The following is a 57671-nucleotide window of genomic DNA, read 5'->3' on the forward strand; positions in this document are numbered from 1 at the left end:
GGCAGCACAGAATTCTGAAGAGGAAGACTTAAGCGACGCTATTGCCGCCGAGCTTGAAGATGACAAGGTTGCCATAGACTCCAGCGACACAGAGGCCGACATAGATGCCTTGCTGGCAGGCTTCGATGACTTGGACGATGCTGTCGAGACTCAAGCGGAAGCAGAGAAGGTTCAAGCAGAGGAAGAGAGTGAAGATCTGGACGCCTTGTTGGCCGGGCTCGCGGATGACGTAATTGCGATAGATAACGTTGATGAGGCGATCGTTGATGAGGCGATAGCTGAGACTGACGAGGAAGATACCCCAGAGGTTGAGTCGGATGATGCCACTGAGCGCAGCGATGCCGAATTGGATGCCATGCTGGCAGGCTTGTCGCAGGCTGAGGACTTGGATGAGCCTAAGAAGCCCGATGAAACAGACACTTTAGCTGATGAGAGCAGGGATAGCGACAGCGCGCCGCAAAGCGGTCAACGCAGCGACAAGGATTCTGGCTTCTTTGACGATCTCAAGGCCGGCGGCAAGAGCCATGATCCCCATATTCTTGAGTGGGAGTCCTCCGCACCTAAAGAGCCCTTTGTTGAGGAAGAACCTTCTGCGAAAGAAGAGCCTTCAGCGAAAAAAGAGCTTTCTGCGAAAGAAGAGCCCTTAGCGCAAGAAGAGCCTTCTGCGCAAGAAAAGCAAGAGCCTTCAGCCATAGAAGATCTCTTGGCTCAAGAGGAACTCTCTAATCAGGAACAGGCTGTTGATGTTGAAGACAGCATAACAGATACCGAGCAGGCTCTGGATATTGACCTGGCCCAGGATACTGACGACAGTGATAAGAGTCTGAGCGACGATGACCTGTTGGCCGCTTTTTCTGAAAACGTTGCCAAGGAAGCCGAAGCGGATGAGGAATTCAGTCTCGAACTGGATGATGATGACTCGCTGGATCTCGAAGATCATAAACTGACAGTAGATGAAGCGCTGGCGGCCCTCGATGCCAAAGAAAAGGGCAAGGTCGCTTCCAGCATGGTGCCTGAGCACGATCTCAGCGCCTTCCAGAAGGAAAACGGTTTTATCGATATTGAGCGCCTGCTCAGTGAAGCCGATGAAGGCAACAGTGATACCGACCCTTACAAGGAGCTGGATGTGGATATGGGTGAGCTCGACTCTCTCGTAGGCGCCGCCGCTATGGTCGATGTCGATGATGAGGAAAACTCTGTCAACGCCAAGCTGGACTTGGCGCGGGCCTATATCGAAATCGATGATAAAGACAGCGCCAAGGCATTGCTTAAAGAGGTGGAGCTGGACGGCAACGCCCGCCAGCAAGAGGAAGCCGCAGCCCTGATAAAAACCTTGGGTTAGAGCCCAGTCAATACTCAAACGGCGCCTGGAGCGCCGTTTTTTATGCAGTCCGTTTATTGTCAGGGCTTTTTCTTGGAGGCGAATGCCCGCTCTGTGATAGAATTCGCCGCCTTGAGATCAGGGGAGAAACAGATGCGTATTGCGTTGGGTATCGAATATGACGGCAGCGGCTATTATGGTTGGCAGCGCCAGGCCGAAGTGGATTCAGTTCAGGGGCAGTTGGAGCGGGCCTTATCCATGGTCGCCAATGAGCCGATAGCACTGCAATGCGCCGGTCGCACCGATGCCGGGGTACACGCCACCGGGCAAGTGGTGCATTTTGATACTTCTGCCGTGCGTAAAGAAGGCGCCTGGACACTGGGCGTCAATGCCAATCTGCCGGACAATATCGCGGTGCGCTGGGCCAAAGAGGTGGATGACAGTTTTCATGCCCGCTTTTCGGCAACCGCTCGCCGCTACAGGTATATCATCTACAACCACAATTTCCGTCCCGGCATTTTGCGTGGTGGCGTCAGCCATTATCACGGCGACCTAAACGAGCAGAAGATGCATCAGGCGGCTCAGTATCTGCTGGGCGAGCGCGACTTCACCAGTTTCAGGGCGATCCAATGCCAGTCGCGCACCCCGTTTCGCAATGTGCACAGAGTCAGTGTGACCCGCCAGGGCATGTATGTGATAGTGGATATCGAAGCCAATGCTTTTTTGCATCACATGGTACGCAATATTGTCGGCTCGCTGCTGGAAGTGGGACTTGGCAATCAGCCGCTGGATTGGCTGGGACAGTTGCTGGAGCTCAAAGACAGAACCAAGGCTGCCCCTACGGCCAAACCCAATGGCCTCTATCTGGTGCATGTCAGCTATCCTGAGCAATATCAACTGCCCAAGTTGGCCATGGGCCCCCTGTTTATGCCGGACTGAAACCGTTAGCATGCTGTTGCCGCTACGCTTTTGCTTGCGGCAACATCAAGATTTAAGGGAAGAATCAAATGTCGCAATCATCCGCTCATCTGCATCCGCTACCGGGAGCCGACGCTCCTCTGTCTGTTTGGCTGGACTACCTGTTGGCCATTCATCCGACCGAAATCGATATGGGGCTTGAGCGGGTTACCCAAGTTGCCAACAGGCTCGGGGCGCTGTCATTGGGCAGCACCAAGGTGATCACAGTTGCCGGTACCAATGGCAAGGGCAGCACCTGCCGTATGCTGGAGCAGATCATGCGCGCGGCGGGCTATCGGGTCGGGGTTTACAGCTCGCCCCATATCATCAATTACAATGAGCGGGTGCGGATAGACGACGTCGATGCGCCCGATAGCGACTTTATCTCGGCCTTTGAAACCATAGAAGCGGCCAGGGGCGACACCTCGCTGACCTTCTTTGAATATGCCACGCTGGCCGGATTACTGCTGTTCAAGCAGGCCAAGCTGGATCTGGTTATTCTGGAAGTGGGCCTGGGAGGCAGGCTGGATGCCACCAATATCATAGATGCCGATGTCAGTGTGGTAACCGCCATAGATCTTGATCATCAGGCGTATCTTGGTGACACCCGGGAGCTGGTTGGCCGTGAGAAAGCCGGCATCTTCCGTAAGAACCGCCCGGCGATAGTGGGCGATGCCGAGATGCCTGCCAGCGTAGTTGATGTTGCCAATGAAAAGGGCGCCTTACTCAAGGCGGTGGGGCAGGCATTTTCTTACAGCCAAACCCGCATAGGCTGGGATTTTCGAGGTGAGCACTGGCAGTTTGAGAGCTTACCCAGGCCGCAATTACCTCTGCCCAATGCCGCCACCAGCTTGGCCGCGCTTGAACAACTCTGGCCTGAACTTTCCGAGGAGGCGATTCGCTCAGGGCTCGCCAGTGCCAGGCTCAGCGGCAGAATGGAGCATATCTGCGAGGCGCCGCTGATTATTTTGGATGTGGCGCACAATCCCCACGCGGCCCGCTATCTGGCGCAAAGGCTGGATGAACTACAGGCCAAGGGGCGAGTCTATGGCGTTTGCGGTATGCTCAAGGACAAGGATATCGAAGGCGTGATGGACGCGCTGGCGCCTAGCATAGACAGCTGGTTGTTGGTGACGCTGCATAATGAGCGTGGTGCCGATGCCGGCCGTTTGCGAAAAGCCCTGCCGGATGGCTGTGACGCCCGGGAATTTGAACAGATGCAAGATTGCTGGCAATACCTCAAACCCAAACTCGGCGCCGAAGATGTGGTAATTGTCTTTGGCTCCTTTTACACTGTTTCGGGCTTTAAAGCGCTTATCTAAGACTGGAAGGAAGATATTTTGTCGACTCAGTTTCATAACCGTCTGGTAGGTACCGTAGTATTGGTCGCCTTGGGGGTGATCTTTTTACCTGACATTCTCGATGGCAAGAAAGAGCGCCAGCAGGAGCAGTTCACTGAAATTCCGCTGCGGCCGGATACCGAATCGCAATTGGCGGAGCCGGGAGAGTTTGAAACCCTGGATGTCGCTGAGACTCTGGACTTGGCACAGGAGACAGACGAGCCTCAGGTTGAAGTCGAACCGGCGGCGCCCGAGGTGAAGGCTACCGAAAACAGTGTTTCCAACACCGCCCAATCCAAGCCTCAGGAGGTCAAAAAGACTCCCGAACCCAAGGCTAAACCCAGTGATGCAGCCTGGACTTTACAGCTCGGCGCCTTCAGTAATGCGGCCAATGTCAAAGCCCTGGTAGCCAAATTGCGCAAGGCCGGATTCAGCGCCTATACCTTGCCGGACAAGCCTGTGGACGGCAAATTGACCCGGGTATTTGTCGGTCCGGATGTCTCCAGTGATCGCATTAAACAGCAACAGAAGAAGGTTGAAGAGTTGACCAAACTCAAGGGTAAAGTGGTTCGCTATAACCCACAGGAAAGATGACAGTTTGCCCCGAGTCGGCAAGCAATTATTTACGCCCCGGGGGTGAGAATGCTTGCCTTCTCTGGTAGAATCCCGCCGACTTAAATCTTCACCGGATACTTCTACCCATGGTTTGGATAGATTACGCCATTATCATAGTTATCGGATTATCGACCCTTATCAGTCTGATCCGTGGTTTTGCCAAAGAAGCCATGTCGCTGGTGGTTTGGTTCGCCGCCTTTTTCATCGCCAGTCAGTTTTATCAGGACCTTGCCGTTCATATCACCCAAATTAATGATGAGGTGCTGCGAAACGGGGTTGCCATCGCCATCTTGTTTGTAGTCACCCTGATTGTGGGGGCCTTGGTGAACTATTTGATAGGCCAGTTGGTCTCCAAGACAGGGCTCTCGGGAACGGACAGAATTCTTGGCCTGTGTTTCGGTGCGCTGCGCGGCGCATTGATAGTCAGTGCCATACTCTTTTTTATGGATGCCTTTACTGGCGCGCCCAAAACCGATTGGTGGCAGGGTTCGCAACTGGTGCCCGAATTCGGGGTGGTTATCCAGTGGTTTTTTGACTACTTGGAAAATACCTCAAGCTTTGTACCCAAAATATAAAAAATACAATTATCAGAACATCTTACAATGAGGAAGCTTACCCATGTGTGGTATCGTCGGAATCGTTGGCCGCTCAGCGGTCAATCAGACCATCTATGATGCACTGACAGTGCTTCAACACCGTGGCCAGGATGCTGCAGGCATAGTGACTATCGATCAGAATGCCTTTCGCCTGCGTAAGGCCAATGGTCTGGTCAAGGACGTATTTGAACCCAAACATATGCAGCGGCTGCAGGGCAATGCGGGCATAGGTCATGTGCGTTATCCTACCGCCGGCAGCTCCAGTGCCTCTGAAGCCCAACCGTTTTATGTGAACTCTCCTTTCGGGATCTCTCTGGCGCACAACGGCAACCTGACCAACACACTGCAACTGGCCGAAGGGCTGCGCAACAAGCGCCGCCATGTGAACACCACTTCCGACTCTGAAGTGCTGCTCAACCTGTTGGCCGATGAGCTGGACAAGACCGACAGCCTGACCTTGAGCCCGGATGAAGTGTTCGATGCCGTTTCCCGGGTGCACGCCGATACCCGCGGTGCCTACGCCGTGGTGGCTATGATTATTGGTCAGGGCCTGGTGGCATTTCGCGATCCTTTCGGTATTCGTCCTCTGGTGCTTGGTAAGCATGAGACAGCCGCTGGGACCGAGTATATGGTGGCTTCAGAGAGTGTGGCACTGGATGCGGTTGGTTTCGAAGTGATGCGCGATGTGGCTCCCGGCGAAGCCGTGTATATCACCACGGAAGGTGAGTTGTTTACCCGTCAGTGCGCCGAAGCGCCCAGCTATGCCCCCTGTATCTTCGAATTCGTTTACTTTGCCCGTCCGGACTCCACCATAGACAAGGTGTCAGTCTATGCCAGCCGGGTCAACATGGGCGCCAAGCTGGGTGAGAAGATCCGCAAGGAATGGTATGACCATGATATCGATGTGGTGATCCCTATTCCGGAAACCTCCTGTGATATCGCTCTTGAAATTGCCCGTGGCATGGATCTGCCTTACCGTCAGGGATTCGTGAAGAACCGCTATATCGGCCGTACCTTCATTATGCCGGGGCAGCAAGAGCGCAAGAAGTCGGTCAGACGCAAGCTCAATGCCATCAGCGCCGAGTTTAAGGATAAGAATGTGCTGCTGGTGGACGACTCCATAGTGCGTGGTACCACTTCCGAGCAGATCATCGAGATGGCCCGTGAAGCCGGCGCCAAGAAGGTGTATTTCGCCTCGGCTGCACCAGAGATCCGCTTTCCCAACGTCTACGGCATAGACATGCCAACCTCCAATGAGCTGATTGCCCATGGCCGTGATGCCGATGAAATCGCCCGTATCATTGGCGCAGATGGCATCATTTTCCAGGATCTGAACGACCTAGTGGAAGCTGTTCGGATGGAAAACCCGGATATCAAGCGCTTCGAAACCTCAGTGTTTGATGGCCACTACATCACCAAGGATGTGGATCAGGCCTATCTGGATCATCTGACCCAGTTGCGTAACGACGATGCCAAGGCCAACCGCAATAAGGATATAGGTACCAACCTGGAGCTGCATAACGTCTGCCATCCTTGATAATCTCTGATAAAGCCAACCCTTGAGGTTAATGCCGATCAGTTAAGACAGATCGCTTGACGATCTCACTGAAAGGATCAAAATCCGATGACCCCATGTCATCGGATTTTTTTATGCAACTTTCAGAAGCTTTGGCGCGTACTCATATCAATCGTCTTACCGAATTCACCTGTCTGGCCGATGTGCTTGAGCCTGAGTTAATTCAGTCGTGCCTTGATTCACATGGTGTTGCCAGTTTAAGGCGACGTAAGTTACCTATGGATGCCATGATTTGGGCGGTGATTGGTATGGCTCTGTTCAGAGGCGAGTCCGTCCGTTCACTCATCAATAAGCTTGATATCGTCTTACCTCAAGAGGTGGATTACGTTGCTCGCAGTGCTGTCACGCAAGCGCGCAAACGGCTGGGCTCTGATGTTGTTCGGGATGTGTTTAAGCGAAGTGCCAAGACCTGGCATGAAAGAGCAGAGCATCCTCATTGGTGTGGGCTTAACCTCTATGGGGTCGATGGTGTCGTGTGGCGAACACCTGATAGCGAGCAAAACAATCAGGCCTTTGCCAAAACTGCCAACGCTTCTGGTGATGCAGCCTATCCGCAAATTCGCATGGTTTGCATGATGGAGCTAAGCAGCCACTTGGTATTGAACAGTGCCTTTGATTCTGTTGCTGTCAGTGAAATGAATTTAGCCGCCGAATTGATATCAAGCATCCCCAATAACAGCCTGACGCTGTTTGACAGAGGCTTTTATTCGTTGGGACTTTTGCACGCCTGGCAACAGGCTCAACCTAACAGTCACTGGCTGCTGCCGTTGAAGAAAGGGACACAATATGAAGTGGTACGCTCTTTAGGAAAACACGACCAACTGGTGCGGTTAACCACCACGTCTCAAGCCAGAAAGAAGTGGCCTATGCTGCCTGAGAATATTGAAGCTCGCTTACTGACGAAGACGATAAAAGGTAAGTCGGTTTCCATTTTGACGTCATTAACGGACCCATTGCGTTATCCGGGGGCAGAGATAGCGGATTTATATGCCCATCGATGGGAGATAGAAGTGGGCTATCGGGAGATGAAGCAGCATCTTCTGGAGAGTCGCTTTACGTTACGCAGTCAATTGCCAGAGCTGGTTATCCAAGAATTGTGGGGGGTACTATTGGCCTATAACCTCATCAGATACAAGATGGTGTTGATGGCTAAAAGCTTACCGTCGTTACATCCGAACCAATTAAGCTTTAGAGATGCATCGAGTTATATCATTTTTAAACTGACTCAGCTGTCATCTCAAACGCCTGGGAATGTCCCGAGAGATGTCTTGGACATAGTGCGTAATGCGAGGCAGTTCAAGCTTGATGGGAAACGGGATAGAGCCTATCCACGTGCGTTAAAAATGAGTAAAAACAAGTATCCCATTAAGCCTAAGAAAAATGCCGTTCACACTAAGTGAACGGCATTAACCCTTGAGGTTGGCTTTTTTCTGTGCCAGTCAGTATGCTGAGCCTCGACTCTTGATGGTGCAGGGAGAGAAGCACAATGGATAAGTACCGGGAAACCGTAGCAACCTTTGACAAAATGGCGCTTCCCTACCGGGATAAGTTTGCCGGCAACGATTGTTATGACTCGGCCCATAACCGATTTGCCTCTTTGCTGAAGCAGTATCAGGCCTGTGCCGGACGGCGCCTGCGGTTACTGGATATCGGTTGTGGCCCAGGGCATGTCAGCGGCATGTTGGCAAAAAGGGTGCCTGAGCTCGAGATAGTGGGTATAGATGCGGCGCCGGCCATGGTGGCACTTGCCGGTGAATTGCTGCCAGAGGGACGTTTTTATCGGCTGGATAGCCGCGAGCTTGGTCGTCTTTCGTCGCTGCTTGAAGCTGATGCCGTGCAGGCTATCGCACCCCTCGATGTGTCTGAAAGTGCAGCAACGCCCCTAAGCCTTGGGGTTTCTGATGGCTTTAATACCCTTGATGACTTTAATGCCCTTGATGGCTTAGACACGCCAGAGGGTTTTGATGCAATACTTCTGCTCTTCGTCACGCCCTATCTTGAACGTCAGGATGTGATTGCCTTACTGCAAGATTGCCGTGCGCTACTGAATGACGGCGGGCTCCTGTATCTGGCCTCCATGGAGGATGACTATCAAGAGTCCGGCTATCAAAGCTCCAGCGCCGGAGACAGGGTTTTTATCCACTATTATCCCGAAGTGTTTTTTGTCAGTGAGTTGGCCGCGGCCGGGTTTGAGCTCATCGACAGCCTGCGTAAACCCTATCTGGAGCAGGGCGAGGTTAAGGCCACAGATCTGTTTCTCTACGCCAAAGCCGCGTAAAAACAAAGGCACTTCAGAGGCTGATAGCGCCTGTTCTTTTCAGGTAAAGTGTTTGTTTTACAAGTTAATTTTTATTCGTTAGAGAGCTGTCTTACGAATAAACTCCAGCAGGCGGTTATTGGCGGGCATGGCATGGTCCTGATAAAGCTCAAGCCCCTGGGCTGCAGCCAGCATCAGGATCCACTCCTGATCGCGAATGCCGCTTTGCGGATCGCGCTGCCTTAACATGGCATCGAACACCCGGTTGGAGTCGCTGCTGTAATCGCCTCGGTAGTTGAAGGGGCCATAGAGGCAGAAACGGCCGCCGCTTTGCAATACTCTGCCTATACCGGCAAACATCGCCTCCACCATGGGCTGACTCATGATATGCGCAGTATTGGCGCTATAGATGGCATCCGGCGCCGGCTCAGTTGCCGCCTGCGGCCAGGGTGAACATACCTCCAGAGTGATCACCTCGGCCAGGTTACTCGCCGGGAGTTTGGCATGCCAAGCGCGGATCCCATCCAGATACTGGGGCTGATCGCTGCATTGCCACACCAGGTGCGGCAACTCTGGGGCAAAGTAGACCGAGTGCTGACCGGTACCACTGCCGATCTCCAATACCCTGCGGCAGCCTGAGAATGCCTGTTTGAGTATTTTGAGTATCGGCTCGCGGTTGTTTTCACAGGCTTGGGAGAAGGGCGCGGGTATCGAAGACATAAAAGATTTCCTGCAATCTTGCCGTCGTGACGGCTGAGTGAGTCTGGTGTTTTATCGTACCTACTTTATAACATTGCCAGAGGTTTAGACTAATCTTGCGTAGAACATAAAAAAGCGCCCCTGAGGGCGCTTGGGTTGTTTTCAGTCTCAATCGACAGCCTTATTGGGCAGGCTTGAGATCTATGCGGTAAACAGCAAAGCCCAGCTCATCGGTACTCAGCTTGGTCATGGTCCTTTGTTGGTTGGCCTGGATGAAGTTAGCGGCCTTATCACTGTCTTGAGTGACAAAGCGGATATCCAGAGCAACATCCGTATCTATATTCCTGAAGTCCCAGTTGTAGTCGGCTGTGGGGTTGACCATGGCGTCATACTTGCCGGTTTCAGGATTGTATTTGGACTGCTCTGTGATGTAAGCCGCCAGAGCTTCACGGTTGGTGTCCGGCAGTTCCAGTACCACGTGTTCGCTGCCGGTGCCGGCAAACTTTCCGCCAAAGGCGCGGTAGTTGTTGGAGGCGACGATAAATTCCTTGGCCGCCAGGTTTTCACCGGTATAGACAGTGCCTTCGCTGTCGGTGAAGGCCAGATCTATAATCCGCGAAGCATCGGCATTGACCAGAGCACAATCGGCGTCAAATTTGCTCGGTTGAGTCACGTCTATCTTGTAGGTCACGCCATCGATAACATCAAAGTTATAGGTGGGGTGGTTATAGTTCACCAGCTCCTGCGGCTCAGTGCTGGCAGGATCTATTTGGTTGAACTGGTTGGCCGAACACTCGAGCCAGTCTTTCAGCTCAGCGCCGTTTAGCTTAACCGCCACCATAGTGTTGGGGTAGAGATAGAGATCGGCGGCGTTCTTGAAGGTCAGCGGCCCTTTGTCCACCATCACATACTGATCGGCATCACTGGTGGTGCTATGGCGGCCACCGGCCTTGAACGGCGCGGCTGCAGAGAGCACCGGCAATGACTTGAGCGCTTCCGGCAGCTTGGCCTTGACGTTGGCTATCTGGGCGTCGGAGACAATCTGCACCGTCGGGTCGTCCTGCACCAGCGTCAGGAAACTGAACATGTCGGCGGCGGCGACCCCGATTGGCTGCTCGACAAAGGCCATAGTGCCTTGGTGTTCCAGCTCAACCGCGTCGTGAATATCCTTGTCGGCATCCACCAGAGGCGTTTTGTTGGTGCCGTCATAGATGGGGCGGGCCTCGGTGCGGGCTGAGAGCACTGTCCACTTGCCATCTTTACGCTGCAGTTTGAAGTCGACCAGGCCCATGTTGTCGCCCCAGCGTCCCGGCATCACGGCGGGGACACCGTTGAGCAGGCCTTTTTCCACATCTGTGTTGGGCAAGTCGCCATAGCGGGCATCGGGGAAGATGGAGTGGCTGTGGCCGAACATGATGGCATCAATGCCGTCGACATAGGTGAGGGCATAGGTGGCATTTTCGGCATCAGGATCGCCGGGGTTTTCGGTGGAGCCAATGCCTGAGTGTGGAATGGCGATAATGATATCGGCGCCTTCAGCCTTCATTTGCGGCACAAATTTCTTGGCGCTCTCCACTATGCTCTCGGCACGTACCTTGCCGGTGAGGTTCTGCTTGTCCCACAGCATAATTTGCGGAGGCACAAAACCTATATAACCAATCTTGAGCTTGTGACTGTTGCCGTCAGTGTCCTTAACCTCGGTTTCCTTGATGAGGTAAGGGGTAAACAGGTTGTCGCCTTTCTTGATTCCCTTCCAGCAATCATCGGCATCACAATAGACGTTGGCGTTGACATAGGGGAACTGGGCGCCGGCGAGGGATTTTTCCAGAAAATCCAGGCCGTAGTTAAATTCGTGGTTGCCTATGTTACCCACGGCATAATCAAGCAGGTTCATTGCCTTGTAAGCGGGGTGCACTTCACCATCGGCTATGCCTACCTTGGCCATATAGTCGCCCATGGGGCTGCCCTGCAGCAGATCGCCGTTATCGACCAATACAGTGTTGGTGACTTCTTTGCGGGCGGCATGGATCAGGCTGGCGGTACGGGCCAGACCTATAGTGGGGTCTTCCTTGCCGCTGTAATAGTTGTAATCCATGATGTTGGTGTGCAGATCTGTGGTTTCCAATACCCGCAGATCTACGCTGACCGTTGATTCATCATTGTCGTCGCTGTTACAGGCACTGAGACCCAGTGCGGCGGCAATCGCCAATGTGATTAATGTTTTGGTTTGCATTGTTTACTACTCTTGTTTTTTATTATTGACCCCGGGAGATTTCCCGCCATCACCTTGTTAACCTGCTGTTAATCATATGATTAATCAGGTTAGGCGAGGCGCAGTATAGCTAAAGGTGAAGACATTTATGTGACATTGGACGGTAAAAAACAGTGACATTTTGTGACATCGAGCAGGCTGGTGCCACCCGATGCTGTGGCAGGCGCACACTTTTCTTGTCCAACAGATATGCTTGAGCTATCGGCTGGACGCGTGCGCATTCATATCGAATTGACGGTAAGTAAGCAGAATTTCTTACAGTTAAGTCATTGTCCAAAGAGCGGAAGAGTTGTTAAGGTAATGGCGGGAATCAACAGGGCTGTTGCCCCGCCGAGACGGGTGTCCCGGGTATTTAATCATAACTAAGCAATAGCCTGCCGTTAATGGAGTCAAGATGCGTAAGACATTAATCGCCACCGCCATAGGCGCTGCACTGGTGCTGAGTGCCTGTGCCGAACAGCAAACCAAAGAAACCGTCAGCAATACCCCGGCCAAAGAAGCGAGTCAAAGTATGCCAGAGGCAAAAAGCGCTGAGCAAACCGCAAGCAATGTGCTGCTCAGCCCAAGTCCGCTGCAGTATCATGCGCCGCAGTTCGACAAGATAAAGACAGCAGACTATCTGCCGGCCTTTGGAGCCGGGCTCAAGGAACACAAGCAGCAGATCGCCAGCATAATCAACGACAGCGAAGCCGCTTCGTTTGATAACACTATAGTGGCTATGGAAAAGAGCGGCGCTCTTCTCAACCGCACAACAAGAGTGTTTTTCAGTATGGTGAGCTTGCTTTCCAATGATGAGCTTCAAGCCATTCAAGGGGAAATCGTTCCCAAGCTCACCGAGCACAGCGACAATATTTTCCTCAATCCCAAGTTGTTTGCCCGGGTTGAAGCCGTCTACCACCATAAAGATAGCCTGAGCGCGCAAGATCAACGCCTGGTGGACTTCTATTACAATCAATTCGTCCGTGCCGGTGCCAAATTGAGCGAAGCCGACAAAACCCAAATGCGTGAACTCAACGGTGAGCTGGCCACATTGTCGACTGAGTTTTCGCAAAACATTCTTAAGTCGTTCAAGGATGATGTGATCCTGGTGACCGATAAGGCGCAGCTCAAAGGTTTGAGTGAGGATGAAATAGGCGCCCTGGCCAACGCCGCCAAGGAAGCGGGGAAAGAGGGCTACCTGATAAGCCTGGTGAACACCACCCGTCAGCCATTGCTGTCGAGCCTGGAAGACAGAGGTCTGAGAGAGAAAATTTGGCAGACTTCGGCTAATCGCGCCATGGCCAGCAATGGTCCTATCGTACTCAAGCAGGCACAGTTGCGTGCAGAAAAGGCCAAACTGCTGGGTTATGAAACCTGGGCTGACTATGTACTGGCCGATCAGATGGCCGCTAATCCGGATGCGGTATTTGCCATTTTGGATGACCTGGCACCCAAGGCCGTTGCCAAGGCTAAGGCTGAAGGCAAGGATATCCAGGCGCAAATCAAGGCTAGTGGTGCCGACTTTGAGCTGCAGCCATGGGACTGGGCCTTCTATGCCGAGCAGGTTCGCAAAGCCAAATACGATCTGGATGAGAGCCAGATCAAGCCCTACTTCGAATTCAATACAGTGCTGAATGACGGCATGTTCTACGCTATGCAGAAGTTCTACGGCATCACAATGAAAGAGCGTAAGGATCTGCCGGTATGGCAGGAGGATGTCCGCGCCTGGGAAGTATTCAACGAAGACGGCAGCTCCATCGGGCTTTTCTATCTGGACCCTTACGCCAGAGTGGGTAAGAGCGGTGGCGCCTGGATGGATGAGTTGGTGACCCAGAGCTTCCTTTTGGATAACAAGCCTGTGGTCTATAACGCGCTTAATATTCCCAAACCGGCCAAAGGTCAGCCTACGTTGATGACCTTTGATGAAGTGACCACCATGTTCCATGAGTTTGGCCACGGCATTCACGGTTTGTTCTCGCAGGTGAAATACCCAAGCCTTGCAGGTACTGCTACCCCGAGGGACTTTGTTGAGTTCCCATCCCAGGCCAACGAGGATTGGGCCACAGATCCGGACGTTTTGGCTCATTATGCCAAACACTACAAAACCGGCGAGCCGATTCCGCAAGCCTTGCTGGAAAAGGTGCGAGCAGCGGCCAGCTTCAACCAGGGCTATGACACGGTAGAGTATCTGGCCGCAGCACTGCTTGATATGGAGTGGCACTCCCTCAAGGCCGGTGAACAAGTGGCGGACGTTAAATCATTCGAAGCCAAGGCCCGCGCCAAGCACGGCCTGGATTACGCGCCTGTGTTACCGCGTTACCAGTCGACTTATTTCAGCCATGTATTCGGTGGCGGCTACTCGGCCGGATATTATGCTTACCTGTGGACTGAAGTGTTCGCTGCCGACGCCTTTGCTCATACCATGGCTGAAGGTGGCCTCAAACGAGCCAATGGTGACAGGTATCGTCAGGCAATTCTCTCCAAGGGGAACAGTGAGGATCTGATGCAGGACTACATCCAGTTCCGCGGCCAGAAACCCACAGTGGATGCGCTGCTCAAGCGCCGAGGCCTGGTAGACTGAAACCTTTGATAACACCCGCCATTTGGCGCAATGTAGATCAGATAAGGATCGGTTGACCGATCCTTCTGATGAGAGACAATCGGAAACCTGTTTGTAGGTTTCCGATTTTTTATGTCTATTCAAAACTGCTTTGCCGACTTTCTTGAAGAGAGTCCTGTTGATGTCGCTCAGCTAACCACCTTCTCCGAGCATATTCCTGACGAGTGGATTGCTAAAGCGGTAACACTTTCCGATAAAGCGACGATTCGTCGACGTCGCTTACCGAGTGATATGGTTCTTTGGCTTATTGTTGGAATGGCGTTTTTCCGCAACGAACCGATTGCCGAAGTCGCACGGCGAATGAATGTCTGTGCCGAGGGGTTGGCTAATGAGGAGCTGTTAGCAAAAAGTGCTTTAACGCAAGCAAGGCAACGCCTTGGCAAAGCAGCCCCAGAATGGTTGTTTAGGCAATGCAGCCATAGGTGGGGGTTAGAGCGTTACCCTGAGGATACATGGCAAGGTTTGCAAGTCTTTGCTGTGGATGGCGCGCTTTTTCGAACCGCTGACACACCGGAACTAAGAGACCATTTTGGGTCAGGTAATACATCCAGCGACAGACAGACGCCTCATCCAGTATTAAGGGTGGTGACCATGATGAATGTTCGCTCTCATGTCATTGTCGATGCCGCTATAAGCCCTTATCGTCGAGGCGAAATTCCTCTTGCTATGCCCTTTATTGACTCCTTACCGGATAATTCCGTGACCTTATTGGATAAGGGTTTTTATGGAGCAGGCTTACTTCTTTCTCTCCAAAATAGTGGTGCTAACAGACATTGGTTGTTACCGGCGAAGAAAGGGGTGAAATACACCCTGCTGGACGATGAAGAGAGTGACGACATGCGAGTCGAAATGAAAGTCTCTCCACAAGCACGCAAGAAAAATCCTAACCTACCTGAAACATGGCAAGTGAGAGCCGTGACTTATCAGGTACAAGGTAAGCCAAAAACCGTATTTACGTCTCTTCCCAGAGAGCAGTACGATGCGGGAGCAGTCGCGGCGCTTTACCACGAGCGATGGGAAATTGAATTAGGGTATCGAGACATAAAAAGTTCGATGCAACACAATGCGTTAGTGCTGAGGAGTAAGACAGTCGAACTTGTCTATCAAGAGTTATGGGGGCTGCTGCTTGGTTATAACTTGGTGAGACGAGAAGCGAGCCAAGCGGCAGTAGAGCATGGTCGAATGCCCAATGAAATCAGCTTTAAGTACGCTTGTCAGTTCATCGCAAGTCAGCTCAAAGTCATGAGCAAAGCGGTGTCACCAGGTAATACGCCGAAGCGTCTAAACAGTCTGCGAGGAGACTTGTCCATCCTCTTTATAGACAAACGCCCTAAGCCAAATCGGCCTAGGGCGGTAAAAATATCAAAGACCCGATACCCTGTTAATCACAAGGCAGCTCCGCTTAAGTGAACTACGTTGCGCCATTTGGCGGGTGTTTTTCTAAGATAAGATGATAAAAGTTATGGAAGCTATTCGTTATCCCATCAAGGGCAGTTGCCAGTGTGGCGCTGTCAGTTATCGCTTGTTGGCGCCGCCGCAGATGGTGGTGGCCTGCCACTGCAAGGAATGCCAGAAGCTGTCCACCAGCGCTTTCAGCATCACGGCGATTGTCAGAGCCGAAGATATAGAATTCATTGGCGAACTGAGCCATTGGCAGCGTGGTTCGGCCAGTGGCAATATCAGCGCCGCCAAGTTTTGTGGTCGCTGTGGCAATCGTATCTATCACTACAACCCGGCTGAGCCGCAGAGTATCAAACTCAAGCCCAGTAACCTGGAAGATACCCGTATCATTCAGCCGAGTGCCCATGCCTGGGTCAGTGAAAAGCAGGACTGGTTTGTTATCCCACCCGGAGTCAAGCAATACGCCGGTCAGCCTTGAGAAAGCCCAGCCCTGAAAAAGGCCAGCCTTGATAAAGAACTAAAAAAGCCGTTCACTGAGTGAACGGCTTTTTGATTGCGCTGCTGGACATTGCTAATCCGGCAAGCGTTTATTCCGCCAGCAGGCCGCGACTGCGCAGCAGTGGCTCAATGGCGGCTTCCTGACCACGGAACGCCTTGTAAAGCGCCATAGGATCTTCACTGCCACCGCGCTCAAGGATGTTACTGCGAAAAGCCTTGGCGGTGGCCGGGTCAAAAATACCGTTTTCCTTGAAGGCCTCAAAGGCATCTGCGCCGAGAATATCAGACCAGATATAGGAGTAATAACCGGCTGAATATCCTCCGGAGAAGATGTGGCTGAAGTAGGTGGAGCGATAGCGCGGCGCTATCTCAGGGATCAGCCCCATCTTGCTCAGCGATTGCTGCTCGAAGGCGGCCGCATCCTGAGGTTCGGTAACGCTGCTGCTGTGCCAGTCCAGATCCAGCTTGGTGGCTGCCATGTATTCCACCGTGGCGAAACCCTGGTTGAACTTGCTGGCGGCGCGGATCTTGTCTACCAAACTCTGTGGGATCACCTCACCGGTTTGATAGTGCTTGGCAAAATGCGCCAGCACATCCGGTTGAGTCATCCAGTTTTCCATCACCTGTGACGGGAACTCCACATAGTCGCGGGGCACGGAAGTGCCGGACTGGGAACGATACTCCACCTTGGACAGCAAGGCGTGCAGCGCATGGCCGAATTCATGGAACAGGGTACCGGCTTCATCGAAGGTCAGCAGCGTCGGCTCATCGCCACTGGGGCGAGGGTAATTGAGTACGTTGACTATGATGGGCTGCTCGTTGACGCCATCGACCACCGCCTGGCGGCGATAGGCATTGGACCAGGCGCCGCCGCGTTTGCTGTCACGCACATAGTAATCGCCAAAGAAGATACCGATAACGCTGCCGTCTTTATCTTTCACCTCGAAGGTGCGTACATCCGGGTGATACTTGGGCAGATCGTCACGCTCGGTGACACTGATGCCATAGAGGCGGTTGGCGGTGTAGAACACACCCTTGAGGGTGTTTTCCAGCGAGAAGTATGGCTTGGTCTGCTGTTCGTTGAAGCTGTACTTGGCGACACGTATCTTGTCGGCATAGTACCACCAGTCCCAGGCGGCCAGTTTGAAGTCCTTGCCTTCACTGTCGATAAGCTTTTGCATCTCGGCCTTTTCGGCTTCGGCCTGGGCCAGGGCGGCGGGCCAAATTTTATCCAGCAGGGCGTAGACATTTTCCGGAGTCTTGGCAGTACGCTCTTCCAGCACATAGTGGGCGTGGCTCGGATAGCCCAGAAGCTGGGCTCGTTTGGCTCTAAGAGCCGCCAACTCTGCCAGCACCTTCTTGTTGTCGTGTGCGTTGTCGTTGTTACCGCGCTCGATATAACCCTTGTAGAGTTTTTCTCTCAGCTCACGGTTATCGGCATAGGTCAAAAACGGGGTGACGGAGGGGCGTTGGGTGGTAAATACCCACTTGCCGGAATGGCCGCGCTTGATGGCCGCCTGGGCGGCAACGTCAATCACATCCTGCGGCAGACCGGCCAGATCGGCCTGCTTGTCTATCACAAGTTCAAAGTCGTTGGTTTCTGCCAGCACATTGTCGCCGAACTCCAGGCTCAGCTTGCCAATCGCTTCATTGAGCTTTCTAAGCTCCGCCTTACCGGCGTCATCCAGGTTGGCACCGCCGCGGCTGAAGCGTTTGTAGGTGTCTTCGAGCAGTTTCTGCTGCGCCGGGTTAAGTACCAGCTGATCTTTTTGCTGATAGACAGCCTTGACCCGCTGAAACAGGGCGTTGTTCAGGTAAATATCATCGCGACTGGAAGACAACAGCGGGGATACTTCCTTGGAGATCTTCTGCAGCTCGGTGGAGGTGTCGGCGCTGGTGAGGTTATAAAACACTCCTGACACCTTGGTCAACAAGGCGCCACTGCGCTCCATGGCTTCTATGGTGTTGGCAAAGTCAGCGGCGGCCGGATTATCTATGATGGCTTGAATCTCTGCCTTGCGCTCGGCAATCCCTTGTTTGAAGGCCGGCAGGTAATGCTCGGACTCGATGCGATCAAAGGCGGGGATTTCAAGGTAAGTATTCCAGGGCTGGAAGAAAGGGTTGTCCCGGCTTTGTTCGGCCTTGGCTGCGGCTGGGTTTGTGCCTGTGCCATTCTGGAGCGCAGGCGCTTGGGTTTGGGCAGATGTGTCGCTCTGGGATACAGGCTGGTTGTCGCAGGCGCTCAGTGTCAGCGCCAATCCCAGGGCCAGAGCCACTGGAGAGAGGGTCATTCCCTTCATTGTTATTCCTCTATGCTGGTGTTTATCTCCCGTATGGCGCGGCGAGCCGCGCCGAAGCCGTCCTTAGTAACATGGCGTATTGAAAAAGGCCAATTTTGTCCTGTTTAGTTTGTAACAAAACTTAGCGAATGCAGTATCGAAACTGTATCTGTGGCACACTCTCAGGCCTTTGATAATAAAAGATAACAAAAGCCACCCTGCCATGATGATTAGAACAGTTTCCCGTTTATCCCTGTCGCTGTCCCTGTGCTTGTTCGCTCCTTTTGTAAGCGCAGAGAGCGGCCTTACTGCTCAGGCTTCGAGCCAGATTTCAAGCCAGACTTCAAGCGTAAGTGCTGCCCAAGGTACAGAGTCTGTATTGAGTAAAGTCTCGCCACTGTCGAAAACCTTGGCCCAGTACAGCCTTGACCGCTATGGCAGCGAGATGGAACAAAGCCTCGCCGAGTTGGTGCGCTTCAATACCGAGGCTATCCCAGGGTTGACGCCCGACACCAATCCGGAATTCATCGGCTTCAAGCAGGCGCTCAAGACCCAAGCGGAGCAGTTGGGGCTGGATTATGCCGATCACGGTTATGTGCTTTTGATAGGCCTTGGCGAAGACAGGGGCGGCGGTGCTAACAAGCTTGGCATCATTACCCACGGGGATGTGCAACCGGCCAATTCAACCCTTTGGCACCAGAGTCCCTATCAACTGGATACTCAATCGCAACCGGGCAAGCTGATAGGCCGCGGCACCGAAGATGACAAGGGGCCGATAGTCACCGCCATGTACGCCATGAAGGCGCTCAAGGACAAGTCGGTAAAACTGAATCGCCGCATTGAACTCATGGTATATCTGGCCGAGGAGTCGGACTGGCAGCCGCTGAAAGTGTTTCTCAAGGACTATCAAGCGGCCGATATGAATATCACCATAGACGCCGAATATCCTGTAGTCACCGCCGAGAAGGGCTGGAGTCAGATAAAACTCACGATACCTGAACCCAAAGTAAAGGCGCCTAATTTCGATAAACCGCAGCTGCATCATTTTAGCGGTGGCTCCTTTGCCAGTCAGATCCCCCAGCAGGCCTTGGCCCTGATCCGCGGAGCCGACAGCGCCATGGTCAGCCGTTTGCAACGCGCCGCAGAGTCCCAGCAGGGGATGCGCTATGATTTTACCCTGGATTTCGACAGCCTGGAGATCGCCGCCAACGGTAAATCGGCCCATTCCTCAACCCCTGAAGATGGTGTCAATGCCGTGACTCATCTGGCTGCGCTGTTGGAGTCTGAGACATTCGCACTGAGCCAGTCGGCATTAACCCTGGCATTTATCAATGAAATGATAGGCTTGGACCTCTATGCCGAGCGCTTTGGCGAGCTGGGCTATAGCGATGATTTTATGGGGCCTATGTCGCTGGCGCCGACTGTGGTGGAGTGGGGGCAGGGGGGTACCAGCATTACGCTTAACCTAAGGCGCCCCATAGGCAAGAGCCCGGAAACCTTGGATAAACAGCTGTCCGCGGCGCTGGTCGGTTGGCAGCAATCCCAAGGCGTGACTCTGGTCGATGTCAGCAGCTATTGGGGCGAGCCCAAAGTGATGGATAAGGCGCCGCATCTGCAAACCCTGCTCAATGTGTTTGCCGAGTTTACCGGTATTACCGACCCTAAACCTGTTGCTATTGGCGGCTCCACCAACAGTAAACTGTTCCCCAATGCCCTCAGTTTTGGTCCGGCCATGCCGGGTGTCGAGTATACAGGCCACAGTGAACATGAGTTCATCACCCGCGAGCAGTTGCAGCTGAACCTTAAGATGTACACTGCCGCCATGGTGGAGTTGGCGGTAAACCCGGGAGCTAAGCTGCCCAGGTAATCGCTGCCGAGATAATTGCTTTCGAGTAAGGTACAGCCATGCGGACTGGGAGTGGCGCCATCATCACAGGGCGGTGCCTTATATTCTTAAACCGGGCCCAGCTCCAAGCAGGGCACTTGTTCCAAAGCCTGATCCCAAGCGGCGCGCGTTTGACAAAAAATGTGCATCTGGGGAGTCAGCCCCGGCTCATCGTCCAGGCTGCCTGCGGGTATTTGCAGCAGCTTGCCACCTTTGACCGCTTTGGGCAGCGCCGAGCCGCAAACGGCGCAAAAATGGCGGCTGTGGCGAGTACCTGGCAGGGTAAACGCAGTAATGGCGTCCTGGCCACTGAGCCAGGTTAACTCGGCGCTGTCTGAAAACAGATTGGCACTGTGGGCCGAACCTGAATCCTTGCGGCAGCGACTGCAGTGACACAAAAAGAATTGCTGCAGCTCAGCGCTGATTTCAAAACGAACCTTGCCGCAAAGGCAACTGCCTCGATACTGCTTCATGCTCCCTCCTGGGTGTTGATAAGTTATTGTCTTTCTCGCGCCGTCCGAAAATTTTGGTTGCTCCTTCTTGCTACATTGTTCAAGGAATAAGCAAATGAGTTCATTCTAATAGCGTCGCTCGGGACAGGGCAAATGCTGTTGGCGCTTTAGGAGGCGATTGCGTGTCTGTACTGGATGGTGTTACCCAACAGGAATCTTCATTTTACTCTTTGATATTGTTGGCGTTGGTCGGCTGGATTATAGGCTACAGAAGCAAACTGTCATTGTTGCCCTTTGGATTTGAATCCGGGCTATCTGTTACCTGGGGAGTCAGTTTTTACTTTATAGTGCTGAAAAGTAGCTATAAATATATTTGAGCTGTGATTGGGTGCCAGGCTTTATTACTCTGCACGATTTTCTGTTTTGTACTAACAATGCTCGCGATAAGGCGCAAACTCAGACAGCAGCCAATCGATAAACAGCGCCGATTTACGTGGCAGGCTGCTGGACTTGGGGGTCAATAGATAATAACTGTAGGGGCTGACAAAGGGCGCTTCAAAGGGGATCACCAGAGTGCCGGCTTTGAGTTGATCTTCGATAAAGAAACGCGGGATCAGCGCCGCTCCCATGCCGCTGGCGGCGGCCTGACTCAGCATATAGAAATGCTCGACGCCAAATTTCTGCTCTGTGGTCAGTGTAATTCCCAGTTGCCTGGCCCAGTAAGGCCAAAGCTCAGGGCGGGTGGTGTGCTTCAGCAGCGTCACCTGGTTGATATCTTCCAGTTGCTTTAGCTTGGGAGCCAGTAGCGGTGAGCACACCAGGCACAGCTCTTCATTCATCAGTTTGATCACATTCACTCCCTGAGGTTCACTGGTGGCGGAGCGAATGGCGATGTCGTAGCGGCCGCTGGCAAAGTCGACGGCGAAGTCGCCTATGGTGAGATCCACATACAATTGTGGGAAACGTGACTTAAATTCCTCCATTCTCGGGATCAACCAGTTGATGGTCAGGCTGGGTAATACATTGATGGCCAGGGTCTGCGCCTTGAGACTTTGACGTTTCAACTCGGCGGTGGCATTGGCCAGGGTCTGCAGTGCCGCCTGCACCTGCGGCAGGTATTGTCGCCCCTCATCTGTGAGCGCCAGTTGCCTGTGTTGGCGCACAAACAGGCTGAATCCCAGGAAGTTCTCGAGTAGGCGCACCTGTTTGCTGATGGCACCGTGGGTCACATACAACTCCTGCGCCGCCAGGGTGATGCTTTGTAGCCTTGCCGCTGCCTCGAATGAACGCAGGGCATTGAGAGGCGGTAATTCCTGAAACATATTTTCTCCGCTGTTTAGTGTGAGAAAATCTCACGTGAAAGCGAGAATAACTCCTTTGCCTTTTGCGGGCAAACTGCGTCTAATAGCAATCCTTCAACTCTGTATTCGACAACATAAAAATGGCATTTGAACTCACTCTGCAATTGGCTACGGTTCTGTTTTTGGTCGCCTTGGTGGCGGGCTTTATTGACTCTATCGCCGGTGGCGGTGGCCTGTTGACTATTCCGGCGCTTATGTGGGCCGGACTGCCTCCGGCGGCGGCGCTCGGCACCAACAAGCTACAGGCCTGTGGCGGCAGTTTCTTCGCCAGCCTCTACTTTGTGCGTAAGGGAATGGTGAATTTGGGTGGGATGAAACTGGCAATTGGTTGTGCCTTTGTCGGCGCCTCAGTCGGTACGATTCTGGTTCAGTTGATAGATGCCAGCGTGCTGGAGTTGATGCTGCCGTTTCTTATTTTGGCTATTGGTTGTTACTTCCTGTTTTCCAAGAAAATTACTGAAGATGACCGCGCCAGGGTTCTGACCCCTGGGGTATTTGCCTTTACCGCCGCACTCGGGGTAGGCCTGTATGACGGCTTTTTCGGCCCCGGCACCGGCAGCTTTTTTGCCCTGGCGTTTGTGTCCTTGGCAGGTTTCGGCCTGGCCAAGGCGACGGCTCATGCCAAGGTACTGAATTTTTCCACCAATATTGCCTCGCTCATCTTTTTTGCCCTTGGCGGCAAGGTGGTGTGGCTGCTGGGATTGGTGATGCTGGCAGGGCAGGCCGCCGGGGCGACTCTGGGTTCACGTCTGGTTATCACCAAGGGCAGCAAGATCATCAAGCCGCTGGTGGTGGTCATGTCGCTGGTCATGAGCCTCAAGCTGCTGGCCGATCAATATCAGTGGAGTTTTTAAACCCAAATAAGACAGACGGCTGAGTGCTAAGCACTCAGCCGTAGAACCTTGGCAGGCGCATATACTATTGCATTGATTTTGCATACCATAAGGCTCACGTATCCGTCTGCAATCTTAGCGCCCAATGAAATTTATCCATACCTCGGACTGGCATATCGGTCGGCAACTGCACAACGAGTCGTTGCTGGATGAGCAAGCTCATATGCTTGAGCAAATAGTGGCGCTTGCCGCTGAGCATCAGGTCGATGCCCTGGTGGTCGCTGGTGACATATATGACCGCTCGATCCCGCCCGCCAGTGCGGTTGCCCTGCTGGATAAGTTCCTCAATACCCTGCTCAATGAGCATCAAATTCCTGTGCTCATGATAGCCGGCAATCACGACGGTCAGGAGCGGCTGGGGTTTGCGGCGCGGCAAATGGCCGCCAGTGGCCTTTATATTAGCGGCCCGCTGCAAGCGCAAGTTAATCCGCTTATCCTCAAAGGCTGTGACGGCGATGCCTGTTTCTATCCCATTCCCTATGCCGAGCCGGCGCAGGTACGGCATGTGCTGGAGGTGGATGCCAGCAGTCACCAGCAGGCGATGGCCTGCTTGCTGGAGCAGGTTCAGGCGCACGACAGCCAAGGCTTGCCCAAGGTCGTGGTGGCCCACTGCTTCCTCGATGGCGGCAGTGAGTCTGAATCCGAGCGGCCCTTGAGTATCGGCGGCGCCGATAAAATCGACCCTGCACTCTTTCGCGGCTTTGACTACGCGGCGCTCGGGCATCTGCATGGCCCGCAATATAAGGGCGCCGAGCACGTGCGCTACTCGGGCTCGCCGCTGAAATACTCTTTCAGTGAACACAAACAGAAAAAATCCGTGACCCTGGTGGAGCTGAGCGCAGGACATACCCCAAAAATCACCCTGCTAGCGCTAAAACCCAGGCGGGATGTGAGGGTGATTGAAGGCCTGCTCGATGAGCTGCTGCAACAGGGCGAAAAAGATCCGGGGCGAGAGGACTACCTGATGGTGCGTCTGCTCGATACCCAGGCGCTGCTGGATCCCATGGGCAAGCTGCGCGGCGTCTATCCCAATGTGCTGCATCTGGAACGCACGGGCCTGATGTCCCGGCAGCAGGGGCAGGAGATTGGCCGCGACAGAATCAAAAAAGGCGAGCTCGACATGTTCAGCGATTTTTTCAGTCAGGTACAGGGTGAGGCCATGACAGAGGCGCAGCAGCAGACCATGAGCCGTTTGATTGAAGAGTTGCACAGGGAGCAGGAACAATGAGACCACTGATTTTGGAAATGCGCGCCTTCGGCCCCTTCGCCGATTGTCAGCACATCGACTTTACCGAGCTGGGCGACAAGCCGCTGTTTCTGATCAATGGCCCCACTGGGGCAGGCAAGACCACGATTCTGGATGCCATCTGTTTTGCCCTGTACGGCAAGACCACAGGTAACGAGCGTGAAGGCAGCCAGATGCGCTGTGATAATGCCGATGACGGTCTGCTCACCGAAGTGTATTTCAGTTTTGAATTGGGGCAAAAACGCTACAGCATTCGCCGCTGCCCCGAGCAGCAAAGAGCTAAAAACCGCGGCGAGGGTTTTACCCTGCAAAAGAGCGAGGCGGAACTCAAGCGGCTGTTGCCCGATGGCACCGAAGAGTTGCTGGTGGCCAGTAAGGTCACGGATGCCAACGCCTGCATCGAAGAGTTGACTGGCCTGGATGTGGATCAGTTTCGCCAGGTGATGGTGCTGCCTCAGGGCAAGTTCCGCGAGCTTTTGCTGGCCGACTCCAAAGAGCGGGAAAAGATCTTCAGCCAGCTGTTTCAAACCCATATCTACCGCCGCATTGAAGAGCGCCTCAAACAACAGGCGCTGGAAATCAAGGCAAAGGCCAGAGATTTGCAATCACGCCGCGCCGGGATTTTGGAAACTGCCGGTGTCGAGAGTCTCGAGCAGTTGACCGCAGAAATTGCTGCTTTAACCCCCTCTTTGACCGAAGCGACAGGTAACAAACAAAAGGCCAGCGAAGCCTTGGCCCAGAGTGTCAAGACGCTCGATAACGCCAAGGCGTTAACCGCCGAGTTTGAGCGCCGCAAGCTGCTGCAAACCCAGCTTGATGCGCTTGAGCAGCGGCGCACTGAAATCGAGCTGCACCAGCAGACATTGGAGAAAGCCCGCAAGGCTGAAAAGTTGCTGCCAAGCCTCAAAGAGTTGCAGTTTCGCCAGCAGGAGTGGCAGCAGGCTAAAGCCAAGGAAGCTGACTATGCCAAGCAGTTGCAGAGCGCTGAGCAGCGTCTGAAACAGGCTACAGATGATAAGGCTACACTCGCCGAGTTGGATGAGCACGCTAATAAGCTGCGACGGGAGCTTGAACAACTCGACAAGCTGCAGCCGGCTATTAACGAGCTCAAGCAACTGACCGAGGAGCATGAGCTTGGCCTAGTGGAGTTTGGGCGTCTTGAGCGGGCAGAGCAGCAGAGTCGCACTGAGCTGGAACAATGGCAGCAGCAACAACAAAAGCTTAAATCAGAGGCGAACGAACTGTTCTCAAGCGCCGAGCGCCAAGGGCCGTTGCATCAGGCACTGGCGGCGTTGAACACTCGCCTGGAGAAGACGGAGCAGCTCGGGCACATTAAGCAAAAATGGCAGCAAGCCCAAGTCAGTCTGCAGCAGGCCGAGGCCCATGGTCATCAATGCAAGGCCGAAAGACAGAGCGCCGAAACGGAACATCAAAGGTTGCAACTGGCCTGGCATACAGGCCAGGCGGCTATTCTGGCGGCTAAGTTGCAGCCTGGGCAGCCTTGTCCCGTATGCGGCGGCTTGGAACATCCGGCACCGGCCGAGATGGCGCAGGATATTCCGGGTGAAACCGAGCTCAACCGAGCGCGAGACGCCGAGCAGCAAGCCACGGCAAGGCATGAGGCGGCCCGCAGCGATTATCGTCATATCAAGCGGCAAACCGAGGAGTTACAGCTCGAGCTGCAGCGCTTGAGTGCTGAGTTACAGGCCTTTATCGCCGCGGATTTTACGACAGATGTTAAGACAGAGGCTACGACAGAGGCTAAGGTTGACGCCGCTATGGATGGCGACTCCTATGCCAAAGCCGATCTCGCTAGCGAAATAGACAGGCTTGTGTCCCGTCGCAGGCAGCTGCTCAATGAATTGCAACAGGCCGAAGCGGCTCAAACCCGCCTCAATGATTGCAGGCAACAATTGCAGCAGGCCGAGCAGCAAGTGGAGCAGCGACTCAAGCACAGAGAGACTCAATTACAACAGTTGCAGCAGCTAAGAGAGCAGTTGGGTCTTACGGGAGCCCGTAAAGACGCAGCGCTTGCTGCTCTGCCCAATGAATATCATGCTCTGGCAGCCGAGGCGGCGCTTGAACTGATGGCGCGGCAACTTGAGCAAAAGCAGAGTGAGTGGCAACAGCTAAAACAGCGACAGCAAGATATCAATCAACAGTATACCGAGGCCGTCAGCCAGCATAAGGCGCTGATGCAGGCCTTGACATCGGGCCGTGAAGACAGCGCCCGGGCCGAGCAGTTTGCCATCAAAGCGCAGCATGCGCTTGATGATGCCCTGAAACAATCTGGATTTGCCGACCGTAAGGCGTTGGAACAGGCGCAGCTGAATGAAGCGCAGATGCAGGCATTGGCTGAGAAGATAGAGGCTTGGCGCACTCAGCACTCGGAGCTACAGGCGCTGCTCAAAGCCATGGATGAGCGGCTCGCCGGACAAAGCCTGCCTGAGCTTGGGCAGCTTGAAAACCTCTGGCAGCAACAGCAGCAGCAACTCGCTGAGGCGGAGTCTACCTGGCAGACGCTCAACAACCGAATGCAGAGCCTTAAAGGCACAGAAGCCCAGCTTAATAAAGAAGCGCTAGCCGCTCAGGCGCTGGAGCAGGAATACGCCCTTATCGGCACTCTGAGTGATGTGGCCAATGGCAACAGCCATAGCAAGGTGAGTCTGCAGCGCTTTGTGCTCAGTGTCTTGCTCGATGATGTGCTGCTCGAAGCCAGTCGCCGTTTGGCGCTGATGAGCAAAGGCCGCTACCGCTTGCTGCGCAAAGAGGACAGGGCCAAGGGCAATAAGGCCTCTGGTCTGGAGCTTGAGGTGGAAGATGCATACAGCTCCAAGGTGCGTCCGGTGGCCACACTCAGCGGTGGTGAGAGCTTTATGGCGGCCTTGTCGCTGGCGCTGGGGCTCTCTGATGTGGTGCAGGCTTATGCCGGTGGTATCAAGCTCGATACCCTGTTTATCGATGAAGGTTTTGGCAGTTTGGATCAGGACTCTCTGGAACTGGCAGTCCGCACCCTGATGGACCTGCAATCCAGTGGCCGCATGATAGGGGTTATTTCCCATGTTTCCGAGATGAAAGAGCAGATAAGCTGCCGCATTGATATCAGCAAGCATGCACTGGGCAGCAGTATTCGTCTGGTTACAGCTTGATGCAAACGGGGCAAATTTGTCGGTCAAATCTTAAATCCACCCAGTAATCATGGGGTTTTGGTGAATAATACTTGTCTCAGGGACTTTTTTTGATATAAGTTTGCAGCTGGCCTCTTGAAAACAGGGGTTCCAGCTATTGTTTTTTTCAGTTTGAACTCGGTGAGGCAACAGTTGCAGACAGATAGAATATCCTGGTTGAGTATGATCCCTATGCGTTTGCAGGCCTTGCCCACTTTACACAAGAAGCTGCTGCTCAGCTCTGGGTTATTGGTGGGCGCGGCGTTGCTTTGGCCCGGGACTCACGAAGTCACGCCACAACGTATTCCCTTGCATCTGGATATTGAAGCTCTGCTGCCTCAAGTCGGCACTGAGCCTTCGGTTGTTGAATTGGTCGGCCCGGACTTTGAACGTGTGATCCAAAGTGGTGACACCCTCAGCGTATTGTTCCAAAAGGCAGGTGTCGGCCAGCAGACCATGTACAAGGTGCTGGAAGCCGATTTGGATATTCTGGCGCTCGATACCCTGCAACCGGGTAACAGGATCCGCTTTTGGATCGATGAGCAGGGCAACCTGACCCAGCTTGAACTCTACTTCAACGCCGCACATCAGGTGCTGTTCAAACGTTTCGACGATGGTGGTTATGGGGTTGAAGAGATCAACATCGAAGGCGTCTGGCAAAACCGGATTGTCAGCGGTGAAATCCAGGGGTCTTTCTATCGCTCGGCGCAGCGGGTCGGCCTGAGCGCCGCCGAAATTCAAAAAATTGAGAGCCTGCTGAAGGAAAAGCTTAATTTTGCCCGGGATCTGCGTGCCGGCGACCACTTTTCTGTGCTGATGAATGATCAGTACATAGAAGGAGAGTCGACCGGTGTCAGCCAGGTGCTGGGATTACGCATTCAAAACGGCCGCAATGAAATCACTGCATTTCAGAGTACAGATGGTAACTTCTATGATGAGAAAGGACGTAGCCTGGCGCGGGCCTTCCAGCGGATCCCGCTGGAGAAGCGCTATAGGATCAGCTCATCATTCAATCCCAATCGTCGTCACCCGGTCACAGGGCGGGTTTCTCCCCATAACGGCACCGACTTTGCCGTACCGATAGGCACCAAGGTAGTGGCACCGGGCGACGGTGTGGTGACTCTGGTGACCAATCACAGATACGCCGGGAAATATATAGTGATAGAGCACGGCAACAAATACCGTACCCGATATCTGCATCTGTCCAAACCTTTGGTGCACAAGGGCCAGAGAGTCAGTCGTGGCCAGGTTATTGCGCTTTCCGGTAATACCGGGCGTTCGACCGGACCGCATCTGCATTATGAGTTTCATGTCAATGGGCGGCCGGTGAATGCCATGAAGGCGGATATCCCCATGGCCAGCCAACTCTCCAAAGAGCAGATGCGTGAGTTCAGCCAATTGGTCAGTACCCGCAAGATGATGATGGATCTCGGTTAAATCCGCTTATTGGTTTTGCAGTAGCCAGCGCTTAACGGCGCTGGCTTTTTTATAAGCCAATTTTACCCATCCAGGCCCATTTGTTAGGGTGTGGAGAGAACCTGAGTGCAACAGGAGGAAAAATGAAGTTATGGCATGCACTGGTATTGGTGTTATTGAGCCTGGCGTTGCCGGTTACGGCGGCTGAAGAGCCCCCCAAGCCTTATTCGGAGCAGAGTATTTACGATAAGCCCTTGATGGAGCGCTATGTGCTCGATGAGCTCAAGTCGATACGGCAAGACATGCAGTCGCTGGAAAAACGGGTCACTGTCGATATTACCGACCGGGAGCTGGCGGTTGCCGACAAGTCGATGAACTATGCCAATGTGACTGTGACCTACTTCTTCTATCTTATCGCTGCTGCGGTGTCACTGATCGCTCTGGTAGGTTGGCAGTCACTTAAGGATATTCGCGACAAGACTCAAGAAATGGCCAACGAGAAACTGGAGGCGATTGCCGCCCAATACGAGAAAAAGTTTCAGGAGATGGAGCGTGAGCTGAAACGCAAGAGCCGGATCATTACTGAAAACAACAAGGAAATTGAGCGGATCAACGAGATACACAACCTATGGATCCGTGCTCAACATTCGCAGACGCCGGAGCAGCGAATCGAGATCTACAACGATATTCTCAAAATACGTCCGGGCGATCTCGAGGCCTTAACCTACAAGGCCGATGCCGCCATGGAAATGGGCGAGTATCACTGGGCGATGAGCATCTGTAACCGGGTGTTGGAAGTGGATCCCAAGAACGCCAATGCGCTTTATCAGCGAGCCTGTGCCTTTACCCGCATGGGCTCGGAAGAGCAGGCTATTTCCGATCTGGAATTGGCTGTGGGTTTCAGTGCCTCACTGAGTGAGGCAGCCAAGGAGGAGAAAGACTTTGATTCCTTGCATGGCTACAAACGTTTTGACGATCTGATCAGCGACGACTGACAGTAATGTCGGGCAATTATCTAGTCCTGCGGAAGGGTTAACCTGCCTGCTGTAGCCGCTGTTGATACTTAAGGGCGCAGCGGCACAGTTTGCCCTTGAGTGCCGGGCAGCCGCCGCAGGGGGATTTCTTAAAGGGGCGCAGCGCAAAGCTCATGCTGCCGGTCTGGGGCTTTAGGCTGTGAAGTTGTCCGAGTTCGACAGAAGCTTGATTGGCGGCAATCCAGGTGCCGGCTCGGTTTTGCAGCTCTGCCTTGAGCAGTTTCTTTTGCGGTTTTTTGAGCTTCTTTTGCCGGGAGAGTTCAGTGGGCAGTTGCTGCTCTAATGCGCTAACCAAGTTTTTGCCAAGGCGTTTGCGGCTGGACTTGCCGAGTGCGGGTTGCGTCTTTTTCAACGCCTTCTTGGCCTGCTTATGGCATATCTTGGAAATATGCTTGCTTATCTTGGGCATAAACCACTCCACATCTAATCGGTATCGTCTGCTAAAACAGAAAAGCGCTGTCATATGCCGACCTGGTTAATCGCAGCATTCAATGACGGCCTGAAAAGTCAGAGTAAAAAAGCAAAGTCGATACCTGGAACTGAAAGTGATTTTAAATGAAAACTATTATCAGTCAATAAAAGATTGTTAATAAACAGAACTCTCCTGTGGTTACTTTTATCTTCAATGAGGGTTTGATAGACGGTTGAAACAGATGACCCGGCAAATGCCGGGTCATAGTTATTCTATCTGACGGGTTATTTTACCTGACAGGCTGAATATCAGATGCAACGCTGTTTCAGGTTTACTCTTGGGCGAGAGTCACTTCATTCCTGCAAGAGCGGACCGGAGCCGAAAACCCTAACCTTGAATTCGTTTTAGAAAATCCAGCGCGCCACAAACCGCGGCTACCTGGGCGGCATTGCACTGTTCATCGCTTGCCTGCGGGCTGTCCGGGTAGACTTCTGTGGTGCAGGTGTATGGGGCATTGGTAACCGAGGCACATAGACCAAGCTGCTTGAGCGGATAACGGATAACGCCGTGGTCGACCACAGGAGAGCCGATGATATTGCCGTCTTTGTCGGCCGGAGCGATATGGGTCACTTTGGCGACCGCTTCGATAATGGCTCGTTGGAATTCAGGTTGCGGCATGGCTTCATCATCTACCACATAAAAACCGTCCGGGATCTCACCGGGAGCTATGATTTTGCCATCGCGGGCCGCCAGCGCCGGGCGAAACTCGGTTTCATCCGTATCTGTGGTTTCATGCAGATCGATATGAGCCAGGAAAGGGGCGCCGTGGCTAGCAACCAGAGCCATCAATGCGGCAGACTCTTCTGCCGGGCTGGGTTCAAAGAAGGAACGGTTGGGATCGATAGCCAAAGGATTCCAACGGTTGATGATTTCGTATCCCCAAGGGCTGACACAGGGAACGACCATGAGGTTGAAATCCGCTTGATAACGTTCGGCTTCCTGCTCAAGAAACTGCAGCGCACCTTGAACGCCACTGGTTTCATAACCGTGGATCCCGCCTGTGACCAATACCCAGGGCTTATCTGCCTGTGGCGATTTACTCTGCAGGGCGAGCAGGGGATAACGTTCCGGGTCATAACTTAAGGCGCCGTACCGGCGGCATTCAAAAGCTGTCTTGAGGGCATAGATCTTGTCGAGCACCTGTTCACGGTAGCTGCGTTTGATGTTTTGGGTGGCGCGCCAGGCGGATTTTTCGGCCTCTCCCCAGGGAATACCTGGAGTGCCTATAGGGTATTCTTGACTCATGGATTGCCTCCTTATTTCTTTTCTAAACGTGTATGAATGGCGTATGAATAGCAAAACGCAGCCCATTAGGCTGCGTTTATTCTGGAAGAAAATGTTACTGGGCGTTAAAGGCCTGACCGTTTTCCTGCAGGCTGTCGTCGCCCATCAGATATAGATAAACGGGCATTATCTGCTCTGGCGTCTTGAGATCCAGAGGGTTCTCTGCCGGATAAGCCTTGGCGCGCATGCCGGTGCGGGTTGCTCCCGGATTGATACTGTTGGCGCGCACCTGGGTGCCTTCACATTCATGAGCCAGCACCTGCATCATGCCTTCGGTAGCAAACTTGGAGAAGGCATATGGGCCCCAGTAAGCGCGGCCCTTACGGCCAACACTGCTGGAGGTAAAAATAATTGAGGCGTGCTCGGCCTTGCGCATCACTGGCAACAGTGCCTTGGTCATCATCACTTCGGCCACCACATTGACCTTGAGCAGATCTTCCAGTGACTGAATATCGATATGTTCAAACGGCCCCAAAGCGCCTAACAGGCTGGCATTATGCAGCAGGCCATCGAGCTTGCCGAATTGCTGCTCTATGGTTTCGGCCATGTCGCGGTAGTTTTGTTCGCTGGCGCCCTTGAGATCCAGAGGCACAATCGCTGGAGTCGGGCCACCGGCGGCTTCAATTTCATCGTAAACGGCTTCCAGCTTCTTGACCGTCTTGCCCAGCAGGATCACTGTGGCGCCATGGGCGGCATAGGTTTTGGCTGCGGTTTTACCGATACCGTCGCCTGCGCCGGTTACCAGAATCGTTTTGCCCTTGAGAAGATCTTTTGCTGCTTGATATTCCAACATGGGGAGTTATTTCCTCTTCGCGCTAAAGCCCGCCAATACTCGACTCACTACAGCGGTATACATCTGTTTAAAACAAATGACTGTTCATAGTTACTTTTCGTTGCGGCCAACTGTGACAAAAATGTAGCTAACTCAATATTTTTACGTTAACTTGAGACGAGCTGAGTACAGATTTCAGCTCCTCTGGTCACAGTGTCTGGGGTATTGTGACCAATTTCTTGGGGAAAACAAAATTATTACAACAAGATTTGGGGAAAAAAGATGAAAAGACTCATTTTGGGTGTTGCAATCACATCTGCACTTGGACTGACAGCATGTGGTGAAGACAGCTATAACGAACTTAAGGATAAGACGGAGCCGCTCATCCCTGAGTCCCATTTGGTGTTTGATCCTGCCAAAGCTGAAGTTCCCTTGCCAAACGACCTACTGCTCAACGGCACCACAGACGGTACCTTGAATATTCCCGGAGAAGCCTCCGGTGACTATACCAATCCGCAGCTGGCGCTGGGCGCGCTGGATGGCTGGTCAACCACGCAACCGATAACCATAGATATTGAACCTTCCAAAGATAACAGCGGCAATACCCTGAGCCTGCTGGCATCTTCCGTGGCCCAGCCAGGAGCGGTGAGAATGTTTGAAGCCGTCAGCGGCGGCCCGCTTTCTTCCAAAGCCGAGTGCCAGGCCAAGCCTTCGGTTTCTGCCTGTGAAGTGGGTGAAGAGCTGGTTTGGGGGGAAGACTTCATCACTCAAGCATCCGGCAACAAGATAGTTATTGTGCCACTGAAGCCACTTAAGCCAGCTCAGTCTTATATCTACGCCACCACTAAACTCATTATGGATTCGGCCGCGCGCCCGATAGCGCCTTCCTACACCTATGGCCTGTTGAAACTGGATATCGACACAGCGCCGCTGGAAACTGCCGATCAATTGATGCTGCAAACTCTGGTAAACAGTTATGAGAAGGGCATGGCGGCGGCTCATGGCGTCGACAAGGAAAGCATTACCTATTCAGGCCTGTTTACCACCCAGTCGGTGGCCGATGTTTATGAAACCACCAAGCTGCTGATGCTGCAACCCGGTTCACCCTATGCGCCCAAGTGGCTGCAAACTCCGACTCCAGCCGGCTATACAGTGGCGATGGCAGCTGGGCTCACCCCTGCTGACGGCATAGCCTATGTATTGGCGGATTTGGCCGATGTCTACACAGCGGCCATTGAAGTGCCGGTTTACGGCACTTGTTCATCGGCAAGCTGTGACGGCATTAACGGTTACTGGCAAGCCCAGGGCGACAGCCCGGTATCTGTGTTGCTGGCGTTGCAGGCCGGTACTCTGAGCCAGGAGAACTTTGCCGCCCAGGCGATGGCTTACAATATAGATCCCGCCGCTGCACTGGCCAACCCTTCCTTGTTGGCCGGCAAAGCGTGGAAACTGGATGATGACAGTGCAGTCGATAAGACTAAGCACCTGACCCGTTTTAATCCTATTCCGGCTATTCGCAACTACGAAACTGTGCCTGTGCTGATCTCCATGCCCAACGCCACTAAGCTTGCGGCATTTTATGCCAGCCAGGGCTTGCCTTTCACGCCACCAACCAGTGGCTGGCCTACCTCAATAGCGCTGCATGGTCTTGGTGGCGGCAAAGAGATGTCGCTGGCCTATGCCGGTAGTTATGCCGCTGCCGGTGTAGCTACGCTGGCCATAGATATGCCGCTGCACGGTGCCCGTTCATTCGATGCCAATGGTGACGGCATCTATGAAGTGTCGGCCTCAGGTGCTGCCTATGGCAATGTTATCGGTAAGCCGGATGCCTTCCAAAACGGCAATCCGCTGGTATTTGTCAATATAGAAAGCACGTTGTCGGTACGGGATAACTTCCGTCAGGCGACCATGGATCATCTGGCGCTTAGAGCCGCGATAACAGGGATGTCGGCGCAATTGGCCGAAATGGGCGCGCCTCAGGTGTTTGACAATAGCCAGATAACCGCTCAGGGGCTCAGCCTTGGCGCCATTGTCGGCACTAACTTCGCGACCTATGCCAGCACAGGTTTGAAAGACCCTGCATCCGGCACAGCGTTGCCCAACTACTATGGCATCAAGGGGGCCTCTTTGGTGGCGCCGAGCGGCGGCTTGGCGGGTTCTTTCGCCGGTTCTGCCACCTTTGCACCTTTGTTGTTTGCCAATGTGACGGCTTCCGATACCTTCAAGGCCTTGGTGAATGCGGCCAATAAACAAGGATATCAGCCGGGCTCGGCCGAATATGAAGCTCTGGTTCAGGAGGTATACGCCGAATTTATCCCTACCTTCGCCTTTGCGGTGCAAACCGGGATAGAGTCGGCCGATCCTATCAACCAGACTGCCATGCTCAAGGCCACTGGGTTGCCGGTTCATCTGGTGGAAATCGTCGGTGATGGTGCTGGTAACAAGGGCGATCAGGTTCTGCCCGGTACTGTCGCGGGCTTCCCGCTGTCCGGCACTGAGCCTTTGATTGCGACTCTGGGGCTTAACTGCGTCGATCAGACCAGTGCAGGTGGTGGCGCCGTGCGCTTTGCCAAGGGGCATCACAGCTCGCTCATCGACCCATCTGAAGTTCCGGGCGTGACCGATGGCATGGCAGCCCAGGCGACAGCGGAAATGCAGTCTCAGGTCTCTATTTTTGCTTCTTCTGCCGGTAAAGATGGTGCCAGTATTCTGGTGACAAACCCGTCAGTCTTGCAAAGTTGTGGCGGCTGAAGCGCTATTTAGTACAAGTTTCTCCATGAGCAGACGCAGCACTTGAAGTAGCCAAGTCATGGCAAATGATTTCGAAAAGCACTAAAAAATCCGATGACTTATAGTCATCGGATTTTTTTATGTGTAATTTGACTCTGGTTCAGTATTTAATTCGTATCAGAGAGATAACTTCATCAGTAATCAAAGTATGACTTAAGCTCAGAAATATGATGATCGCACTGACAAACGACATATTTGGGGGAAGACAACCTCAGTCGATAGCCACATAAAGTTTATTCGTATCTTCACATCAACTACTGACAACAGGTTGTCAGTAGCACAGGTGCATACTTGCTGTCGCACTGATAGCCAAGTGTGTAAGGCACTGGAGGATGAGCCTCCCGTGATAATTGAATTAAGATGGAGAAGATAAAATGTCAACAGAAACCCCTTTGGTCTGGAGTGAGATCCCGGTTGCTGATATGGCCCGCGCCAAGCATTTTTATCAAGAGGTTTTGGGACTGTACTGCAGCGAAGATCCTATGCCTGATTGCGAGTATGTCAGTGTCAGCCGTACCAGTAGTGATAGCGCTTGTTTAGGTTTGATCAAACACCCAAAAATGGCACCTTCATTGACGGCCTCAGTGGTTTATCTCAACCTGGGCGACAGGCTGAGTACTACTATAGGTCAGTTGGAAGCACAAGGGGTGCAGATCCTGTTACCGCCTATGGCTATCAAGGAAGGTGAATGTGGTTATTGTGCTCAAATAGCCGATTCCGAAGGCAACCGACTTGGCTTGTGGGCCATGCAGCTGTAAGCTCAGCGCAGTTATCTTTATCGAGACCGATGTTTTGTCGGTCTTGTATGGCGTCAGCCCATTTTGCATCGAAGTTTACTTATTCTGCGAGGATGAAAAGAGGTAGAAGCAAATAGGGCAATGGAAGTTTTGTCTGGCTACAGCGACATAGGCCTGCGCCGGATGCGCGGTTTTTCAATTCGCTCTTCGGTGGCAAATCGAACATTTTTAAGGAATGGTATAAGTCATGCGCCGCGCTGACCGTTTGTTTCAGATAGTGCAGATACTGCGCCATCGCCGTTTGACCACGGCGGCGGTATTGGCCGAGCGCTTGGAAGTGTCGGTCAGAACCATCTATCGGGATATTCAGGATCTCTGTCTCAGCGGGATCCCCATCGAAGGGGAGGCGGGACTGGGCTATCTGCTGCGTCAGGAGGTGAGTGTACCACCCTTGATGTTCAACGAGGCTGAACTGGAAGCGATCCAACTGGGGATCCGTATGGTGCAGACCTGGGGCGGTAATGAACTTGGCAAGGCAGCCAAACAGGCGCTTATCAAGGTAGAAGCCGTGGTGCCGGAGCGTTTACGTGCATTGCAGAGTTTGATGTTTTCACCGGATTTCTACCTTGATCAACAAGATTTTGTCTACCTGGATCCGTTACGTATTGCCGCCAGGCTTCGCCATTTTGTGCTGCTCGACTATCAGGATGTCAAAGGCAGTGCCAGTCAGCGCAAGATAAGGCCGCTGGCGATCTACTTTTGGCGCGGCACCTGGACTTTGCTGGCCTGGTGCGAACTGAGAGAAGATTTTCGCTCCTTTCGGGTGGACCGTATTGTTAATCTGTCACAGCTGCCGCAGCGTTTTCCTATCACCCCGGGGCAAGAGATGGAAGATTTTGTTCGCCGTATGGAAACCGACTATCAAAACCAGGCGTAAAGCCAAGACTACCCCTTATAAATGACGCGGCATTAATATGTTGGCATTATCTTTTTTGACCCCAGTATGCTGGATTCCCACACTTACAAGCCTGCTGGCGCAATAATCCATTCCCGAGAGTTTGCTGAGTCATTGCCGTGAGCTTGTTTATTACCCCAGGGTATTTATCTTTCCGCCCCGGTAAGTCATTTACGCTAATGAGATAGAGCGTAAGCAGGATTTTAGTGAAGCGGTGGCGACTTATCATGAGATGCAAAAAGCCTATGAGGCTTTCGGTGATGAGTTAATTGAAGTTCTCAGATGGTCGGTTGCGAAGAGAGCCGGTTTCATTTTGGCCAAGGTGAGCGAGGGCTGCATATGTTCTCAGCCGTCGCTGTTAGCTTCCTCAGCCATTAAACCAGAGGTTCCGGTTTAATCCCAGGGCCGGCCTACCAAACGCTCAGTTTGAATATTGCCAGTATTACAGCACAGGTCAGCAGTCCAAGACCGCCCAAAACACAAACCACTTTTTCCGGGTAGCGTGAACCCAGTTCGGGAAAGAGGATGGCGCCTAGGCTGAAGCTTGGGATCATCTCGTACAGTAACCCCATTCTCTGGTAGCTTGCCGGTGCAAATGGCGGCAGGTAGAAGTAACAGAGCAGATAAATAGCCAAGGTGGCAATCGCGAGCCATTCATAGCCCTGAAAGGGCTCATCGGCCTTGAGCAGACGGCGCAGCAGGACAATCATAATCGCCGCGATTAAAAGTAGCATGACACTTCCCTGTAAATAAAATGGCCGCCACAAACTAAGGGATCCGAGATGAGCTGACAAGCGCAAAAGAGAAAAAGCGCCGCAGGGGCGACGCTTTTTGAGGCTTATTTACCAGCTCAGGTGGTAATTGATGGCAAAAGTGCGGCCACGGCCGTGATAGTCAAACATCTTCTCTGGGCCGTAAGTCGGGCTGTAGAAGTAAGCGGCTCGCTGGCCCCAAAGGGTGCTGTAGTCCTTGTCCAGCAGGTTTTCGATGCCATAGCTCAGGGTGCCGACCGCCAGTTCGATGGAGCCGAGCAGATCCAAAGTGGTATAGCTGTCTAACTCACTTCTCTGGCCATCATTTGCGTTGAAGCGATAGTCAGAGTCGGCGCTGAAGCTGTGCTCGGCCTGCAATCTTAACTGTTGGCTGTCACCGCGCCAGGCGATAAAGGCCGTGGCCTTGGAAGGTGAAGCATAGGTGACTGTCTCATCAATCCAGTCGGCGCCATTTTTGATTTCACTGCGAACCAGATGCAGGTTGCTGCCCACCTGCCAGGCGCTGCTGATATCGAAGTTCAGCTGGGCTTCCAGGCCATAGGTGCGTTTATCCTTGTCCTTGACTTCTATGGTCAGATCGCTGCGATTGACCTCAATCACCTTATCCGAGATGGCGTAATACAGACTGGCCTGGGCCTGCCAACGGTCGGCCAGATAGCGCCAGCCCAGCTCAAAGGAGTCTGTCTTGATGCCATCGAGGCGGGAATCATTGATATTGATGCTGTTGGTTAGCTGCAGATAATCATCGGCATCGGCCTGATAGCTGCCGCGACCATAGTATTTGGACAGATCCGGCAGCTCAAAGCCTTGCGAGTAGGCGAGCCACAGTTGCTGATCCCGGCTCAGTTTAGCCACCAAGCCCAGGTTAACCAGGCCGACATGGTAGTCTGTGCTGCCGCCCTTGATAGCATCGGCGCCCGGCGCCTTACCCTGGGCAATTGCCACCTGTTGGTTATAGCCGATAAAGTCATCGACGCTGTTGTCCATCTGCTGATAACGATAACCTGCGTTGAGCACCAGATAGTCGTTGATATCCCAACTGCTCTGCAGGAAGGCTGCGATGGACTCGACACTGAAGTCGACATATCGGCCTGTGGTGAATAGTTCCTTCATGGTCAAACCGCCACTCTGGTTGGCGGCGTCGAGATCAAAACTCATCTGATCCGAGTCGAAGCTCTCCTTGTCCCAGTCGATGCCCCAGGTGAGTTTGAGGCTGTCGCTGGGCCTGGATTCCAACACGGCTTTCAGGCCATAAATGCCGGTGTTTTGTGACGAGGCCGAGAAGTTGTAAACCCCGAGGGTTTCACTGACGTAAGGGAAGGGGTGAAAGTCGAGATCTTCCTTGCGGTAAAAGCCTTGCAGGTACAAGGTTTGGCCGAGAAAGTCAGCCTGGGTATAGTTGAGGTTCAGTAAGGTTCGATCGGTTTTGGGGCTGCGATCAGCATTCAACCCCTTGCGGCTTTCGAGCAGGGAAGCATCTGAGGTGACGCCGCTGAAGTTTTCCCCCATATAGAGGCCGTGGTCGCCATCGGACTCATTGTTGTAAAACTGCACCAGGGCACTGAGGGTAGCATCGTTAGGGAGGCTCCAATCCAGGTTGGCCATAAGATCATAACCTTGGGTGTACTGCATGCCGGTTTGGGTGATATCCGGCATCACCTGATTGCCGCTGCCGTCGAACCACTGGCCATTTTCCTGCCAGGCGGCACTGAAACGTCCCTTGAGGGTATCGCTGCCACCGGCCACGGCAAAGGCGGTGCGGTAATCCAAGTCATCACTGCCGTTAAAACCCGATTTGAAACCTGCCTCGGCTTCAAAGGTATCCAGGCTGTCGGCGGCTTTTTTGGTTACTATATTGATAGCGCCGCCCAAAGCACCACCGCCATAGAGGGCTGAGGCGCCGGCCAAGACTTCAATGCGGGCGATGTTAAAGGGATCTATGCTGTCCAGCTGGCGGCTGATCCCTCTGGAGGTGTTCATGGATACGCCGTCTATCAGCACCACCATAGCGCGGCCGCGCATGTTCTGACCAAAGTTGGTCCGGCCCTGGCTGGATACGTCCATGGAGGGAACCAGGGCGGCCAGCATCTCTTTCACGCCTTTGCCGCTGTTTATCTGCTCGCGGATGCTGTTTTCATCGATTAACCAAACTGTGCCGGAGAGCTCGCTTATCTGGGTCGGGGTACGGTTGGCACTGACCACCATACGCTCCATCTGGGCTTCTTCGGCCAAGGTGGCTCCCATCAGCAGCAATTGACTGCAGACAGCAGCGGCAACAAGGCTCATCCGAGCCGTGGATTTGGGCATAACATTCTCCTATAAAACTCAAGGGGTTAAATGAGGCACCAGACAGGGATCCAGCAGGCAAACACCAGGCTGAGCGTCTTCTTGCCGGGTTGGTATCCCAAGGCCAAAGACAGCACCAAGCCAGGTGCCAACAGCAGGATCAACAGTCGGGCATCCAGCCCAAAACTGGCCAATACCAGCATGATTGCCAGCAAGACCAATCCCTCACACCAAAGCAGTTGGTTACAGCGCAACAACAGCGGGGACGTTTCCATATTATTTGGCCTCCAGAATGAAGCTGTATTTTAATTGCAAATAAAAATGGTTCGCAATTGAATTTACAGTGGAGGGGGAAAGTGGGTTACAGGTATTTCAATATTCACATTGATATTGCGGCTGCGATTTTCTGCGTTATCTGACTCAGGCAGGCCCCGGCGTGCCACCAATCAGATGCCTTGAATGCCAGTTGCAGTGCAAGCCTCTCTCTACAAAAGAGAAGGCCACGAGGACTTGTTCGCACCTTACTTAGGTTATTTGTGAATGAGTCTCACGTTAACGTAATTTATCTCATATATATCGCTTTAAACCGCGTACTTGAAAAATCAAACTTTCAGCCGGAATAGTATAAAATGACGCACATAATTTCGGTGCAAGGCAAAGTCAGATATCAATAAGAGCATCTGTCGTGATGAAATGCCTTGCTGTCATAGAAGGAATGTCAGTGCAGCAGAATAATCCTTATCAGGCCTCTTGTCCGGCGCAAATCTGGGTCGATGCCGATGCCTGCCCGGTAGTGATCCGAGAGATGTTAGTGCGGGCGGCGGCGCGTACCGGCATCAATGTCACTTTTGTCGCCAATCAGGCGCTCAGGATCACAGGTGCTGCCAGTGTCAAAACCTTACAAGTTCCCAAGGGGTTTGATGTGGCTGATAACGAAATCGTGCGCCTGTGTCAGGCCGGTGATTTGGTGGTAAGCAATGATATTCCGCTGGCGGCCGAAGTGATAGACAAGGGCGCCAAGGCGCTCAATAGCCGCGGTGAGTTGCTGAATCGCGACAATGTGCGTGCCCGTCTCAATATGCGGGACTTTCTCGATACCCTGCGTGCCAGCGGTATAGATACCGGTGGCAGTCCCAAGTTGAGCCAGGCAGATAGACAGGCCTTTGCCAATGAGCTGGATAAATATCTGCTGCACTGGCAGCGCGCTAAGACGCGTCAGGGGTAAGCCTGCCAAGCCATAGTTCGCTCAGAGAATCAAAAGCCTGGAAATTTGAAACCTCAGCGATTCGAAAGCTGAGTGGCTCGCAAGTTTAGCGGCTATGCAAGATTCAAAGCCGATACAGAATTCAGTTCCGATTTAAGATTTGGCTGCAGCTCAAGACCTGTCACCCTCTAAAGACTTAACGCTCCATTCAAGGCAGGGCATCCATTCAAGAATCGGCCAGATCCGGCGCCTCCGGCAGCGCTTGCTGCAAAAAGTCCAAGAGCAGGCTGACCTTGGGCGACAGATGGCGGTTCTGTGGGTATAAGGCCCATATACCCTCAGGCGCCGCCTGGTAAGCCTCAAGCACTGATACCAGGGCACCGCTGGCGAGATCCTCGCCGACATAATAATCGGGCAGTTGCACCAGCCCGAGCCCTTTGCGAGCAGCATCCAATAACCCAGGGCCAGAATTACACACCAAGCGGCCACTCAAACGCCATTGACGTTCCTGGCCCTGCTCGATAAAACGCCAGTAAGGGTGGTTACCCAGTAAACATTGATGCCGATGCAGCTCGCCCAGAGTGTGGGGCACGCCGTGGTTGGCCAGATACTCCGGGCTGGCGCAGACATAATTGCGGCGACTGCCAAGACGCCGCGCCATCAAGCTGGAATCCGCCAGCTTACCCAGTCGAATCGCCAAATCATAACCGCCATCAATCAGATCCAGCGTCTTGTTGTTGAGATCCAGTTGCAGATCTAGCTTGGGGTGCAGGCAGAGAAAGTCATTCAGTAGTGGCAGAATAAATTGCTCGCCGTAAGTGACCGGCGCCGTCACCCGCAGCAAGCCCTGCGGGGTTTGTTTCAAACTGCCAAGGGCGCGCTCGGCTTCCTCTATGCCATCTTGCAGCAAACGGCAGTGGCGATAATAAAGCTGGCCCTCTTCACTGAGCGACACCTTACGGGTAGTGCGATAGAAGAGTTTGCTCGCCAGGCGTTTCTCCAGCGCGGCGATTTGGCGGCTTATCTGCGCCACAGACAAGTTGAGCCGCTCGGCGGCGCGGGTAAAGCTCTGGCTCTCGGCCACGGCGATAAATTCGCTGATCCCTTCCCAGTGGTTCATTATTACTTCTCAGTAAAAGTGATTTGTATATTTGGCTGATTATCTTTTATTTGGGAATAAATACAATGTTGGCATCCGGTTTATGAGCCAAGAGGTTCGATACCGAATCAATTACAACAGAAGGAAGCGACAATGACAGACAAATTTATCAAGTCCCGCGCCGCCGTAGCCTGGGCCGCCGGTGAACCGTTGAAGATGGAAGAGGTGGATGTGATGTTGCCCAAGGCCGGTGAGGTATTGGTGCGCATTGTTGCCAGCGGTGTGTGTCATACCGATGCCTTTACTTTGAGCGGCGACGACCCAGAAGGTGTGTTTCCGGCCATTCTCGGCCATGAGGGCGGCGGCATAGTGGAGATGGTCGGCGAAGGCGTCACCAGTGTGGCGGTGGGCGATCATGTTATTCCTCTTTACACGCCTGAATGCGGTGAGTGTAAGTTCTGCCGCTCCGGCAAGACCAACCTGTGTCAGAAGATCCGCGAGACTCAGGGCAAGGGCCTGATGCCGGATGGTACCACCCGTTTCTTCAAAGACGGCAAGCCAATTTTCCACTACATGGGCTGCTCGACTTTCTCTGAATATACGGTATTGCCTGAGATCTCCCTGGCCAAAGTCAACAAGTCGGCGCCGCTGGAAGAGATCTGCCTTCTGGGCTGCGGTGTTACTACCGGCATGGGCGCTGTAATGAATACCGCCAAGGTGGAAGAGGGCGCCACCGTGGCCATCTTCGGGCTCGGCGGCATAGGGTTGTCGGCGGTGATTGGCGCGGTGATGGCCAAGGCCGGTCGCATCATAGGCATAGATGTCAATGAGTCCAAGTTTGAACTGGCGAAGAAGCTGGGGGCGACCGAGTGCATCAACCCCAAAGACTATGACAAGCCTATTCAGCAGGTGATTGTGGATTTGACCGACGGCGGCGTCGATTACTCGTTCGAGTGTATCGGCAATGTGGATGTGATGCGTTCGGCGCTCGAGTGTTGCCACAAGGGCTGGGGCGAGTCAGTGATCATTGGGGTTGCCGGTGCCGGGCAGGAGATCTCCACCAGACCTTTCCAACTGGTGACCGGCCGGGTGTGGAAAGGCTCGGCTTTCGGTGGTGTCAAAGGACGCTCACAGTTGCCTGGCATAGTGGAAGATTATCTGGCCGGTAAATTCAAGCTGGATGACTTTATCACCCACACCATGGGGCTTGAAGATATCAATGAAGCCTTCGAGCTGATGCATGAAGGCAAGAGCATTCGCAGTGTGATCCACTTCTGAGGACCTTCTGATGGAAAATATCAGTAACAACAGGTCGTTTGGAGGCTGGCACAAGCAGTATCGTCATCACTCCAGCAGTCTGAACTGTGAGATGCGTTTCGCCATCTATCTGCCGGAGCAGGCCAATAGCCAAAAGGTACCTGTGCTGTATTGGCTCTCCGGGTTGACCTGTACGGATGAAAACTTTATGCAAAAGGCCGGGGCCCAGCGCCTCGCGTCTCAGCTGGGGCTGGCCATTGTTTGCCCGGATACCAGCCCGCGCGGAGAAGGTGTGGCCGATGCCGATGATGCCGCCTACGATCTGGGGTTGGGGGCCGGTTTTTATGTCAATGCTACCCAGGCTCCCTGGAGCAGCCACTATCGTATGTATGACTATGTGGTAGATGAGTTGCCGGCATTGATAGAACAGCATTTTCCGGTATCGGATAAGCGCGCCATTGCCGGCCACTCAATGGGCGGCCACGGCGCGCTGATGATAGCCCTTAAAAATCCGGGCCGTTATCTCAGCGCCAGTGCCTTTGCCCCCATCAGTCATCCTAGCCAGTGCCCTTGGGGCCAGAAGGCGTTTGCAGCCTATCTTGGCAGCGACAGGGAGGCTTGGAAGGCCTATGACACGGTAGAGCTGATAAAAAGTGGTGCCAAAGGGCTACCGATGCGGGTTGATCAGGGCGAGAGTGATCTGTTCCTGGCCGAGCAGTTACTGCCACAGGCCTTGCGGGCCGCCGCCACTGATGCTGGAATTGCGCTGAGTTTTCACAGCCACCCCGGCTATGATCACAGCTACTATTTTATCGCCTCATTTATCGACGAGCAGCTTAAGTTTCATGCCAGCCATCTGGGCTTGTAAACGCTGAGCCTCTAAAACGCTCAGTCACTTAAATGCAGCGCCGCCTAGGGTTTGCCCCGGCGGCGTTTTTATGCGTTATAGCGGCCATTGCCCGGTATCCGCTTGTTGAGTACTTTCTTGTTTACCCCACTTTTATCTGAGGGGAATTAACGAGCGCAGGGATTAACGGGAGGGAGCATGAAAATAGGCAGATGGCAGACACCCTTCGAGCAGGGGGATCTCTATATTACCGGGCTCTTCTGGGGCGGTGATTTCTTGTTGCAGCTTCGCAGTGGCAAACGCTATCAAATTAAGAATAAACCCCATCCAGGGGTGGATCTCAGTCTGGAATTGTTTCATTTACCGAGTGAAGGGCGCTATCGGCTGCATTATCACTCGGTCAGTGCGTTTCGTATGTTGGATGAACATGGATTGCTGGAGCTTTGGCAGGCGCTGAGCGAGCTTGGGGACGAACAGGGTTGCAACAGCCGCCTGATTAAAGATCACGCCTGGTCGCGTGAAAGCCCAATCAGTTTCTTCCATGGTCACAGTGACGGTTGGTCACACCTGATTTGTACCGGCGATGAGTGTGTCGAGGTGTTGTGCCCGAGCGCGCCGGAAATCATCTATCTTGGCAAATGTGCCGCCATGGAAGACTGAAAAATCTTTGGGAAGCGGTGAGATCAGTTGATCTCGACCTTTTCCATTCCCAGTTGCTGCAGCGCTATCACGGCCTGGGTGCGGTTGCGAACCCCCAACTTACGGAAGATAGCGGTGGCGTGGGCCTTGATGGTCGCCTCGGATACGCCCAGGTCGTAGGCTATCTGCTTGTTGAGCAGGCCTTCGGCAAACATCTGTAACACCTTGTATTGCTGCGGCGTCAGCTCAGAGAGCTTGCCGGCCACCTTGTCGGTATCTTCTTCATCATTGATTTCAATCAACTCTATGCCTTTAGGCAGCCAGATATCGCCGAACATTACTGCGGTTATCGCGTCGATAAAGGTTTCCATCGAAGCTGACTTGGGAATAAAGCCGGCGCCGCCGTAGTGCAGGGCACGGCTGATGGTGGCGGCATCTTCATGGGCTGAAATCACTATCACCGGCAGTTCGGGGAAGTGGGCGCGCAGATGGATAAGAGTGGAGTAGCCATGGGAGCCCGGCATTTGCAGATCCAGCAGCACCAGATCATAGTCCTGATGAGTTTGCTCAAGCAGTTTTTGCAGCCCATCGGCACTGTCGGCCTCAAACCAGCGGGTATTGGAGAAACCGCTGTTAAGCGCTTGGCGCAGGGCATTGCGAAATAATGGGTGATCATCGGCGATGATAATATTTAAGTTTTCTGGCTTCATGGCTTGTTATGGTTATGGCTCTGCACGCTGAAGAAGGGTCAATGTAACAGAAAAGTGACAAATAATCCTATTGCTTTATCAGGCTTTAAGTGACTTTTTGTTACTGTCGCTTTTAGACTTTAGTCGAGAACGACAGTCAATAAAAGCCTTTTCAGCGGCAAACAGGATTGCAGGATAAAACTTACATAGCCTGTTGCCAGAAACAGGCTCGGATTATGTGAAATAAGCGAACAGGGTCTAGTTGGCCAGATCATCACTCCAGATCTGGGTTGGCTTTCTGTCTTCATCGACGGCCACGAAGGTGAAGACGCCGCGGATAGCGTGCTCACGCTTATCCTGATACATATCTTCTACAAAAATGTTCACTTCGACTTTCATTGAGGTGTTGCCCACATGGATCACCCGGGCGATCAGTTCTGCCAGGCTACCGGCAGGGATCGGCTTTTTGAAATCGATTCTGTCTGAGCTGACGGTGACCAGGGTCTTGCGACAAAAGCGGGTGGCGGCGATAAAGGCGGTTTCATCCATCCAGGCGAGGGCTTCACCGCCAAACAGTGTGTTGTGATGATTGGTAATAGACGGGAAAACCGCCTTGATCACCCGAGCCTCGGCTTGTTCAATTCGGCGTGCTACGGCCACTTCATATTGGCTCTGTGTCGTTTCTGGCATACGGCAACCTCTGGTTATGCTGGAAAATCAGGGGCGGTATTATAGTTCGACCAAAGGCGGATTGACAGTTTGCTTTCAACGGGTGCTGTGGAAACAGTCAGAGCACAAAAAAGCCCCGGCATCTCCGAGGCGGAGAGTGTGGGGCTATTTTATGTTGGCGGCCTGTATCTGTGGCGGCTTACTTGCCCAGCAGGCGGCGTCTTTCCTTGGCAGCAGCGGCCAGATCTCTGAGCAGCTTTTCCGAGTCTTCCCAGTGCAGGCAGGCATCCGTGATGCTTTTGCCGTAAGTGAGTGGCTCACCGGCAACCACTTTCTGATTGCCTTCGACAATAAAACTCTCGGCCATGATACCGGCAATGGCGGTGGAGCCGCTGCGCAGCTGCGTCATGATATCTTCGGCGACTTCCAGCTGCTTTTTGTGCTGCTTCTGGCTGTTGCCATGGCTGAAGTCGACCACTATGCCGGAGTGGATCCCAACCGAGTCCATCTGCTCTCTGGCCTTGGCCACATGCTGCTCGCTGTAGTTGGGGGCTTTACCGCCGCGCAGAATGATATGCCCGTACGGATTACCATGTGTGCGATAGACCGCCAGTGAGCCGTCTTTGTCCGGAGAGTAGAAAATATGTGGTTCTCTGGCGGCGCGCACTGCATCGACGGCAATATTGATGTTGCCGTCGGTACCGTTCTTGAAGCCTACCGGGCAGGAGAGTGCCGAGGCCATTTCACGGTGAATTTGGCTTTCTGTGGTGCGGGCCCCGATGGCCCCCCAGGTGATGAGATCGGCAATATACTGACCATTCACCATATCCAAAAACTCGGTGGCGATAGGCAGTTTCAGCTCGGTGATCTGCTGAAGTAACTTGCGGGCCAGGCGCAAACCTTTATTGGGGCTGAAGCTGCCGTCCAAGTCAGGATCGGAAATCAGGCCTTTCCAGCCGACTATGGTGCGTGGTTTTTCAAAATAGACCCGCATCAGAATGCACAGATCGTCTTTGAGTTCATGGTGCAGCTTGGCCAGACGGCCGGCATACTCAAGTGCTGCTTCAGTGTCATGGATGGAGCAGGGGCCTATGATGACCAACAAACGCGGATCGTCACCCTGAATAATGGCTTCGACTTCGCGGCGTTGTTCAACCAGGTAGTCTGCGGCTTCCTGAGTCAATGGATACTCAGATGCGAGTTGGGCAGGTGAGATCACTTTACATAAGAGAGAGGTGCGTAATTCGTCTGTTTTAATGGTCATTCATGATACCGAGGGAAATTTCTTGAGCGCTTTGCGCTTATCTTGTGTCGGATTATAACCAATCGAGCCGAGCTGCAAAGTGGCAATTGTCCGATAATTGCCCAAGTGGGCCTTGAAAAAGTGTCAAGACCCACTTGAATCATTCAGAGTTCGCACTGTGGTAACAAGTAGTTAGCTAGAAAATGCCAATATGTAACTCAGTTTCAACTCGAGTAGCATTTGTCGGCTGCTAGGGCGTTTTTTAGAACATATGGCGCTCAAGGCCGGTGGCATCGAGGATTTTGGTGGCGATTTCCTCGACCGATTGGTTGGTGGTGTCTATATAAGGGATGCGTTCTTTCTTGAACATCATCTCCACCTCTTTCACTTCGAGGCGGCACTGGCGCAAAGAGGAATAGCGGCTATTTTCCATCCGGCTCTGACGTATCTCATGCAGGCGTACGGGTTCAATAGTCAGGCCAAACAGTTTGGATTTATTGCGTTTCAATACCTCCGGCAGCTTGAGGTTGTCCATGTCGTCTTGAATAAAGGGGTAGTTGGCGGCCTTGATGCCGAACTGCATCGACAGATAGAGGCTGGATGGCGTCTTGCCGCAGCGGGAAACTCCCAGCAGGATAATGTCGGCCTTGTCCATATGCTTCATGGTCTGGCCATCGTCGTTATCCATGGCAAAGTTGATGGCGTCGATACGGGCATCATAACCCGCTTTGGCCATTCCATGGGTGCGATGCAGTGAAGGGCTGGCAGTGACCCCTAATTGTTGCTCCAAGGGGGCGACGAAAGTGTTGAGAAAGTCGTAGTCCAGGCCCTCACTGGAATAAATGATGTCGCGAATTTCCGGTTTGACGATGGAATGAAACACCAGAGGCCGTTCCCCTGTTGTAATAAAACTATCATTAATCTGTTTTTTAACGGCTTCTGCTTTAACGGTATTTTCCACAAATGGAATGGTAAGTGAATCAAATTCCAATGGAAATTGAGAAAGCACTGCGTGACCAAACACTTCGGCCGTGATTGCTGTTCCATCAGAAATGTAGAATACTTTACGTGCCATGCCGACCTCATGTAGTAATAAAATTACAAATAAAATTATAGATTTACGCTTGTTGCCTCGGAGTGTAAAATGCCGCTGCCCTCGTGTGAAGGGGCCACTGAAATAAACTTGCGGAGATAGAACTGTGCAGCAATACGTACTCTGGTATCAGGAATTAGGCATGGGTGACGTCAACAAGGTCGGCGGTAAAAACGCTTCCCTTGGTGAAATGATCAGTAATCTGGCCAATGCCGGTGTTCAAGTACCTGGCGGCTTTGCGACCACATCCCACGCGTTCAATGAGTTTCTTGAGCAAAGTGGAGTAAACCAGAAGATATATGACATTCTTGACACATTGGATGTAGATGATGTCAACGCACTGGCTAAAGTTGGTGCACAGATCAGACAGTGGGTTATCGAAACCCCATTTCAGCCAGAACTCGAACAAGCGATTCGAGAAGCTTACGAAAAATTAGCCTCTGAAACCCAAGATGCTTCATTCGCCGTGCGTTCCTCTGCCACCGCAGAAGATATGCCTGACGCTTCATTTGCCGGTCAGCAAGAAACCTTCCTCAACGTGAAGGGCTTTGAAGCTGTATTGGTTGCCATCAAGCATGTGTTTGCTTCTCTGTTCAACGATCGCGCTATCTCCTATCGTGTGCATCAGGGTTACGACCATCGCGGTGTGGCACTGTCTGCCGGTGTTCAGCGTATGGTTCGTTCCGATAAAGCGGCTTCCGGCGTGATGTTCACCATGGATACCGAGTCCGGCAACAAGGACGTGGTATTTATCACTTCTTCCTTCGGTTTGGGCGAAATGGTAGTGCAAGGTGCGGTTAACCCGGACGAGTTCTATGTACACAAGCCAACCCTGACTGCCGGTCACAAGGCTGTTGTTCGTCGTAATATCGGCAGCAAGCTGATCCAGATGGTGTACTCAGATGATGCATCTCACGGCAAGCAGGTGAAAATTGAAGATGTCGCCAAAGAACAGCGCATGACTTTCTCCATCAATGATGAAGAAGTGATGGAACTGGCCAAGCAGGCGATGATTATTGAAAAGCATTATGGCCGTCCGATGGATATCGAATGGGCCAAAGACGGTAACGACGGTCGTCTCTACATAGTTCAGGCTCGCCCCGAAACCGTGCGTTCCCGTGAAGATGTGCAACTGATTGAGCGTTATCACCTCAAGAGCCGCGGCGAAGTGATTTGTGAAGGTCGTGCTATTGGTCACAAGGTGGGCTCAGGTGTTGCCAAGGTGCTCAAATCTATCGACGAAATGGACAAGATCCAGCCAGGCGATGTACTGGTTACCGATATGACTGACCCGGATTGGGAACCTATCATGAAGCGCGCCAGCGCCATTGTCACCAACCGTGGTGGTCGTACCTGTCATGCCGCCATTATTGCCCGTGAACTGGGCGTGCCTGCAGTAGTGGGTTGTGGTGATGTGACCGACAAAATTCAAAACGGTCAGGAAGTAACTGTATCCTGCGCCGAAGGCGACACAGGTTATATCTATCAAGGCAAGCTGGAGTTTGATGTGATTTCCAGCCGCGTTGATTCCATGCCTGATCTGCCGATGAAGATAATGATGAACGTGGGTAACCCTGACCGCGCCTTCGACTTTGCCCGTCTGCCTAACGAAGGTGTTGGTCTGGCCCGTCTCGAGTTCATCATCAACCGCATGATAGGCATTCACCCCAAGGCTCTGCTGGAATTCGATCAGCAAAGCGACGAGCTGAAAGCCGAGATCACCGAGATGATCGCCGGTTATGAATCTCCGGTTGAATACTATGTTGCCCGCCTGGTTGAAGGTATCTCTTCTATCGCTGCAGCATTCCACCCCAAGAAGGCCATCGTGCGTATGTCTGACTTCAAGTCAAACGAATATGCCAACCTGATCGGCGGTGACAAGTACGAGCCAGAGGAAGAGAACCCAATGCTGGGCTTCCGTGGCGCCAGCCGCTACATCTCTGAGTCGTTCCGCGATTGTTTCGCCCTCGAGTGTGAAGCCATCAAGCGGGTTCGTAACGACATGGGGCTGAAGAACGTTGAGATCATGATCCCGTTCGTTCGTACTCTGGAAGAAGGCCGTCAGGTTATCGAACTGCTGAAAGAGCAGGGTCTGGAGCGTGGTAAAGATGGTCTGCGCGTCATCATGATGTGTGAACTGCCATCCAACGCCCTGCTGGCGGATCAGTTCCTGGAGATGTTCGATGGTTTCTCCATCGGCTCCAACGACCTGACTCAGCTGACTCTGGGCCTGGACCGCGACTCCGGCATCATCAGCCACCTGTTCGACGAGCGTAACGAAGCCGTTAAGGCGCTGCTGGCGATGGCTATCAAGTCTGCCAAGGCCAAGGGTGCCTATGTGGGTATCTGTGGTCAGGGTCCTTCGGATCACGCTGATTTCGCCGCCTGGTTGGTGGAGCAGGGCATAGACACAGTGTCTCTGAACCCCGACACAGTGATCGACACCTGGTTGTACCTGGCTGAAGCCCACGGCTAAGTCAGAAACCGTTGTTATGAAGGAAGCCGCTTTTTAGCGGCTTTTTTTTGTTTATAATGGCCCGATAACAAAAAATTTATTCGAGCATAAGATGTTACCCCTACTATCACACCAACAAACTCTGGAACCCTTGTATCTGGAATATCTGGATGCGCTGGAGCAGCGCGGCTTTCGCGGCGATATCGACAGGCGTTACAGTGCCCGTTTGGCGCAAGCGACGGATAACTCTGTTTATCAGTTTCTGCCACAAGCGGTGCTCTACCCAAGAGACAGCGCCGATATTGCCATGGCGTTGCGGCTCGCCTGTGAGGAAGCTTTTATCAAGGTGGTCTTCAGTGCCCGCGGCGGCGGTACCGGAACCAATGGTCAGGCGCTGACCCATGGGATAGTGCTGGATCTTTCGCGCCATATGAACCGGGTATTGGAAGTTAATCCAGAGGAAGGCTGGGTTAGAGTCGAGGCCGGTGTGGTCAAGGATGCGCTCAATGATGCGTTGCGGCCGTACGGCTTTTTCTTCAGCCCGGATCTTTCCACCTCCAACCGAGCCACCCTGGGGGGCATGATCAATACCGATGCCTCCGGCGCCGGCTCGCTGGTGTATGGCAAGACCTCGGATCATGTGCTTGAGCTTACCAGTGTGTTGGTGGATGGCAGTGTGCTGCACACGGCTCCAGTGAGCCGCGAGGTATTGGAATCGGGTGAGAAGGTCACTGACAACCCGCTCGGCAATAAGCTGATTACCGAAGTGGCCCGTCGCTGCCGTGAGCAGCGAGAGCTGATTGAACAGCGCTTTCCCAAACTGAACCGTTTTTTGACCGGTTACGATCTGAAAAATGTCTGGGATCAACAGCTCTGTGAATTCAACCTGTCGCGGATCCTCACAGGCTCTGAGGGAACGCTGGCGGTGGTGACTGAGGCCAAACTGGATATCACCCCTTTGCCGGCCAGCCGCCTTATGGTCAACATCAAATATGACTCTTTTGAATCTGCACTGCGCCATGCGCCCGACTTGGTGCTCGCCAATGCCACTGTGGTGGAAACCGTCGATTCCAAGGTGTTGAATCTGGCGCGGGAAGACATTATCTGGCACTCGGTATCTGAGCTTATCCAGGAAGTGCCCGGCAAAATAATCGATGGTCTTAACATGGTGGAGTTTGCCGGAGAACAAGCCCAGGTAGATGAGCGGGCTGAGCGTCTGGCCGCGGCGCTGGATGCACAGATTGCCGCCGGTGAAAAAGGGGTGCTTGGGTATCAGCTTACCCGGGATGCCGGTTCCATCAATAAGATTTATGCCATGCGCAAGAAGGCGGTGGGGCTGCTCGGGGCCACCAAAGGCCGCCGCAAACCGATAGCCTTCGCCGAAGATACCGCCGTACCACCGGAAAAGCTCGCCGACTATATCATGGAGTTCCGTGCCCTGTTGGATAGCCATCAACTGCAATATGGCATGTTCGGCCATGTGGATGCCGGGGTGCTGCATGTGCGTCCGGCGCTGGATATGTGCGATCCCAAGGATGAAGCCTTGCTGCGCACCGTCTCGGATCAAGTGGCGGCACTGACGCAGAAATACGGCGGCCTGATGTGGGGCGAGCACGGTAAAGGCGTGCGTGGTGAGTATGGCCCCCAAGTATTTGGCGAGCAGCTTTGGAGTGAGCTTGAAGAAGTTAAGACGCTGTTCGACCCCCAGAATAAACTCAACCCGGGTAAGCTGGTGGCGCCCAAAGGCCAACAGCTTATCTACAATGTCGACAGTACCAAGCGCGGCAGTTTCGATAGGCAAATACCTGTCAGTGTCCGCGATGCCTTCCCGGATGTGATGAACTGTAATGGCAACGGCCTGTGTTTCAACTACAGCCGCTTTTCGCCCATGTGCCCCTCTTTTAAGGTGACTGGAGACAGGATCCATTCACCCAAGGGCCGCGCCGGGTTAATGCGTGAGTGGCTGCGATTACTCGAATCTGAAGGCGTCGATGTCAATGAGCTGGCCAAGTCCAAACCCATGGGCTTATTGCAGCGGCTGCAGAACAGCCTTAACGCCAAGAAAGAATACGACTATTCCCACGAGGTGATGGAGTCGCTCAAGGGCTGTCTCGCCTGTAAGGCGTGCTCCGGCCAGTGTCCGGTGAAGGTGGATGTTCCCAAGTTCCGGGCACAGTTTTTCAGTATCTATTACCGCCGTTATCAGCGTCCCGCCAAGGATTACCTGGTGGCCGGTGTCGAGGATTCTGTGCAACTGATGGCCAAGGCGCCCCGGCTGAGTAACTTTGCGGCGCAGAACCCTCTATCCAAGTGGGTGATTAAAAAGGCTCTGGGGTATGTGGATGCGCCTGCGCTGTCTGTACCTACCCTGAAACAGCGCCTCGATGCTCACCCCAGCCGCGGTTATGATCTCAACGCCTTAAGCGCTATCCCCGCCGCTGAGCGACAAAACTATGTGTTGGTAGTGCAGGATCCTTTCAACAGCTTCTACGATGCCGAACTGGTTTATCGCTTTATTCGTCTGATTGAAGCGCTTGGACTCAAGCCGGTATTGCTGCCGTTCAAGCCCAATGGTAAACCGGCTCATATCAAGGGATTTCTGGAGCAGTTTGCCAAGACGGCGCAGACCGCCGCCGACTTTCTCAATCAGGTGCATGCCCTTGACATGCCCATGGTGGGAGTAGATCCGGCCTTGGTGCTGGTTTATCGCGACGAATACCGTGAGGCGCTCGGCGCCAAGCGCGGCCAATTCAATGTCCAGCTTGCCAGCGAGTGGCTCAGTGCCATGCTCGAGCAGTTGCCGCAACTGCCTGCAAGCGGGCGCGAGTTCACCTGGTTCAGCCACTGCACTGAATCCAGTGCTCGTCCCGGCACTGCCAAAGAATGGCAAACCATCTTTGCCCGTTTTGGTGCCAAGTTGGGTACCGTGAATCTGGGTTGTTGCGGCATGGCCGGTACCTACGGCCATGAGCTGGAAAACCTGCCACGCTCCAAGGCTCTGTATGAGATGTCCTGGGACGAGGCGATAAAGTCGTTGCCGCAGGAGCAGATACTGGTGTCCGGTTATTCCTGTCGCAGCCAGGTCAAACGCTTTGGTGGCTTCAGGCCCAGGCACCCCATCGAAGCCTTGCTGGAGCTGACTCAAATGCAAGCCTGAGAGCGCCAAGAATAGGGCTCCTCAAAGTGTGGAGCCCATGAGTAGGGAACACAAGAAAAGGAAGTCAGGATGAAACAGTCGGAAGACAAGGTGAGTGAGGCCCTGAAAGGGTTGGGGGCAAGACCTGACTTGTGTCAGCAGCAAGCCCTGTTTGAGATAGATGTTAAAGGTGACTGGTATTATCTCAACTCACCGCTGCCGACCAAGTTTGCCAGACTCTTCAGTAGTATTTTGCACTGCATCGAGGGTGAACATCTGTTGCTCACCCCGGCAGAGCGTTTGAAGGTAGCGGTGGCCGACACACCGCTTATCATAGTTGATTACAAGCAGTTGGATATCGAGGCCGAGAGCAGCCGTTTTGCCTTGGTTTGCTCCCAGGGTAATGAGTTCGAGGTGCAGGGGCTCAATGCCTTTGAGAGCGCCGAATCCGGGCTATTGGTAAGCTTGCCTCGAGGTCTCAAGGCCAGGCTTGGGCGTGCCTGTTTTTATCGCTTTGCCGAAACCTATTTACTGAGTTAAAAGTCAACGGAATCGCTTTGCCATTCAGGCAGATATAAAACCTTTATTTACAGTAGCCTGACTGTAAATGCCCCATTATTCTCCTTTCTTGTGTTAGTGAAATATTCAGCAGGTGGTAGTATTAATACCATTGGTATAGAAGTTTGATTGACTCAGAATCGGGTTAGCCACTCAAGTTTAAAGCGGATTATCGGCTGGTAATCGTTTACCCATAGGGGAGTCATAAAGCCGTATATTTGGGCAGGTCAATGCGGTTTTATTCCGCCGGAGACGCCATGCACCGCTTTTCATGCTCCCCGCGTAGGTCAATCATTTTGCGCAGTGGTATAGTTAAACTCGGCAATGGAAATGGTCCGGTGCCAATGAAGCAGAATAAACGATTTTGCTGAATGGGGCGAAGCCCAGCAGCTAGCGAACAGACAAGCCCTGAAGTACAGGAGGTGTTGCTTGAACCGCAAAGAGAGTCTCGGTTATCTGGTATCCCATCTGAACGTGGAATTGCAACATGAACTGGATAGCCGCCTGAAGCGTTATCAGCTGGATATTAAACTCTGGCCTGTGTTGTTTGCGCTCTGGCAAGAGGAAGGGATCAGCCAAACCGAGTTGTCACGTCGCTGTGATGTGGCCAACTACACCATGACACGCTTGCTGGATCAACTGCAGGTACAAGGCTTAATTTATCGCCACCAGGAAGAAGACAACCGGCGTGCGTTTCAAATTTTCCTGACCGATCAGGCCAAGGCGATGGAGCAGGACTTAATTCGCGAGGCCGAGCGGGTCAACGAGAAGTTTATGGCGGCCTTGGATGAGCCGGAAAGAGCGCAGTTGCTTATGCTGCTCAACAAGATAAATCATACCGACAAGCGTTAACCTTATGGTTGAATGCGCGATCACTGAATCAAAGATAGACCAATAGTACGCACACCAATCCTCCCAGTAGCAACCAGTGTTGCATATGTGAGTTGTTTGGCTGTTGCTTCCCCTGTTTGAGGCTCGCCAGCAGGCGGTTACACTTGTAGATGCGACAGATAGTCAGCTCTGTGGTGGGGTCTACCAGAAGTTGCATCCGGCAACGTGCGCCATTACGTAACTCAAAGCTGTGTTCGCTATGTAGCCCCAGGTTGAATTTGCTGGATACCATTTTACCGTCGACAAACAAACGCTCAAATCCATTCCAGTTACTGGCCTGTAGTTCCACCTTTTGCTGTTCCACTTCATAGCCGAATCTGAGCATCACTGACTCCCTGACATTCGAGATGACGAATGTTAAGTCAAGCAGAGGCAGATGACGCTTGCCAGTCCGGGAAAATGAATTTTCTGTTTCCGGCGCCTATCTCTTTGCCGACAAGGGGAAAATTTTTTCAGTAATAAAAAAGGGCCCGAAGGCCCCTTTATGGAATATGAGCGAGCTTAAGCTTGAGTACCATTGATGATGGCGCGGGCCATCTCATCGGCTACTTCGGCCGTGGTACGGTTCTGCTCATCGGCCTGCTTGAAGATGGTCAACAGGGTGTTGTAGATCTCTTCTACCTTGGCGCTAGACTTGGCAGCATCATAGTCTTTTTCGAAAGACACGTTGATGATGCCACCGGCGTTGATCACATAGTCTGGGGCATAGAGGATGCCCATCTGCTTGAGCTGCTCACCGTGGCGGGGCTCGGCCAACTGGTTGTTGGCGCAGCCTGCGACTATGCCGGCTTTCAGCTGTGGCAGTGTGGTGTCGTTAAGTGTGGCACCCAGGGCGCAAGGGGCATAGACATCGACGTCCAGAGCATAGATGTCCTGAGGAGCAACCACCACGGCGCCAAAGTCGGTGGCGACCTTGTCCAGTGATGCTTGATGGATATCGGTTACAAACAGCTCTGCGCCTTCTTCATGCAGGTGCTTGCACAGATAATAGCCCACATGGCCTACGCCCTGAACGGCTATCTTGAGGCCCTTGAGGCTATCTTTGTCCAGCTTGTGTTTAACGGCAGCCTTGATACCCAGGTAAGTTCCCATGGCGGTAAAAGGAGAGGGATCGCCGCTCATTCCTTCCAGACCAAGCACATAAGGGGTTTCATCATGGGCAATCATGATATCGGCAGGGGTGGTACCCACATCTTCGGCCGAGTAGTAGCGGCCGCCCAGGCTGTGAACAAAACGGCCAAAGGCGCGGAACAGTTGTTCACGATTCTCTGTCTTGGGATCGGCTATGATAACTGACTTACCGCCACCCATGGCCAGACCGGCCAGCGCGTTCTTGTAAGTCATACCGCGAGAGAGGCGCAACACGTCAGTGAGGGCTTCATCATCTGATTGGTAGTTCCACATACGGCAACCGCCTACGGCTGGACCCAGGTTGGTGTTGTGGATGGCGATGATGGCACGCAGGCCACTTTCCTTGTCATGACAGAATACTACCTGTTCATGTTCGTCGAATGATACATGATTAAATACAGCCACGTCTGTTCTCCGCTGTGCTTATTGGGGCGGCGCTTAGCGGCCGCCGACCGCTTGTTATATTTATTGCAGAACCATAGCATTTAGCGATACTCTCAACAAAGCTGATGAGCAGAATATTTGTGATCTATCTGGCAATTTTGCTTTCCACCTTACGTTAACGTAAAGCTGGTTGAAAGCTGAAGTCAGCCACCCATAGTCGTCTCATTATGGAGTGGTACTGAAAAAGCTGGCCAGAGGCTTAGTTGAACAGATACAGAATATAAAAGCACAATAAAAACAAACAAGAAGAAAGGAAAGTTTATGACTGAACAGACAAGTACACCGCCTAACGCCGAACAGCAGGAAGCCTTGCGCCAGGCTTGGGTGCGTGAACAGTTCCAGAAAGCCAATAAATTTCTTGCAGAGAAAGGGGTGATCCCCAG

47 protein-coding genes (2 of these 47 only partly in view) are annotated in these 57671 nt (G+C 53.1%); 29 read left to right on the forward strand and 18 right to left on the reverse strand.

The genetic code is table 11. From position 1 onward, the window contains the following. The 8 genes from WKR14_RS08700 to WKR14_RS08735 all read left to right on the forward strand — a co-directional run. Nucleotides 1-1342: the final stretch of a FimV/HubP family polar landmark protein gene (locus WKR14_RS08700; protein WP_339087638.1), read on the forward strand. 1886 nt of this gene lie to the left of the window's left edge; only the last 1342 of its 3228 coding nucleotides appear in the window; its start codon lies off the left edge, out of view; the stop codon is at nt 1340-1342. A gap of 132 nt (nt 1343-1474) precedes the next feature. Next, nucleotides 1475-2260 carry a tRNA pseudouridine(38-40) synthase TruA gene (truA, locus tag WKR14_RS08705; protein WP_144128584.1) on the forward strand — a complete coding sequence of 262 codons (786 nt, stop codon included), beginning with the start codon at nt 1475-1477 and terminating at the stop codon, nt 2258-2260. Between the two features lie 68 nt (nt 2261-2328). After that, nucleotides 2329-3600 carry a bifunctional tetrahydrofolate synthase/dihydrofolate synthase gene (folC, locus tag WKR14_RS08710; RefSeq protein WP_412486562.1) on the forward strand — a complete coding sequence of 424 codons (1272 nt, stop codon included), beginning with the start codon at nt 2329-2331 and terminating at the stop codon, nt 3598-3600. Nucleotides 3601-3618: 18 nt separating this feature from the next. Continuing rightward, nucleotides 3619-4212 carry an SPOR domain-containing protein gene (locus WKR14_RS08715; RefSeq protein WP_025889044.1) on the forward strand — a complete coding sequence of 198 codons (594 nt, stop codon included), beginning with the start codon at nt 3619-3621 and terminating at the stop codon, nt 4210-4212. Nucleotides 4213-4319: 107 nt separating this feature from the next. Continuing rightward, nucleotides 4320-4808, forward strand: coding sequence for a CvpA family protein (locus WKR14_RS08720; protein WP_025010464.1), 489 nt, complete (start codon nt 4320-4322; stop codon nt 4806-4808). Between the two features lie 43 nt (nt 4809-4851). Beyond that, nucleotides 4852-6366, forward strand: coding sequence for an amidophosphoribosyltransferase (gene purF / locus WKR14_RS08725; RefSeq protein WP_101056353.1), 1515 nt, complete (start codon nt 4852-4854; stop codon nt 6364-6366). Between the two features lie 113 nt (nt 6367-6479). Further along, nucleotides 6480-7805 carry an IS4 family transposase gene (locus WKR14_RS08730; protein ID WP_339087639.1) on the forward strand — a complete coding sequence of 442 codons (1326 nt, stop codon included), beginning with the start codon at nt 6480-6482 and terminating at the stop codon, nt 7803-7805. Between the two features lie 86 nt (nt 7806-7891). Further along, nucleotides 7892-8683 (forward strand): class I SAM-dependent methyltransferase, encoded by a 792-nt coding sequence (locus WKR14_RS08735; protein WP_339087640.1) that lies wholly within the window; start codon nt 7892-7894, stop codon nt 8681-8683. Nucleotides 8684-8761: 78 nt separating this feature from the next. Here WKR14_RS08735 and WKR14_RS08740 read toward each other — a convergent pair whose 3' ends face one another. Together WKR14_RS08740 and WKR14_RS08745 are read right to left on the reverse strand one after the other, a co-directional pair. Beyond that, complete coding sequence (locus WKR14_RS08740; RefSeq protein ID WP_224867561.1) at nt 8762-9382, reverse strand: DUF938 domain-containing protein; 621 nt, start codon at nt 9380-9382, stop codon at nt 8762-8764. A 160-nt stretch (nt 9383-9542) separates the two neighbouring features. Continuing rightward, on the reverse strand, nt 9543-11594 hold the full coding sequence (locus WKR14_RS08745; protein WP_226564863.1) for a bifunctional 2',3'-cyclic-nucleotide 2'-phosphodiesterase/3'-nucleotidase: 2052 nt from the start codon (nt 11592-11594) through the stop codon (nt 9543-9545). 433 nt (nt 11595-12027) lie between these two features. Here WKR14_RS08745 and WKR14_RS08750 point away from each other — a divergent pair, with 433 nt between their 5' ends. The 3 genes from WKR14_RS08750 (at nt 12028) to WKR14_RS08760 (ending at nt 16111) form a co-directional block, all read left to right on the forward strand. Then, nucleotides 12028-14193 (forward strand): M3 family metallopeptidase, encoded by a 2166-nt coding sequence (locus WKR14_RS08750; RefSeq protein WP_335917087.1) that lies wholly within the window; start codon nt 12028-12030, stop codon nt 14191-14193. Nucleotides 14194-14304: 111 nt separating this feature from the next. Next, nucleotides 14305-15642, forward strand: a complete 1338-nt coding sequence (locus WKR14_RS08755; RefSeq protein ID WP_165564965.1) for an IS4 family transposase — start codon at nt 14305-14307, stop codon at nt 15640-15642. 52 nt (nt 15643-15694) lie between these two features. Continuing rightward, nucleotides 15695-16111, forward strand: coding sequence for a GFA family protein (locus tag WKR14_RS08760; RefSeq protein WP_165564939.1), 417 nt, complete (start codon nt 15695-15697; stop codon nt 16109-16111). A gap of 109 nt (nt 16112-16220) precedes the next feature. Here WKR14_RS08760 and WKR14_RS08765 read toward each other — a convergent pair whose 3' ends face one another. Continuing rightward, entirely contained in the window at nt 16221-18431 is a 2211-nt protein-coding gene (locus WKR14_RS08765; RefSeq protein ID WP_339087641.1) for a M3 family metallopeptidase, read from the reverse strand. A 202-nt stretch (nt 18432-18633) separates the two neighbouring features. Between WKR14_RS08765 and WKR14_RS08770 the strand changes: the two genes are divergently transcribed. Beyond that, a complete protein-coding gene (locus tag WKR14_RS08770; protein ID WP_420884229.1) occupies nt 18634-20277 on the forward strand; it encodes a dipeptidase in 1644 nt (547 codons plus the stop codon). Nucleotides 20278-20363: 86 nt separating this feature from the next. On the opposite strand, the gene WKR14_RS08775 is transcribed toward WKR14_RS08770, so the two are convergent. Together WKR14_RS08775 and gcvA are read right to left on the reverse strand one after the other, a co-directional pair. Next, entirely contained in the window at nt 20364-20768 is a 405-nt protein-coding gene (locus WKR14_RS08775) for a GFA family protein (protein WP_339087642.1), read from the reverse strand. A gap of 407 nt (nt 20769-21175) precedes the next feature. Further along, entirely contained in the window at nt 21176-22069 is an 894-nt protein-coding gene (gene gcvA / locus WKR14_RS08780; protein WP_101055805.1) for a transcriptional regulator GcvA, read from the reverse strand. Nucleotides 22070-22188: 119 nt separating this feature from the next. On the opposite strand from gcvA, the gene WKR14_RS08785 reads away from it, so the two are divergent. The 5 genes from WKR14_RS08785 (at nt 22189) to WKR14_RS08805 (ending at nt 29825) form a co-directional block, all read left to right on the forward strand. Then, on the forward strand, nt 22189-22962 hold the full coding sequence (locus WKR14_RS08785; protein WP_226565767.1) for a TSUP family transporter: 774 nt from the start codon (nt 22189-22191) through the stop codon (nt 22960-22962). A gap of 124 nt (nt 22963-23086) precedes the next feature. Beyond that, entirely contained in the window at nt 23087-24229 is a 1143-nt protein-coding gene (locus WKR14_RS08790) for an exonuclease SbcCD subunit D (protein WP_101055807.1), read from the forward strand. Continuing rightward, nucleotides 24226-27396, forward strand: a complete 3171-nt coding sequence (locus WKR14_RS08795) for an SMC family ATPase (RefSeq protein ID WP_339087643.1) — start codon at nt 24226-24228, stop codon at nt 27394-27396. Before WKR14_RS08790 ends, WKR14_RS08795 begins: the two co-directional genes overlap by 4 nt. Before the next feature lie 171 nt (nt 27397-27567). Beyond that, nucleotides 27568-28851 carry a peptidoglycan DD-metalloendopeptidase family protein gene (locus WKR14_RS08800; protein ID WP_373296837.1) on the forward strand — a complete coding sequence of 428 codons (1284 nt, stop codon included), beginning with the start codon at nt 27568-27570 and terminating at the stop codon, nt 28849-28851. Nucleotides 28852-28973: 122 nt separating this feature from the next. Then, nucleotides 28974-29825 carry a tetratricopeptide repeat protein gene (locus tag WKR14_RS08805; protein WP_226565769.1) on the forward strand — a complete coding sequence of 284 codons (852 nt, stop codon included), beginning with the start codon at nt 28974-28976 and terminating at the stop codon, nt 29823-29825. 37 nt (nt 29826-29862) lie between these two features. Here WKR14_RS08805 and WKR14_RS08810 read toward each other — a convergent pair whose 3' ends face one another. The 3 genes from WKR14_RS08810 to WKR14_RS08820 all read right to left on the reverse strand — a co-directional run bounded on the left by WKR14_RS08810 (nt 29863) and on the right by WKR14_RS08820 (nt 32413). After that, entirely contained in the window at nt 29863-30273 is a 411-nt protein-coding gene (locus WKR14_RS08810; RefSeq protein ID WP_101055811.1) for a hypothetical protein, read from the reverse strand. A gap of 390 nt (nt 30274-30663) precedes the next feature. After that, nucleotides 30664-31581 carry a M14 family metallocarboxypeptidase gene (locus tag WKR14_RS08815; RefSeq protein WP_339087644.1) on the reverse strand — a complete coding sequence of 306 codons (918 nt, stop codon included), beginning with the start codon at nt 31579-31581 and terminating at the stop codon, nt 30664-30666. Nucleotides 31582-31675: 94 nt separating this feature from the next. Further along, nucleotides 31676-32413: a YciK family oxidoreductase gene (locus WKR14_RS08820; protein ID WP_039033424.1), complete on the reverse strand. Its 738-nt coding sequence runs from the start codon at nt 32411-32413 to the stop codon at nt 31676-31678. 261 nt (nt 32414-32674) lie between these two features. On the opposite strand from WKR14_RS08820, the gene WKR14_RS08825 reads away from it, so the two are divergent. From WKR14_RS08825 to WKR14_RS08835, 3 genes are all read left to right on the forward strand, one after another. Continuing rightward, the gene (locus tag WKR14_RS08825; protein ID WP_339087645.1) at nt 32675-35143 is read left to right on the forward strand and encodes a VolA/Pla-1 family phospholipase; all 2469 of its coding nucleotides are present in this window, start codon (nt 32675-32677) and stop codon (nt 35141-35143) included. A gap of 413 nt (nt 35144-35556) precedes the next feature. Next, complete coding sequence (locus WKR14_RS08830) at nt 35557-35940, forward strand: VOC family protein (RefSeq protein WP_226565772.1); 384 nt, start codon at nt 35557-35559, stop codon at nt 35938-35940. A 226-nt stretch (nt 35941-36166) separates the two neighbouring features. Continuing rightward, nucleotides 36167-36856 (forward strand): helix-turn-helix transcriptional regulator, encoded by a 690-nt coding sequence (locus WKR14_RS08835; RefSeq protein ID WP_165564946.1) that lies wholly within the window; start codon nt 36167-36169, stop codon nt 36854-36856. A gap of 428 nt (nt 36857-37284) precedes the next feature. Here the strand turns inward: WKR14_RS08835 and WKR14_RS08840 are convergent, their stop codons facing one another. The 3 genes from WKR14_RS08840 to WKR14_RS08850 form a co-directional block, all read right to left on the reverse strand. Then, complete coding sequence (locus tag WKR14_RS08840; RefSeq protein ID WP_339087646.1) at nt 37285-37608, reverse strand: hypothetical protein; 324 nt, start codon at nt 37606-37608, stop codon at nt 37285-37287. Between the two features lie 108 nt (nt 37609-37716). Beyond that, on the reverse strand, nt 37717-39954 hold the full coding sequence (locus tag WKR14_RS08845) for a TonB-dependent siderophore receptor (RefSeq protein WP_339087647.1): 2238 nt from the start codon (nt 39952-39954) through the stop codon (nt 37717-37719). A 26-nt stretch (nt 39955-39980) separates the two neighbouring features. Beyond that, complete coding sequence (locus tag WKR14_RS08850) at nt 39981-40208, reverse strand: hypothetical protein (protein ID WP_025010500.1); 228 nt, start codon at nt 40206-40208, stop codon at nt 39981-39983. Between the two features lie 446 nt (nt 40209-40654). On the opposite strand from WKR14_RS08850, the gene WKR14_RS08855 reads away from it, so the two are divergent. Beyond that, a complete protein-coding gene (locus WKR14_RS08855; RefSeq protein ID WP_224866902.1) occupies nt 40655-41158 on the forward strand; it encodes a YaiI/YqxD family protein in 504 nt (167 codons plus the stop codon). 205 nt (nt 41159-41363) lie between these two features. Here the strand turns inward: WKR14_RS08855 and WKR14_RS08860 are convergent, their stop codons facing one another. Beyond that, entirely contained in the window at nt 41364-42257 is an 894-nt protein-coding gene (locus WKR14_RS08860; RefSeq protein ID WP_162206223.1) for a LysR substrate-binding domain-containing protein, read from the reverse strand. A gap of 132 nt (nt 42258-42389) precedes the next feature. Here WKR14_RS08860 and WKR14_RS08865 point away from each other — a divergent pair, with 132 nt between their 5' ends. The 3 genes from WKR14_RS08865 (at nt 42390) to WKR14_RS08875 (ending at nt 45000) form a co-directional block, all read left to right on the forward strand. Then, complete coding sequence (locus WKR14_RS08865; protein ID WP_028781420.1) at nt 42390-43514, forward strand: S-(hydroxymethyl)glutathione dehydrogenase/class III alcohol dehydrogenase; 1125 nt, start codon at nt 42390-42392, stop codon at nt 43512-43514. A 10-nt stretch (nt 43515-43524) separates the two neighbouring features. After that, nucleotides 43525-44361 (forward strand): S-formylglutathione hydrolase, encoded by an 837-nt coding sequence (fghA, locus tag WKR14_RS08870; protein WP_335917687.1) that lies wholly within the window; start codon nt 43525-43527, stop codon nt 44359-44361. Between the two features lie 177 nt (nt 44362-44538). Next, entirely contained in the window at nt 44539-45000 is a 462-nt protein-coding gene (locus WKR14_RS08875) for a hypothetical protein (protein ID WP_339087648.1), read from the forward strand. A gap of 23 nt (nt 45001-45023) precedes the next feature. Here the strand turns inward: WKR14_RS08875 and WKR14_RS08880 are convergent, their stop codons facing one another. From WKR14_RS08880 to ppsR, 4 genes are all read right to left on the reverse strand, one after another. After that, nucleotides 45024-45689 carry a response regulator transcription factor gene (locus tag WKR14_RS08880; RefSeq protein WP_101055823.1) on the reverse strand — a complete coding sequence of 222 codons (666 nt, stop codon included), beginning with the start codon at nt 45687-45689 and terminating at the stop codon, nt 45024-45026. 237 nt (nt 45690-45926) lie between these two features. Beyond that, entirely contained in the window at nt 45927-46358 is a 432-nt protein-coding gene (locus WKR14_RS08885) for an acyl-CoA thioesterase (RefSeq protein WP_025011189.1), read from the reverse strand. A 178-nt stretch (nt 46359-46536) separates the two neighbouring features. Then, nucleotides 46537-47601 carry a 3-deoxy-7-phosphoheptulonate synthase gene (locus WKR14_RS08890; RefSeq protein ID WP_101055824.1) on the reverse strand — a complete coding sequence of 355 codons (1065 nt, stop codon included), beginning with the start codon at nt 47599-47601 and terminating at the stop codon, nt 46537-46539. 241 nt (nt 47602-47842) lie between these two features. Continuing rightward, nucleotides 47843-48655, reverse strand: coding sequence for a posphoenolpyruvate synthetase regulatory kinase/phosphorylase PpsR (gene ppsR, locus WKR14_RS08895; RefSeq protein ID WP_039033412.1), 813 nt, complete (start codon nt 48653-48655; stop codon nt 47843-47845). Nucleotides 48656-48779: 124 nt separating this feature from the next. Between ppsR and ppsA the strand changes: the two genes are divergently transcribed. From ppsA to WKR14_RS08915, 4 genes are all read left to right on the forward strand, one after another. Beyond that, nucleotides 48780-51149, forward strand: a complete 2370-nt coding sequence (gene ppsA, locus WKR14_RS08900) for a phosphoenolpyruvate synthase (RefSeq protein WP_101055825.1) — start codon at nt 48780-48782, stop codon at nt 51147-51149. 91 nt (nt 51150-51240) lie between these two features. Then, entirely contained in the window at nt 51241-54285 is a 3045-nt protein-coding gene (locus WKR14_RS08905) for a D-2-hydroxyglutarate dehydrogenase YdiJ (RefSeq protein WP_339087649.1), read from the forward strand. Nucleotides 54286-54354: 69 nt separating this feature from the next. Continuing rightward, nucleotides 54355-54804, forward strand: a complete 450-nt coding sequence (locus WKR14_RS08910) for a DUF1285 domain-containing protein (RefSeq protein WP_224866909.1) — start codon at nt 54355-54357, stop codon at nt 54802-54804. 447 nt (nt 54805-55251) lie between these two features. After that, on the forward strand, nt 55252-55674 hold the full coding sequence (locus WKR14_RS08915) for a MarR family winged helix-turn-helix transcriptional regulator (RefSeq protein WP_039033408.1): 423 nt from the start codon (nt 55252-55254) through the stop codon (nt 55672-55674). Between the two features lie 28 nt (nt 55675-55702). Here WKR14_RS08915 and WKR14_RS08920 read toward each other — a convergent pair whose 3' ends face one another. Continuing rightward, the gene (locus WKR14_RS08920) at nt 55703-56038 is read right to left on the reverse strand and encodes a hypothetical protein (RefSeq protein WP_101055827.1); all 336 of its coding nucleotides are present in this window, start codon (nt 56036-56038) and stop codon (nt 55703-55705) included. Nucleotides 56039-56214: 176 nt separating this feature from the next. Beyond that, complete coding sequence (locus WKR14_RS08925; protein ID WP_101055828.1) at nt 56215-57249, reverse strand: Glu/Leu/Phe/Val dehydrogenase dimerization domain-containing protein; 1035 nt, start codon at nt 57247-57249, stop codon at nt 56215-56217. Between the two features lie 300 nt (nt 57250-57549). Here WKR14_RS08925 and WKR14_RS08930 point away from each other — a divergent pair, with 300 nt between their 5' ends. Next, nucleotides 57550-57671, forward strand: the start of a protein-coding gene (locus WKR14_RS08930; RefSeq protein ID WP_101055829.1) for a DUF4826 family protein. Its footprint extends 313 nt past the window's final position; 122 of the gene's 435 nt are visible here — the first part of the coding sequence; the start codon lies at nt 57550-57552; its stop codon lies off the right edge, out of view.

This window comes from Shewanella chilikensis, from assembly GCF_037953065.1.
Classification (GTDB): Bacteria; Pseudomonadota; Gammaproteobacteria; order Enterobacterales; family Shewanellaceae; genus Shewanella; species Shewanella chilikensis.

Bases quoted from the DNA above. Each gene is read 5' to 3' on its own strand.
- WKR14_RS08785 (WP_226565767.1), top strand. From the start codon at position 22,189: ATGGCATTTGAACTCACTCTGCAATTGGCTACGGTTCTGTTTTTGGTC.
- WKR14_RS08880 (WP_101055823.1), bottom strand. From the start codon at position 45,689: ATGAAGCCAGAAAACTTAAATATTATCATCGCCGATGATCACCCATTA.
- WKR14_RS08810 (WP_101055811.1), bottom strand. From the start codon at position 30,273: ATGCCCAAGATAAGCAAGCATATTTCCAAGATATGCCATAAGCAGGCC.
- WKR14_RS08755 (WP_165564965.1), top strand. From the start codon at position 14,305: ATGTCTATTCAAAACTGCTTTGCCGACTTTCTTGAAGAGAGTCCTGTT.
- WKR14_RS08730 (WP_339087639.1), top strand. From the start codon at position 6,480: ATGCAACTTTCAGAAGCTTTGGCGCGTACTCATATCAATCGTCTTACC.
- gcvA (WP_101055805.1), bottom strand. From the start codon at position 22,069: ATGTTTCAGGAATTACCGCCTCTCAATGCCCTGCGTTCATTCGAGGCA.
- WKR14_RS08860 (WP_162206223.1), bottom strand. From the start codon at position 42,257: ATGAACCACTGGGAAGGGATCAGCGAATTTATCGCCGTGGCCGAGAGC.
- WKR14_RS08910 (WP_224866909.1), top strand. From the start codon at position 54,355: ATGAAACAGTCGGAAGACAAGGTGAGTGAGGCCCTGAAAGGGTTGGGG.
- WKR14_RS08830 (WP_226565772.1), top strand. From the start codon at position 35,557: ATGTCAACAGAAACCCCTTTGGTCTGGAGTGAGATCCCGGTTGCTGAT.
- WKR14_RS08790 (WP_101055807.1), top strand. From the start codon at position 23,087: ATGAAATTTATCCATACCTCGGACTGGCATATCGGTCGGCAACTGCAC.
- WKR14_RS08760 (WP_165564939.1), top strand. From the start codon at position 15,695: ATGGAAGCTATTCGTTATCCCATCAAGGGCAGTTGCCAGTGTGGCGCT.
- WKR14_RS08735 (WP_339087640.1), top strand. From the start codon at position 7,892: ATGGATAAGTACCGGGAAACCGTAGCAACCTTTGACAAAATGGCGCTT.
- WKR14_RS08840 (WP_339087646.1), bottom strand. From the start codon at position 37,608: ATGCTACTTTTAATCGCGGCGATTATGATTGTCCTGCTGCGCCGTCTG.
- WKR14_RS08835 (WP_165564946.1), top strand. From the start codon at position 36,167: ATGCGCCGCGCTGACCGTTTGTTTCAGATAGTGCAGATACTGCGCCAT.
- WKR14_RS08765 (WP_339087641.1), bottom strand. From the start codon at position 18,431: ATGAAGGGAATGACCCTCTCTCCAGTGGCTCTGGCCCTGGGATTGGCG.
- WKR14_RS08805 (WP_226565769.1), top strand. From the start codon at position 28,974: ATGAAGTTATGGCATGCACTGGTATTGGTGTTATTGAGCCTGGCGTTG.
- WKR14_RS08775 (WP_339087642.1), bottom strand. From the start codon at position 20,768: ATGAAGCAGTATCGAGGCAGTTGCCTTTGCGGCAAGGTTCGTTTTGAA.
- fghA (WP_335917687.1), top strand. From the start codon at position 43,525: ATGGAAAATATCAGTAACAACAGGTCGTTTGGAGGCTGGCACAAGCAG.
- WKR14_RS08920 (WP_101055827.1), bottom strand. From the start codon at position 56,038: ATGCTCAGATTCGGCTATGAAGTGGAACAGCAAAAGGTGGAACTACAG.
- WKR14_RS08750 (WP_335917087.1), top strand. From the start codon at position 12,028: ATGCGTAAGACATTAATCGCCACCGCCATAGGCGCTGCACTGGTGCTG.
- WKR14_RS08875 (WP_339087648.1), top strand. From the start codon at position 44,539: ATGAAAATAGGCAGATGGCAGACACCCTTCGAGCAGGGGGATCTCTAT.
- WKR14_RS08740 (WP_224867561.1), bottom strand. From the start codon at position 9,382: ATGTCTTCGATACCCGCGCCCTTCTCCCAAGCCTGTGAAAACAACCGC.
- WKR14_RS08865 (WP_028781420.1), top strand. From the start codon at position 42,390: ATGACAGACAAATTTATCAAGTCCCGCGCCGCCGTAGCCTGGGCCGCC.
- purF (WP_101056353.1), top strand. From the start codon at position 4,852: ATGTGTGGTATCGTCGGAATCGTTGGCCGCTCAGCGGTCAATCAGACC.
- folC (WP_412486562.1), top strand. From the start codon at position 2,329: ATGTCGCAATCATCCGCTCATCTGCATCCGCTACCGGGAGCCGACGCT.
- truA (WP_144128584.1), top strand. From the start codon at position 1,475: ATGCGTATTGCGTTGGGTATCGAATATGACGGCAGCGGCTATTATGGT.
- WKR14_RS08825 (WP_339087645.1), top strand. From the start codon at position 32,675: ATGAAAAGACTCATTTTGGGTGTTGCAATCACATCTGCACTTGGACTG.
- WKR14_RS08720 (WP_025010464.1), top strand. From the start codon at position 4,320: ATGGTTTGGATAGATTACGCCATTATCATAGTTATCGGATTATCGACC.
- WKR14_RS08885 (WP_025011189.1), bottom strand. From the start codon at position 46,358: ATGCCAGAAACGACACAGAGCCAATATGAAGTGGCCGTAGCACGCCGA.
- WKR14_RS08770 (WP_420884229.1), top strand. From the start codon at position 18,634: ATGATGATTAGAACAGTTTCCCGTTTATCCCTGTCGCTGTCCCTGTGC.
- WKR14_RS08850 (WP_025010500.1), bottom strand. From the start codon at position 40,208: ATGGAAACGTCCCCGCTGTTGTTGCGCTGTAACCAACTGCTTTGGTGT.
- ppsR (WP_039033412.1), bottom strand. From the start codon at position 48,655: ATGGCACGTAAAGTATTCTACATTTCTGATGGAACAGCAATCACGGCC.
- WKR14_RS08890 (WP_101055824.1), bottom strand. From the start codon at position 47,601: ATGACCATTAAAACAGACGAATTACGCACCTCTCTCTTATGTAAAGTG.
- WKR14_RS08820 (WP_039033424.1), bottom strand. From the start codon at position 32,413: ATGTTGGAATATCAAGCAGCAAAAGATCTTCTCAAGGGCAAAACGATT.
- WKR14_RS08815 (WP_339087644.1), bottom strand. From the start codon at position 31,581: ATGAGTCAAGAATACCCTATAGGCACTCCAGGTATTCCCTGGGGAGAG.
- WKR14_RS08795 (WP_339087643.1), top strand. From the start codon at position 24,226: ATGAGACCACTGATTTTGGAAATGCGCGCCTTCGGCCCCTTCGCCGAT.
- WKR14_RS08905 (WP_339087649.1), top strand. From the start codon at position 51,241: ATGTTACCCCTACTATCACACCAACAAACTCTGGAACCCTTGTATCTG.
- WKR14_RS08745 (WP_226564863.1), bottom strand. From the start codon at position 11,594: ATGCAAACCAAAACATTAATCACATTGGCGATTGCCGCCGCACTGGGT.
- WKR14_RS08845 (WP_339087647.1), bottom strand. From the start codon at position 39,954: ATGCCCAAATCCACGGCTCGGATGAGCCTTGTTGCCGCTGCTGTCTGC.